Raw genomic sequence first — 48,392 nt, 5'->3', positions numbered from 1 at the left:
CGGCCGTCTGGTGGAAGCGATCTCGTAGCAGCGCATGGCCATACAAGGTGGTGCGCACCACCGAAGCCTCGTGCCCCGCATCGACGCGGTCCGCCGCATCGTACTGCGGCTTGATGCGCAGCAGATACGCACGGCCTGCCGCCACGCTTCCCAGTGCCGCATCCCTTACGGCCATATCGTCAGGATGCTGTTCGAGCCATCTCACCGCGAACGTGCTCAGCGCATAGGCGCCCACGTCGGACTGCGTTGCCCGCATCGCCGCGATGTAGCAGGCACGTGCGCCCTCGCCGCCTTGCGCACTGGCATCGGGCAACTCGCCACACTGGCGGGCGCGCGACATGTCCGCCGCCAAGGGTCCCTGCAAGTTGTCAAAGGCCGCAAGATCCTCGGCCTTCGCCGCAGTCCGATAGGCGGCGGTGTCCTGCCAGAAGGCCGCACCGACGGCCACTGCCATCAGGCCCGCGCCAGCCAGCCATTTTTTCGTCGACGATATTTTCATGGATCGTTCTCTCATCATTGGGGCAACGGCGAACGTTGCCAGTTATGTCATCGCAACTGGGGCGACGGCGCGAAAAGCGCAGAGCGCGTGCGGAATCCCTTCGATCCAACTTCGGCTCCATCGGCATCTCATCTCCCTAGCTGCCCGGTGTCCGGGGCGTCAGGTTTGTCGTGCTCACTTGATCTTGTTGAGCACGGTGACCGAGCGCTCGGCCAGACGCTTGAAGAAGGCCTCCTTGTCCGCACCCAGCAGGCCAGCGTCGTAACTCTTGCGCACGTCGTCAAGCCACGCCGCCAACGACACTTCCGAGCACGAGTCCAAGAACTCCCGGCCATGCCCCATGCAGCGGTTCTTGGCTTGCAGCGCCAGAGTCACGGCCATGTTCTCCGCCGCCAAGGCCACGGCTACGGTGTGCGCAGCCGGATCGGGCTGGGTGGGCGTTTTCGGCGGTAAAGACGTTGCAGCGGGCGCGGCGTGCGCCGCGAGCGAGACGGACAACCCGCAGGCGAACATGCATGCGGCCATGCGCGCCTTGTTTGCCGCGCGGGGAAAGTGGTAGGTCATGTGTTTCACTGCTTGAAGGTGATCGACAGGTCGATGTTGACGGCGCGCGCAGGCGCAGTCGTGTAGTTGCCTCGCCGCGCCATGCCATGCTACGGCCCCGGCTTTACCCCGTGGTGCAGCTCACCCAGCCCGAGCACCTCCGCACGGAACACCGCCTGTTGCTCGGGGGAGAACCGGCTGCCCGCCTGCGCGGCCACCGCCGCACTGACCTTATCCTCCCAGCAGGTGCGCACGGTGCCGCAGGCCTCGGACAGCTGCTGAGCCACCGTTCCCGACGTGAATTCGCGCAGCGACAGGCCGTCGCCGCGCGGCGTCATGGCAGCCTGCGCGTTGTCGCGCTGGCCGGCCTTGTACAGCTGCATGCATGCGGCGGCGATGGCGCCGGAGATCATGCCGAGGATCGCGATATCGCGGATCCGGCTGGTCAGTTCGGGTGACATGGTCATTGCGTTCGTTGATGGCTGAAAATGCGAGGCATCGCTGTGCGGGCTCGCGCTCTACTGGTCGGACCCGCTGTCGGCCACGGTCAGCGACCAGCCGGCCGGCAGGGCGAGCTGCGCCATGTAGTGCATATTGGCCTCGACCAGTCCGGCCGCCGCCATCAGGTCCGCTGGCACCGCCAAGGTGGGAAGGCCCGGCCGCGCGGCAGTGGTGGCGAGGCTGATGCGCCCCGCATCCAGATGGGCGCGCAGCGACTCGGCGGGAATCTGCTCGCCGGCCCGGTTCTGGATGGCGCCATAGATCGAAAAGAGCAGCCATTGCGCATACATCCGGTCGGCCTGACCGTAGCCGTTGTCCTCGACAATGACTTTGCGGTCGAAGTCGATCGTGGTGCTTCCGTACACGGGTTCGGCCAGCGGCGCGTCCAGCTTGGACAGGCAATGCCCCCACTGCTCCGAGGCCAGTGCGAAGTCGAGCACGTGATCCGGATCGGGCGTCTCGTCACCGTAGAGCCCGAAACGCAGGTCCCAGATCAGCTGCCCACAGCCCTTGACGGACGCGTAGTACGCGGTGCGTCCCTGCGCGGTCACGGTGAGATTGATGTCGTCTTCGGAAGCAGCCATGTTGTCAGATAAAAATGGATAACTCGTAACGGGCGGATTTTCCGGGGGGCATCGCGTGGTCAGGACGATCCCACGATCGCCAACGCAATCAGGCGAAGGATGCGGCAAGGCGCACGCACAGCATCACCCCCAAAGCGGCCACCACGAACGCCGCTATCCCGTCCAACCGGCTCCAGCCTTGCGTGCGGCGGGCGAGCCGCGCTTTCGCAATCGGGGTCAGCCAGTAGGCGGCGAGCAGCACCAGCACAACGCCCACCGCGCCCCACAGCGCGCGCGCGCCGCCGGCCACAGGGGTCGTAAGGACAAGCAGCACGCCCAGCATCGGCACGCACAGCGTGTAGCAGCCAAGACGGAAGCTGTTGAAGCGGTTTGGGTTCATAGGTCAATTTTGTTGGGGGTGGCCGGGCGGGGCCTGCCCCGGCCCTACCGGTTGTACAGGCCCGAGGCCCCGTAGACGAGCGCCACCAGTGCCACGGCGCCCACGGCCCACAGCGGCTGGCGCCGGCGTACCGCCCACAGCACGCCACCGCCCAGCAGGACCGCGAGCGCCGCATAGAGCCAGAATCCGAAGTAGCCGGCCACGAGGTGGCTGGTCCCCTGCGCGGCCGGATCCGACGGCGACGCGGGCTGCGCCGCAGCGGCAGCGCCGCTCAGGAGGATCATCGTCAGGGCGAGCGCCAAGCGGCGCAGCAGCGTTGTCATGTTCGATTCCTTGTGTTGTCAGGTTGCACGTGCTGGACGTGCCGGGCGGCGGCTCAGCTGTTCCCCGCCTAGCGCCGCTCGGGCGCCGACACGACCGTCTCCCCGTTCGGGCGGAGCAAGAGCGTCGACGCCCCCTCGCGACGCACCGTCCAGACCTCCAGCCGGTCCGCGCCCACGCGCACCTTGGTCCGCGTCGTCTCTGGCGCGATCACGATGCAACCGAAGCCCACGCGCGGTCGCGCACCGCCCACGTACCACAGCTGCGTTCCGGGGCGCTCCGACTCAAGCGGGCAGGCATCCAGCCCCATCACCGGCGTGGGTTCGCCATCGATCAGCACGCGTTGGCCCGGAGGCACCACGGCCGTGACCGGGCCCATGCGCCCGGCGACGTCCATCACCGCCGCACCCAGCGCGTCGAGTATCCCTGCATGGGCGCCGGTGCTGCCCAGCGCGCTCAATAGCAGCCCCACCCTTCCCAGCCGTGCCAGCTTGCCGCCCATGAGCCGTATCGTTCGTTGCATCATCTGCTCTCAATATTCAAGTGTGGGTCCCGCGCGGCGTCGCGGTTGGAGGCCCAGATGACGCTGTGCGCCGCATCCGGATCCACCGAGGCCGGCGGCTGCGGGAAGGGCGCGAGCTGTCGCGCCAACGCCTCGCGCCACAGGCACAGATTCAGGACCAGCATGGCAGCGCAGGCCACCCCGAGAACCAAGCCGGTGAGCCCGAGCCAGTATGGCCCGACGGTTCCGGGGGTGGCACTCATCATGCACGCCGCCAGCCCGCCGGCGTTGATGGCGGCCAAGTTGCGATGTCGTCGGGCACTCATTGCGATGTCTCTACGGTTGGACGTCCTTGCGCGCGCAAGACCTCGGCCAGACGCATGCCCGCCACGTGGCTGACGCACTCGTGCCAGCCGCAGAGGTTCAGGCACATCATCGCCGCGCTGCCGGCGCCAATAAAACCGAAGAAGAGGCTACACAGCGGGTTGACCTCACCGGCCAGTGCACCGGCCAGCGCGGCGGCGGCCCCGGTAAAGCAGACCAGCACCCCGGCTGCATACACGGCGGCCGCGTGCTTGCGGCGCCGCAACAGGGTCAGCGCTCTTTCTGGATTGTCCTGCAAGAAGACGGTTGCCATGCTTCGTTCCAAAGGGGTCTCCGTGGGATATCCGTGCGAATCAAGGCTGGGCAGCCGGCACGGTACGTACGGCCCGAATCGGCGCATGGTTCAACATGAATACGCCGCGCGCGTTCGCCTCGATCGTGGCGCTTCGCTGCGCGTCGAGCGCCGCCGAGACATCCGCTGCAGCGTCCGATGCGGCGGCGGCCTTGCGCAGGCTGCTCAGGCTGCGGCAATCGAGCCAGTGCACGCGCCACGCGTTGGATGCCTTTGCAGCCTTCCCCGCTTTTTCCGCGCTGACGCGCTCCAGCTCGAAGCGGCAGCGGAATTCGTCCTTCACCTCGGTGGCCACCTTGGCCACCTCACCCCGGTCGCTGGTCGCTTCCACGTACTCGGTCGGCCCGAGCAGGTGGACCTGCTTGGTGTGGAACATCCCACCCGCATAGCGGATCGCCGCCTGCGCGGCGGCGTCCGGCTTCGGTGCCGCCTCGCCAGCGGGCGCCGCCGCAGCAGCCCCCGCCAGCAGGGTCATCGTCAGGGCCAGCGCCATCGGGCGCAGCAACTTCGTCATACTGGATTCCTCGTGTCGGAAAATTGTGGACTCTGTACCTTGCCATGGGGCGCAACCGGCACCCCCAGCTCTTCGCGCAGCTTGGCGACCTCGGCGGCCGGGTTGTCGGCCAGCGCCACGCGCTGCACCAGCGCCTCCATGCCACCGGCCTCGCCCAGCTTCCCAGCCCGGGCCACGTCGTCGATCAGGGCGCCTGCCGGATAGCGGTTCCGGTACCGCGCCTCGGCTGCGCGGCGTCGGCGGTGCTCGGTGAGCGCGAGAATCACCACGGCGACCAGTACGATCACCCCATAGCCCATCCATCGGTCCATGTCGTCTCCCCTTGTCGTCAGCCTGCGCTGCGACCACCGGCGACGGCGCGTCGCGGCGCCGGCCGCCTGCCCGGGGCTCGACCCTTGGTATCGGCCGCCGGCTGGCTTTCTTGACCACCCTCCCCCGTCTCGGGGGTGTCCCGGACAGTCGTGCCATCGGTGTCAGGCGCGTTGCCCATGTAGGGCTGCAGGGCCTGCGCAATCCCTTGCGCGCCCAGCCCCACGTATTCCAGAAATTCATCGAGCGGCAGCGCATTAAGCCAGTCGCCAAACTCGTCTTCGCTCATGGCCCAGAAACGGGCCCCGATATCCGGGAAGCGCGCCAGCAGGCGCGCCAGCGCTTCGGGGTTCCGAGCGGGCGCGGGTGTGGCCGCACGCTGGGCCGTGCGGCGAGGCCGGAAACCCACGAACGGCCGCGTGGGCGCGGCGGGACGCGGCGGCATGAAGCTCGGTAGGACCATGATTGAGTGCGAGGCGCGATGCGCCGGCGGGTAGTAAGGATGGTGTCATCCTAAAGCACTCATTGAGTGCTGTCAACAAGCGGCGAGTTTTTATGCTCGGCAGACGATCCGCAATTCATTCATCCATCATCCGGCAGGCAGGAGGAACGGCCCGGGATACCCGGGCCGTGGCCAGTGATGTCACCTCACCCCGGCGCGCGCGGGACCCTGACTATGTCCGCTCAATCCCCACCTGATAAGAGGCGACGACGATGTACGGGCGGCACGCCACAAGGCGCGCGACGTCTGCGACCAGTGCACGCTCGCGGTCGCCCATGGCGGCCTGCGGATGCAGCCAGTCCCGCCATGCGCCGGCCTTCAGCCAGCCCAGCCCCACCGGGCGGCCGGGCTGAGCCTGCCCTTCGGTCCAGCTGTGTCCGTCCTGCAGCTCGACCGCATCCAGCTTCAGGTTGCGCTGGGTGCCGGCCGGTACGAACACCCGGCCGGGGCGCTCGTCATAAAGGGCGTTCGGGGCACCCACGCCGAACGCGTTCGGCAGGATTTCGCCATGCCACACGAAGTGCAGAATGGCGCCGCACTGGGCCGGAGTACCCGCATCGGTGCCTGTGCGGGCTTGGCTGTCGAGCCAGCCCGTGACACCGGCGCCGGCCCAGCCGGCGGCCGTCCCTTGGAAGGTGCGGCTGCGCAGGATGGCCAGCGCGGCGGCCGGCGACGTGATGTGGAAAAACCGCAGCGGCGCGACAAGCGGCGTGCCGGTGGCCTTGGCGGGGTAGCTGGGAAATGCGTCTGTCTTCATGGCAGTCCTTGAAACGTCGGCCGCGTCCGGACCAATGGGTCCCGATGCGCGGCGTCAACGTGCAGGGTCTAGCGAGGCAGGGTTATATCGGCGGGCGTTTTCGGGGGGTTTTTGGCCTCACCCCAACTTCAGTGGGGGTGAGGCCAGCCGCCCATGCCGTCAGCCCGGTGACAGGCTGCCGCAGTCCGCTACGCGCGCCGCCGCTACACGGTCGGCCGGCGGCGGCGCATCGAGGCCCCGTCCGACTGCGACCACCCACGGCTCGTGCGCCTCGTACAGCCGTGCATGGATTTGGGCGTCGAGCCGGTCGGCCTCCGGACGCAGGTGCGCCCACCGCTTGGCCTCTTCGTCGAGGTCCCACACGGTCTCTGTCACGTGTAGCCCCTCAGCAGCAAAAGTCCGGGCATGATCCCAGAAGTCGTTGGCCGCATGCACGACCCGCACAGGGGTGAGCGGCCGTCCGTAGTCCCGGGCCAGATGCCATAGCATGGCCGTGGCATAGCCGCAGCGCCGGTGCTCCTCGGCCACCCGGATGTCCGAGATGTAGACCCGGTCGCCCAGTGGCGACAAGGCGAACTTGACCCCGCCGACCACCTCCCCAGCGCCATTGGTGTACAGCACATCTCCCGTCGGACTGGGCGACGTCGGTGACCGCAGGTGGTTGAGCGCCACCTTGGCCACAAGCTCCGGCAGGCGGCCGAGCCGCCCCGCCAGCGCGCTGGTGCGGGCCGTCGCCTCGGGCACAAGCGGCGCGGCAGGGGCCACCGGCGACGCGGAACGCCCGTCGCCCACCGCGTAGCGCAGCATATGTTCCTGTTCGAAGGTCACGCCTAGCTGCACAGGAAGCGTTTCGGAGGCCGCCAGCTTGGCCCACCACACGGCCGCTTCACGAACTACCCTTACCGGCATCACGACAGAGCAACCGGAATACTCCAGTGCCCGTCGCACCAGCTCGGTCCCGATACCCTGCCCCCGCTGGGCCTCGTCGTGCACGATGACATCGTTGACGAAACAGACGTTCAGCGCCTTGTGCGAGGAGGCGGAGGCGACGCAGGTCCCGATCACTCGACCGTCGCGCGACGCGAACACGCGGAACTGGCTACTGCTCGCCTCGACCGTGTATGCGACCGGTACCGGGTTACGGGAACCCCCGGCGGCGGCCGGCACGGGCGGGCGCCAGCGCCACGGCAGGAAACTCTTGAGGGACAGCGGATTTTTTGGTGGAAAGGACATCAATGGACTCCTCAGAACCGGCGCATCCACCCCGGCCCACATGGGCCGGCAGCAGCGCCGTTCATGGGCGTATACGTAAATTCGTGACCCATGACGGCAATGAGGCGTTACGCCCGCGTACCGGCCTGTCGCATCAGCCCGGAGAAAACTCGAATTCGCCCGCGTCGGCCAGTTCGGGGGCGACCCACACCACGGCGCCACGGAACGTCGGCAGTTGCTCTTCGATCGGCAGCACCGGCAGGCCCGCCGCCGGCGCGTTGGCCGCCGTGAAGCGGATCTGTGCCGGGACCATGACCAGCCGGCCGGCTGCCTTCAGCTCGCCCCAAGCTTGCGGGCTGACCTTGACGCCGGTCGGCTTGCCCGACTTGGCGCGCTCGTCATAGGCCGCGTCCATGGCAATGAGAATCGGATGCATCGTAGGAGTACTCCTGAAAACAAAGACCACCTCGTAACGGCGGGCCTTTCCGGGAATCATCAGTTCAGGCAAGCAGCCCCGCACGTGTGCTGCCGCGTCACGGCGCGATCAGCAGCGCCACGCCCTGCAGCCCGGCGGGATGCCTTTACGCGCCACCGGCGCCGGCCGCGTCGGTGGCCGGCACCTGCACTGTCTGCCGGGTATAGAACTGCTGCAGCTCGGCCAGCAGCGGCGCAAGGTCCCGTCCCTCGGCGGCGTGCGCCGCGATCTGGCGCAGGAGCCGCAGCTCCTCGGCCGAGGCCAGCGCCGCGCCCTCGCCCTGCAGGGCACCCGCAAGCACCCGGGCGGCCGAGGCCTGCAGGCCACCGACCGCGCCACTCATCTTGCTTTCGATCGCGCGCGACATGGCGGCGCCCAGAAAGCTCGTGTCGCGTGCCAGCTTCTCGCTGATTTCCTCGTACACGCCCGAGGCAAAACGGCGCCCCACGCCCTCCACCATCTGGCCGGCAAGCGCCGTGGCGCCCTGCGCAATCTCTGGCGCGCCCAGCAGCGCCGCGTATGCGATCTGTTCAATCATGAAGTCTCTTGTCCTTGCGTTCAACGCGGGGCGTGTACTGCAGCTGCAGCCCAGTCAGCGCCAAGCCGACATCGGCGAGCACGTCCGGCACCGCCCCATCACTCAGCAGGTAGACACCGAGGCCCACGGCCCCGCATCTCATTCGTCCCGTGCCGCCACCCATCGAGACGGATCCGTCAACTCACAAATGGCCGCGTCCGACAGCGGACCTGCGATCAACGTCGCCCACTTGCTGCAGGACACGATCCACTGCTCGCCCCGAAACCGGATTTCTGCCGCCTTGGGCCCGAACGTCTCGGGATCCTGCTCGGCAAGCATCTCCAGACGCGCCGCCGGCTCCCGCCACGCTTCCCGGGTGGAACGTTTGTCGATGATGAACATCTGAATGTAGGCCCGCAGCGCGAGGAGCGCACCGGCCTCGCGATGCCCGCCGACGGCGTAGGTGCGCACACGCCCGGCGAAACGCTCGGTGACGACATCGCGTTCCAGATCGTCGTCCTTGAGCTCGAATCCGGGGCACGGCGACACCAAAGCCGCGATGTCCTGCCGGTGATCCAGTGGCAGGGACAGGTACCACTCCAGCAAGGCTTCGGTGGGCGAATGGTTGACGGGTGCGTGATCCATTGTGGTCAGTCTCTTTCAGCTGATGGCGTCGATGGGCGCAACAGTATGCCCGATCAGGCACGTGACGCACTGCGGGCAGAGGGTCAGCGCGTGAGTGAACCCCGCTTCATAGGCGAGGACTTCCGCCGCCGGGTCATACGGGCGGGCCGGCGCGCACAGCGGCGCGTCATAGTCCCCGAGAAAGCCCCCGTCCACCGCCTGTGCGATGTGCACGACACCGCCCGCGCGCTGCAGGCGCCGGCCATCCGAGTGGTTCTCCAGCGGATCCAGAAACGCCGTGCGTGTGGCGAGTCCATACGCACCCATCGGCTGGTCCGCGTCGAAGTACCATCCGCCGCTCAAGCCGAAACGCACCACTTCCACGTGCCGATCCGACGACGGCCCCACCCGCAGCGCATCGATCCCTTCTGCACGGTAGGTGTCGTGCGCTTGGGCCACCGACCCGAACAGCCGGCGATAGCTGACGCCCGTCGTGTCGCAATGCACGAAGTAATGCCGCGTGCCGTCCGCATATTCCACACATCCGATGCTGCGCGCCATCCTTCCCTCCTATGCGTGGTGCAGCCGGCGCAGGCCCGTCTCACCGTTGTCAAGCAAGGCCTCGCCCAATGCCTGCACCGCGTGCGCGCCAAGATGCGCCGCCGTGGCTGCGATGCCCAGCAGATGGCAGGCAGCTTCCCGGGACTGGCGCTGCGCTGCGGCCGGCTCCATGCCGAGGGCATGCGGGTCGCGCACCACATGAAAACCAACCTTTTCCAGAGAGCGAATCGCCGCAGCCAAGTCGCGCGCCCTGCGCTCGTGCTCGGCATCCAGTCTCACGGCACCCGTCTCATTGGGTACCAGACGCTCCGGTGGCACCCGCTCGGACGTCGCCGCCACCCACCATGCGTCGCCCTCGCGCTCCAGATAGAGCCCGTGCGGCACACCGCTCGCGGCGGTGAACATCACGGCATGGGCGTAGCCCACACTGTCCTGCCGCGCAAGCGGCGTCGCGGCGCCGGCACCGGGATAGTGGGCGGCCAGATACGCGCCCACGGCAGCCTCCGGGGTCGCGCTCACCTGCCGGCTGGCCTGCGGGGAATAGAAGACATCCTGTGCGTGTGTGTACATCGTCGCGCTACTCCGTAGCCCGGCCAATACGGGCATAGTCGCGGGCATAGTCGCGGGCATCTTCACGTTCGCCCGGCTTCAGCACATTGGCCGGGAAATGCTCGCGCAAGCCAATGGCGACGAGACCGACCCCGGCCTGCGCCTGTACCAGCATGTCGAGCCGGTCCGCGCGGACCTGTTTCATGAACAGGTCAATGTCGAGGAAGGACGCATTGGGGCGCGCTCCCTCCGCCGTGACAATCACGCCGGCGCGCATCGCGGCAAGGGCGAGCGCCCACGACGCGTAGCCGGCCCGCTGGGCGAAGGCGTCGCACGGATGCACGAGGTCAGCGCCCGGGCCTGTCAACGCTTCCGGCGGTGGCGGCGGTGCGAGTGGTGGCATTGGGCTGGCCTTGGCCGACAGGCAGCCCAGCATGGCCGTATCCTCTGGCGCATTCCAATGGATCGTGGTGCTTGTCATCATGTGTCTGAATAGCGGATGGTCGGGCTGCGTTACTTGCGCAGGGCGTTGCTGACCAAGCGGATACCTCCCCGGATGAGGCGAAACGTCAGCCCGATCAGTACCACGGGGAGTGCCAGAACGCCCAGCGGCTTGAGCAGCCGGCGCTGTTGCTTCTGCCGCTCCAGCCGCGCGATCTCTTCGGTGGCGCGCAGCAGGCGCTGTTTTTCATCCTGTGTGAAATTGCTCATCGGTCACCCGTTCAAGAAATTCTCGTTACCTCAGCACAAGGCCGATTCAGGCTTCTCGTGCAGCAGCTTCAGGGGATCATCCGGCCACGAGAAATCGTCCTCGAAGCCCAGACGCCGGTAGGCGTCGTGATCGTAGCCGGCCCGGATCATCTCGCCGCACCGGCGGCACTTGGCCCGGTGCAGCGCTTTCGTGATCGTGAAGTGCCGGCACGTCAGCTGCACCAGCCGACCCTGCCTGAGCATCGCTTCCGGCTTCATGCCGGCTTTCCACGGCATGGTCGCGGTCTGGTCCGCCGATACATCCTCGAACGGGTCCGGCTCGTTCGACAGCAGGTCGGCCAGCGTCTGGTTGACCACCGGTGCCGCGTTGCTCGCTTGACGCGTTTTGGCCGCTCGGGGCATTGCTGTGCTCCTACTCGGTTCCATGGATCCGCGCAAACGCGGCAGCCGGGTCGGCGGCCGCCAGATCGGCCAGTTCGGGCGCCAACGCGTGCAGGGCGTTCCACGCCTGCGCGATCGCCTTGCGGCTCTCCCGGAAGTACTGGATCGACACCAGCTCCGCGAGCGCCGCCTGTAGCCGCGCATCGGTCAGCGCCGGCACCTGCGCGCGCGGCACATATTCCACCCCATCGATGACGACACTGGGCATCGGGATCTCTCTGTTGTCGGGACTACCGGAAACTATTGCGGCGCCTTGGCCACGCTGAGTGACACCCGGAAAGGCCCTTTCGCGCAGGCGACCTCGGCCGCGTCGACCGCCGCCTGCACCCGCTTGACGTCCCCGTAGGGTGTCACCACCGTCCCGTTGACGACGACCTGCACGACGATGTCGCGCCGGCCCGGCAGGGCATTGGCCACGAAGCTCTTGCAGTCCAGCTCGCTGGCGACCTCCCCACTGATGCGCAGCGCGTCATCTTGCGCGGCGTATGTGGCCTTCTCCACGGTGGCTCCGGCCGGCTGCGCCCGGATGCATTGCGCGCCCTCGACGAGTTGGCACGACGCATAGTCTTGGCCGTCCTGCGCGAGCTTGCCGCCCGCGTTCGTGCAGCCCGATATCACGATTGCCGTCATGAGCAGCGCGGCCACGGAAGACATTTTCATTCTCGATCCTTGTATCTGGGAGTGTCAGGTGGAGGGTCAGGTCGATGCAGCCTTGGCGCGCTGGGGCCGACCTTTTGGTCCGCAGCGCTCGACCTGCACGGGCACGGTATTCCCTTCGGGCGCGGCAGGCGCCTCATAGGAAAGGCGCCCACCCTCAACCTGCAGCACGACCTCGAACCTCGGTTCGCTCTGAATGGTCTGCACCTCCGTCGTTTCGGTGCACTGGTCGGCCACGCAGACCGTATGCAGGCTCGGCATCTGGATCGTCTGCTGCAGGTCCCTCACTTCCACCACGGTGGCCTTGACCGCCTGCCATTGGCAACGGCCGTCGGCATGCGCCGCTGCCATGCCGGTACCGGCAAGGACGGCGAGGCCGCCGATGACAAGCTGCTTGAATGTCCTCATGTTCGCGTTTTCCGTTCACTTCTCGGGATGATGCGGGAGATGGCGCGCGAGGTGCGCGCCATGGGGCCAGTATAAACACTCATTGAGTGCTGCGCAACAGGCGCCGTGCTGTTGGCAATGAGCTTGCGTGTACGGGGCGGGCTATTGTTGTGCCGGGCCCGGTTGCGCAGGTTCCCGCAGGCATCCGCGCAGGTTCACGCACAGGCTTATGGCACCGACAAGGATCATCAACGCGGCCGTCATCGCCATGGCCGGGCTGGCCATCACCGCTGACCCGGTCGCGCCCCGCACGGCGCCCCACAGCTCGACGCCTGCAGCGGCGCACACGCCCCCGGTGCTTGCCCGCGTGAGGCAGGCGTTGACGCTGTCTGAACGCAGCCACGCGACCCAGCCCTGCGTGTCCAAGCCGACCACCCGCTCGGCGGCACGCTGGGCCAGCAGGCCAAAGAAGAGGCTCCCGGCGATCGCGCTGAGCGTGGGATGACGCAGCACCTCCACCGTCATCAGGAGGCTTGCGCCCGCGCAACTCAGCATCGCGATCTTGTTCACAAGGCGTGTCATCAGGCTCTCCACAACGCCGGCTTGGCGGCGCCCAGCACGGTGACGATCAGCACGACGTGCCGGGCCAGACGGACTTCACCGAGGTCCTTGATGGGTTCCACCCACATGGTTGCTTTCCTTTGGGTTGTGGTGTCGTGTCGATCGGTAACGGTCGGAATCGGTTGGATACCCGCGCTTTCAGCGCTCCAGCTTGTGGACCATGAGGAGGATCACTTCCTTGGCGTCCAAGTCACGCTTGAGCTTGTCAACCGTGTCGCGCAGCCCCGCCTCGGACTGCGCGAACCCGCGCGTGCCGCACACGGTCACGCTCGTGTATTTCGGGCCGGAACCCCTGACCGGTTGAAACAGGAGCGACACCCAGATCTTGTCGGCCGCGCACGGCAGTACCGCTTTGGCGGACTGGGCGGACTGGGCGGACTGGACCGTCTGCGCCGACTCGGCCGACACGGCCGACTCTGCCGCGTGGACCGATCCGGCCGCCCCCGCGCCCGAGGCGATCAGGGCCATTGCCAGCCTCCACAGCATTCTTTTCATGACGTTTCCTGTTGGGTGTCTCGTAACGCCCGACCTTTCCGGTGCCGGCGCACGGCCTTCATTGTTATCGTGCGACGGGCGCGCTCGGGTTGGCGGCGGGCACCTTGGCCGCCGCGCCATCCAGCAGGACGGCCAGCGTCCCGGCCGGCTGCGCGCCCAAGGGCGTGGCGGCGAGCGGGAGTACCCACCCGTTGCCCGGGCCATGCACGCGGCCCTCGCCATCCACCCAGCCCCCCCACGGCCCGAGCACCATCGCCGCATGCGGCGCGTCCGCCACGGGCAAGGCGCGATCGCTGACCAGCAGCATGGGCGCGGCCATCCCCATCGGCGGCAGCTCACGCAGCGCCACCAGCGTGAAGCGCGCGCCGGTGCGGGCGCCGCGATAGTCCGGACTCGCGACGGCCACACCCGCCGTGCGCGCATCGGCATAGTCACAGACCAGCGCGTGCGCGGCCGGCATCGTCCACGCGGGCATCCTGCAGGGCTCGTGCCGGGCCTCGGCCGGCGCAAGGCCCAGCGTAATCAAGAGGGTCGTCAGAATGGCTATCATGGGTGATTTTTCCGGTCTGCCGTCGCTTTCTGGAGTGGGTCATCGCCCGACGCCAGCGAGCGGAGAATGCGGGATTCACCGCAATGGGTGATGCCAGACAGCTGCACCGGCTCGGGATGCACGGCGCGGTTCGCCCACTGCCGCAGGCCATCCAGATCCGCCTGCGTCACCAGTGCGGCCTCGCGCCCCTTGAGAAACAGCGAGATGCCAGTGCCCGCTTGCGCGGCGTGCAGGAAGATCGGACGCAGGCGCGCGAGTACGCGCGTCCGGGCGAGCCGCCGGCGATCTGTGGCCGCGTGCCGGCGATGCCTGTGGGTGCGAAGGTTCATGGGTAACTCGTGCTTGCCATGGGTACGGTCGCCTTACTTCAGCGCCCGGCAGTTGTCGGTCGACGCCACCAGTTCGCGCGCCTGCGCAATGGTCGTCACCACCACCATCTTGCTGCCATCGCAGACGACCGGCGCCGCGAACTCGCCAATCGGGGTCTTGGCATTCTCGGCGACCATCCCCGCCGACACTTCCTTCATGGCCCCATAGACCGCGTCCACCCAGCTGTCGTAGGGGTGCGCGGCCTCTCGTGCCGGTGCATCGACCGGCAGCCGCCACTGCAGCGTGTAGCCCGCCTGCGCGGCCATCGCCACCGTCTGCGCCTGCAGGGACTGGCCCGCCACCAGCGCCACCTGCGCCGCACTGGCGCTTGCCGCCGCACCCGAGGCAATCAGTGCCACGGCCATCATCATCTTGCGCGTCATCGTCATCGTGAGTCCTGTTGCGTTGTCTTGAGCTGCCTCGCGGCCGAGCCTCTGGATCCCGGCACCGCGCGCTTGTTCCGGTTCGCCCGCCGCTTACAGCGGGCCGGCCCCGTTGCCCTCCGGATGACCGCCGCGCAGCAGCGCGCGGCGCAGCGCCTCGGGCATCCCCGGCTGGCCGGCGCCCAGCGGGCGGCGTACCTGACCGACCGGTGCGGCCAGCGGCTGGCGCAGCGCGCGGGTGATCGTTTCCATTTGCCCGGCGGTGTAGCCGAGCGTCTTGCGTGGTGTCATCATCTTCTCCAATGGTGTCCGGTTGCCGGCCGGATACAGAACAAAGAGCACAGCGGCTCGCGCCTGATCTCGCATGGGCGCTAGTCCATGTCCTGATAGGACCGGCCAGACGGCAACCAGCGCGCCGTGCGTCGCCATGCCCCGTGCTCGTAGACAAAGCGCGCAACAGGACTGCGCGTCTCGTGCGGCACCGTATCCGGCTTGCCAAGGGCAAGCAGTCGTTGGCGCTCCGCCTCCGCCGCCGGGCGACGATCCGGGCGGCTGAGCTCCAGCACCGCCGTGGCGACGTGGCGCCCGTCGGGGCTGGCTTCGATCTCGGGATCGTAGGCCGCCGGCGCCCAGCCTTGCGCGACGTACGCCTGCACGTCGGCCGCCATGGCGGCCAGAAGCGGCTTGAGCTCGACTTGCAGACGCTCCTCGATGTGGGCTGCCAGTTTCATCGGCGCGACTCCGTTGGGTGATCGTGGCCAGCGGCCACACTGCCCGGGGCGGCCTCGGTTACCCGGAGATACTGGGCCAGCCCCGCCAGCGCGATGGTAATCCCACCGGCACACTGCGCGAGCGCCCACCACTTGTACGTGCCACTGCCCACGATGAGGCCAAGCAAGAAGATGTGGGCGACGAGGACGTTCATATAGAGGGTCCAGTGAAAGCGGGACATCGTCAGCGAAATCACTGGCCGCCCTCCTGCTTCATGGCCGGTTGGTGGAGCGGGTCCGCGCCGATGAACACGGCTTCCGGTGCATCCGGCCATTCGCGGCGAATCGCGTCAAAATCCCCATGATTCCAGCATTCGAGGAAGACAATCCCGGTTTCATCGAGTTGCAGCGCGTACTGGATGGCCGCCGTGGCGGCGCAGCGATGCGTGGTCATGCGTTCTCCTGTGGGTTGCCCGGCTGGCTGCAGACGGCCGCGATACAGTCACTGATCGAGATCAGGTCCATCGGCTCGTAGCCGAAGCTGGCGAGCTTGCTGACCGCCTGCTCGCGGGCGAGATCCATCACGCGGGCCTCATCGTCATCTTCGGCCCCGGCACCGTCTGCATGGCAGAGCACGGCCAACCCGTAGAGGCGTGCCGCCTTGGCGGCGAGTCGTTTGGACAGGGCCATCTCAGTTGCCTTGGGGCCGTGCCATCCGGCTGAATTTGTCAGCCAACGCCGCCATCTGCTTGCGGGTCTTCGCGGCCATGTGCACCGCATAACCAAGGCACATTGCGGCATGCGCGGCGCCCACCGCCAGCCCCGTCAGCATCAGCTGCAGCGACTGCGGCATCCCGACGCGCACCACCATATGATGCGTCCCGACCCAGACGCCAACGGCAACCGCCACCAGCAGGAAAACATACGCCTCCTTGAGCACCCACGACGCATTGGCGTAGGACGCCTCGCGCTGGATCGACACCGATGTCACGCTCTCGATGACGTATTCTTTCGGGTCCTCGATACCAAATCGCTGTGTCTGCTTCGCTTCCATCCTCTTCACCTTTCGATAGCTCACCGACCGCCTGCCCTACGCCGGGAACAACCCGCACGCGATGCCACACGCACAGGCCTGCGCGCAGCGGCGAGGCCGAAAACCAGCCAGAACCAACCCAACCCACCCGGCGCCATGCGCCGAATCGACCCCACAGGGGCAAAATCGGCACCCGTCACGGGGAAATTGGCTCCTAATCTTGTCGTATCGACCGCTAGGCCGGATTCTGGACCCCGATCATGGGGCATTGACAGGTCCCAAATAAGGCTTTTCGGGAAACCGAGCCGTCCTTAAGAACCAACCCCAAACCAACCCAACCCACACCGGCCGGACACGGCCGGGACGCAAAGCGTCATCGAAACCCCGCAGGGAGAATAGGCACCGCTTCACAGGCAGGCACTGCCCTACTGGCACCTCATGCAGCCAGCAAGGTCTCACAGTCAGGACTGGGCACCAACACCGCCTCACCCGTGTTTCCGAAGCGCACCACCCCGTCACCCATCAGGTACGCAGCACCGGAGATCCCATCACCCCGGCAGGCATAGGCCACGGTACAACCCAGCACCGCAGCGATTTCCTTGGCTTTCGCTTGGTCATCCCACGTCAGGGGAATCTGATGGCCGTGAAACGGCGAGCTCGCGCACAGGAACAGGGTCTTGCCATCCTTGCCGACGCGGTACAGGGCGTAGCCGTGCTGGCCGTAGGGAGCCCACTCCGGACAGTACACGGTCCCGTACTGCTGTTGCAGTCGCTCGCGGAAGCGCTCCGGGCCATGTGCCAGCGCGGCCCCGGCGGCCACCCGGCTCAGGGATTGATAGGCATCGGTCTCGCCGGCGTTGGGGGTATCGAGCGCACCGGCTTCGCGCAGCAGGCGCATCCGGGCTTTCATACGTTGCGACATCTTTTGCTTCCTCAATGAGTGCTTAAACAGAAGCCTAAAACACTCGTTGAGTGCTGTCAACATATACCGACGTAGACCCCGTTCAAGGCAGATCCAGCCTCATGGGCCACGACACAGGTAAACGGCGGAAACCCGCGCAAATGAAGGGCACCAAAGAAAAAGCGCCGCGAAAATCTCGCGGCGCCCTGTATTTGGCGGAACCCCTGACAGCGGGCCTGCCCGGTCACACATCCTCGTGCTTGAGGACGTAGCAGATGAACAGCGCCACCACCGTTGGCATTGTGCGGAATTCCTTCGACTCGTCGTCGGGAATCAGCCAGTTGTCGAGCGTGCGTTTGGACAGCCCGAAGCGATCGGCGAACTGCTGCCGGGTTGGCAGGTTCAGCCGTTCCATCGCGTAGCGGATCAGTTCTCGCTGCGGCAGCTTGGAAGGGTCCTTGACTTTCTTGGCCACGGATCGTCTCTTGCGTATGGGCGTCGATGTACGAGGCAGCCGCTTGCTGACCGCCTCCGGGAATGCTATTCACCCCCGAAATGAGGGCACTCGCTGAGTATTCTATACCAAGCGCGGCGCGCCGAGTCGGTGGTGGGAATCCAACACAATCGACATAGGGGCCGCCTGCTTACAAGACTCTCCGTACGGCCTCCCTCAGTGACGCTCGATTAACGTCCACGTACACACCAACATGGTCGATATCTACATGGCCCAATAGCGCTTGCACGAGCTCTATGTCTTTCCCGGACTGGACTAGCTGCGTTGCGAAACTTCTTCGACCTGAATGGCTGGTAAAACCCTCCATCCCTAGCTTGCGATACAGGGAGCTAATGTAGGCCTGCAGGCCGTCCGCTGCAAAGTAATCCACACTCCTTCCCGACACCAGTATGCGACGCTTCCTGATAAGTCGGTACCCCTTACCAGAGTCGGCTACGATCAACGGTGCCGCCGGATTGAGCCCAAAATATTGCTGGGCCACTCCTGTTTGACGGGCGAACTTGCACAGTGTCTCCACGTACCGCTGCAGCGCTATCCGTGTTTGAGGATGCGTGAGATATATGTTTCGACTCCTGCCACCTTTCGTCGTCCCGGTTCGCAATGGGACCTCTCTGCGGAGTTCGCCAATCCGCGTCATAACGTCGGAAATTCTTAGTCTCGCGATCTCCGTAATTCGCATTCCACATGTGAGCCCCAGCAGCAGCACAACAGTATCCCGCTCGGGGAACCGGCTGACGGCATTGATTCCCTGTAACAGTGTTGGAAGCGACTCGATCAGCATAGTCCGCGCACGTTTGGTTCCCATACAATCCCCGTGTCAACTAAACACACGACGCGATGAACTCGATTGAAGACTACTTGTCTGGCACTGAATCAGCGATGCGGGCATTGTTCCTAGGCATCGCCTCTTACACGGACATGATTGGACACATCCCAGTCTTTACCGCTTGGGGCGACACCAGTTTCAATAGCGCCGCGTTCAAGCAATGGCAGATCGAGCACGCCGACGAAATCGCGGCCTCCCATGTACGGCAACGCCAATACGTCGCGAGCACCTTTGCGATGGCCCAGTTGTGCGGCGCCGTTCTTGCTATCGCAGAGAAAGCCATTGAGCTCTACTCAAACAACACCAGCATCCAAGAGCCCACAAAGCGCTGGCTCCCCAGCAAGGCTGGTGCTGCCGCACGGTACTGCGTCGGCCGCGAGATCCGTGGTGTGCCGATCGGTCTGGTGGTCTACGCAGGCCGCAATCAGCATGCCCACTTCGAAGAACCGCCCAAGCCCATTGGGCGGGCAGTCTTCCAACGCCTTGCGCATCCGGATGGACTCTACGATCCGTCATTCGATGTCGAGAACGAACGCCTCAACAGCTACGCCCACAACATCACCGGACTCCTGCAGTGGCGCAACTACGACGACTATTTTGCCGACATGCAGCAGTTGCAGCTGAGTAAGCGCCTTGGCGACGACGCAGCGCCGTCCTCGTCAGAAAATTCCCCATCCGCCTGATACGGTCTGTGCGGCGCCGCACATGGGTACTGGGACGCACGCCCACGCAACAGGGGCACCCCCACAGAAGAGGGGCCTCGTTCCGGGCGCAGCCACAGTGTGAGAGCATGCCGGCGACCTCCCCCGTCCAGCCCCGGGGCGCTTGAGGCAGTCGAACAAGAGCCGGGATGCGGTGGACCCCGCAATGTTGTGCCCATCCGAAGCCTGCCATGCGCCGATCCCTTGCCATCCTCACGCTGTCTGCCGGCCTGCTCACCGCAACACCACCCGCGCTCGCCTTGCCCGGCCTGCCCGGCGTGCCCAGCGTCGGTGACCTGTTCTACCCCGGCGAGTCGATCAACAGCAACATCGATCATCTCGAAGCGGCCTTGCGACGGCTGATCGAGCAATTCGGCAACACGGTGGACGCGCAAACGCTCAAGATGATGCAGCGCCTGCTGGCCACCATCCAGTCCGCGCGCTTCACCTACAGCGACGTCCTCAACGAAACCTTCGACAAGATTAGTACCGAGCGGGCGGCCGTGTTCTTCAATGTCCAGAGCCAGATGATCGAGGTGCAGAAGTCGCTCCACGGTGTGGCCAACACGGTGGTAGAGGCCGAGCAGCGGGCCAGCAACTCCCTGCTCGATGCCACCCGCGCGAAACGCACCCCACTGCTGCTCGATTTCGGTCCGCCCCAGTATTTGCCCGACAGCGCCTCGCCGCTGCGGATCAACGTGAACGGCCAGCACCTCGGTCACCCCGACAACCGCCTGATCGTCGGCGAGAACGAGTACGCTCCCGCCGAAGCGGAATCCAACAGTGCCAGCTTTCTCATCGACCGTGCGCTGCTCAAGCCCGATGCCACGGGCTTCGTGCGCGTCGGGTTTCGGGCGCAGCCCACCGACAGCTCGCTCTGGAACTGGCTGCCATTTCGCAAGCCGCCGGCACCGATCCAGTTCAGGCTGCTGATCCGTCCGCTCGGCGCGAGCGTGGGCGCTTATGTCGTGGAGACCGAACTCCCCTCGTCCAAGGATCCGTACGAGATTACCGATCTCGTGCAGGACAAGGAATGGGCCGTCAATCCGAGGAATTCTGTGGTCTGCATCAAGCCACCCGACGGCACGCGGTTTGATCCGGCCTTCATCAGTTTCAACGAGCCGCCGGTGAATTCGATCTTCACACCAGCACACAAGACGATGACGCTCGGCGGCGGAGGTGGCGGTGGGGGTGGAATCGGCGGATTTTTAGGGGGCGGATTTGTCACGCAGGAAATCGAGTTCCCCGCCAGAACGGATGCCGGGCCCAATCCCTATGCTGAGTTCACCCTCAAGACGCCCGAGCAGATCTGCATGCGCGCGCTCTCACCCGTCACCGCGCCGCGTCAGCATACGCTGCATACCAGTCTGAAGGTCCGTCTGCGGTATCTGAAGCTAACGCCCGATCGCTACGCATCCAATGGCACGATCCCGTGGGGCCGCGACACCGATGTCGGGCTGCCGCTCGGCTATCGGGGGTTCAAGCTCACGGTGGATTTCGCCAACGGCGAGCGCCGGGTGTTCAACGGCCCCACCACCTTCGGCCCGCTCGAAGTCCAATTCGACCCGACTTCGCGCACACTCGTCATGCGCCCGCAGTACTGAACCGCAGCACCGAGACGTTGAGGAGACAGGCATGGCCGGACCCTACATCAGAAAACGCGTCGGACGCGACTGGACGTGGTTCGAGGACTACGTGTACCTGATGGCCACCTACCGCGTGGTGACCTCGCCCGGGCGCCGGGTGCAGGTTGGCATGGGGATCTTCTCGGGCGGCACGCCGCTCGGGGAAAAGAAGTCGATCAAGGAGCGCGGCGAATTCACCGTGATTGGCGCGGGCGCGATCCACATCCGCATTGATGACGACGGCGGGGAGTGCGAGGTGGCGATCACGCAGGACAGCAACGTGCTGCTGCCGCTGCTGCCGTAGCGCGGCACACGGGGCCGGCCGGCCCGCCGAAGGCGCCAGCAATAGACTGCCGTGCGCCAGCACCGGAAAGATCGGCCGTTACGAGGCGGCTACCAGTCGATCCGTCTGGACAGATCGATGGCGTGGTCACTCAGGGACGCGGCCAGCCCATCCAAGTTGTCGTCCTTGAGCCGATCCTGCTGGTACAGGACGGCGAAGGTCTGCCCCTTGAACGCCGCGTACAGCGCGGGGTCATCGGTCACCACCACGGTCCGCAAGGCAAAATCACCCTGCGGCGAGTCCGACCGCAGGCGGGCCGCGCGCTCCTGCGCCACCGCATGCTGGAGCAGCGCGACGTGCTCAGCCACCTCGCCCAAGGGACACCCGCTGGGATAGACGTTGCCCAGCAGCGTCACCGTGCGATCGCGCCAGCGAACCTCGAAGGCTTCCGCCGGCGCCTCCAGCGCCCTGTGACCGAAGAACTCCTCGCTGTCCATCGCGATCAGCTGCAGTTGGGCCCAGACGCGCGCGCGCACTGAAAACGAGAAATCGCAGACGTGCACCTTCGTTGCCTGTGCGCGCGACTTGCTACCCCCTTCCACACGCGTGGGAAGGGCCACGCCGAGGCACGGCGTCGACACCGGCGGACGGTTATCTGCCACCGCGAACTGGACACCCGGCACCTGCTGCCAGATAGCGCGCTCCTCCGGCGACATCTCCGGCACGTCGTCCACGATCTCCTTGACGACTGCCTTGATCTGTCGACGGTGCGAGCGGATCGTGGCATTGAGGGCTTGAGTCTCATCGATGGCCGCCCAGCGTTGGCGCGGGAAGTCCCGCTGCAATGCGAACAGCATGCGTTCATGCGCGGGATCGCTCAGCCGTTTGCTGATCGGCGTCGGCCGAGGCGCAGCGATGGCGGTTGGGCTCACTGGACGCTCCTCCGGCCACCTATGTGGCCGTGCCTTCTCATGCTAGGCGATCTGCCGGTGGGCGATGGACCGTATTTGTAAACTTGACCTTTACAGCACTTCGCGTATCATTTTCCGCAAGGCTGCCCGAGCCCGCCGTGCACCCGCCTCGTGCGGATGGCTAACAAGGGCCTGCATTCCCCTCCTTCCACACGTGCTGACTCCTGTCGCGGCCGTGGCAATGTGCACCCCACTGACCGCGCGACACGGACCTCACAGCATGTCTTCCGCGCTTTCCGACTTCCATTCCGTTGCCTTCTGGCACCGCCTCGCGCTTCGCCTCGCGCCGCTAGTGGGCGATATCGAGACCAAGCTGGGGGATGACTGGATGGCCCAGTTCGAGTCCTGCTTCTCCATCGCCGACTTCGCGGCGTTCGATTTCGCCCGCGCGCAGCAACCGCCCGCCTCCTACGTGCTCACCTTGCTGGAGGCGGGCGATCCCCTCACCGAAACCATTGACGCGCTGCAGGCGGCGCACACCGAGGCCGCCGCCGTGGCGCTGCTGCTTGACGTCTGCAAGGGCGCAGCGCTGTGGCCCACACGCGTCGCCGAGGATCGCCATGGGGATATCGCATTTTGGCTGGAGGGGGTGCCGTTCGCCACGGTGCGCCGGCTGCCTCCCTCGCCCGCGCTCCCCCCGTCCGTGCGACAGCGGGCGCAGAGCCTGCTCGGCGGCTTGCGCAAGCACGGCGATGTCAACGGCGAGTTCCACCGGCGCATGGCACGCTGGCCCGGCTTGGCGAATCTGCTGCCCACGGACACCCAGCGTAGGCGACAGGTGGACACACACTGGCCCTGCCCTGCCGAATGGCTGATCGGCGCGCGACGGCTCTGGCAACGGCTCGGCGTGCCGAACGCGGATACCGCAAGGACGCAGGCGCTGGCCGCTGCCGTCTTCGGCGTCGGGAACTGGCACCAGCTCTGCGCGGCGATGCCGAAGGGCTCGGCCGACGCCGACTGGTGGGCGAACTTCGGCCCATATCTGGTCGCCGGCGATGACAGCGCCGATGACACCCCTGCGGTCCATGCGGATCCGCTCGCGGCGTTTGTGGACCTTGCCCGACGGGTCCAGCGGGCTTGTGCCGGCCCGGATCGATTCACCTGCAGCATATCGGACGGCTTGGTCCTGCATATGCCCTATCTGACGGTACGGACGGCACGTCGCACAGGGGAGTCCGAGGAGGCGTTTTTTGAACGCGAGTACATGTCGCCCCGATTCTCGCTCGGCCCCATGATGCGCGAGCAGCCTTCCGATGCAAGCGTGGCGCAAGTGCTGGCGCCGCTGGAGAGGCGTGACTGGACCGCGCTGCTGGCGTGCTTCCGGCTGCAGCCCGAGGATGATGTATGGCCCAACCGGATTTTCCACACGGTGCAGTTCGACGGGATCGAATGCCATGGCGTGGTCACGCGCAGCGGTCCTTATGTCATGGTGGGTGACTATGGCGCACCGGTGGGCGTCTGCGCACTGCGCAAGTTCCGCGCCGGTGACGTCGACTCTCGGGGCGAGATCCCGGCAGGCTGGTGGCTTACGAAGTACGAACACCAGCGCAAGGGCGATCTCACGTCGCTCTCGGATCAGGACGCGCGCCGCCTTGCCAGTGCGTTCGGCCTGCCGATGCTGGCGGAGCCTACCGCAGCCCTACCGGACGCCCAGATTGCCTTTACCCAGACGGGTGCAAGCCGGACGTTTTACAACTCATCGGCGTGGGTGTCCTTGCGGCAATGGTGCCGCGCCCATCCCGGCATCGCCACCATGTCGAAAGAGACCTCGGACTATCTCCCGGGTTGGTATCGCAACGCCATGCTGGAGTGAGCGTACCGCACTCATCTCGCGGACGTTTCCCCCGGGTTGACAGCAGCGTGGCGGTCAGTCGGCGTCGTCGATGATGTCCGACAGCGACTTGGCACCACGCGGCTTCCAGCCATGCCCGCACCTGTCGCACTCACACGAAATGCCAAGGATGCGACCAGCTTCATGGTCGTCGGCTTGCTTCGGGAAGATTCCGTCCTTCACGCTGCAGGTCACGATCTCCTCGTAGACCTCCATCGTGCGGAACGTGGTGGAGCGGCATTTGGGGCAGCGGGTCGTGACCCGCTTGCCTGCATAGATGCTCATGGTGTTCGCTCGGTTCGTTGTTCCGGTGATGTGGCGGGCTCGCCGGTGCCGTGCTTGGCCAGCTTCGCGCGCCGCTGGTCGATCGCCGGCGGGGTACGCCCGAGCAGTCTGGCCACCTCGGCCGCCGGCAGATGCGCCAGCGTCAGCAGCCGGGCCTCTTCCTGCGGCGACCATGGGCGCGTCGGAGCACGGTCCCGGATCTCCACGGGCAACCCCAGCGCTTGCGCGCGACGCAACAGCGTGGCCATCGAACAACCCAGCTCCTTGGCGAGCTCCGCGCGGCTCGTGTAGGCATAGCGTTGCCGCAGCCGCACATCGAAGTCTTCGCCGTAACGGGCCTGATCCAACACGCCAAGCGATCGGCGTTTCTCCCGGACCCCGCCGATGGGGCGGCCCAAGCGCGCCGCGATCGTTGCGGCGTCGAGACTGCGGTCAGCCGCCAAGGCGAGCTCCCAGTCTTTCCAGATGCGGGGGTTGTTGGCGAGCTGCGCGGCGAGCTGCGCGGCCTTTTCCTCGCCGGTCCGTTCGCGCTCTCGATCGCCCACGGGCAGACGCAGCACGCGTCGGTAGTTCAGGACCGTGTTACGCGCCATGCCCCACCATTGCGCTATGGCGCTCGCCGGCTCCTGTTGCAAGGCCAACACCAGATCGCCGTACAACGCCAGCTGGGCTCCAAGGTTGCGGTTCCCGATGACGGGCCATGGAATGGGTGCCTGCGTCATGTGCAGCACCTGCATGCGCCCCTTGTGCAAGCACTCGACCCAGTCGCCCGCCTGCACCTCGGGCGACCGATACGGGCCGTGCAACAGCGCAATACTCCCTTCGTTCATGCGTGCACCTCGGAGGCGACCCAGTAGCCGTACACGCACCGCCCGGTGTCGCGCTGGGGATTGTGGGTGTCGTGAATCACGCCATCAACTACGGCCGTGTAGTGCTTGGTGACTTGCACCACAAGGCGCCCAGACGGCAACTCGCCGGCGGCCAGATGGACGCGGCAACCCTGCCCGATGGCCATGGTCGGGACCCACACGAAGCCCAGTTCGGCCATGTAGTCCTTGAACCATTTGCGGGAGGTGTCGACGCCGTTGCGCGCGGAGCGCACCGCCTTTTCGCCCTTGGCTACGCGCTGGCTGCCCATGCCGGCCGCGAGCCGGTCATAGATCTCGCGATAGGGCCGGCCGCTGGCGATGGCAAGCGAGCGTGCCACGCAATCCCCGGCCTTGCCCTTGAATCCGGCGGCGATGCGCCCGCCGTCATTCTCCACCCAGCCCATGGCTTCCATGGTCGGCCTTACTTAGTGGGGACCGACCAGCTTAGCCTTGCGGTCGGCGCCACATCCCTCGATCTGCACCGGCACCGTCTTGCCCTTTGGCGCGACCGCTGTCTCAACGGTGTACTGCTGCCCCTCCACTTCCAGTACGAGCTCGAACTTCGGCGCGGACTTGTAGGTTTCGGCTCCGACCACCTTGCAATCCCCCTTGGTCTGGCATCCCGCCTGTACGACCGGCAGCTGAATCGTCTGTTGGCGGTCAATCACCTGCAGGACAGTGGCCGTGGTCTGCGTGGTCGGGCACTGCTCTGCCGCGTGCGCGGTCGTCATCAGCACGCACATTGCGGCCAGCATCTGCATCGGAACTTTCATGTTTTTCATGTTTTCGGTCGTTAGTGTTGGTATGACAGTTGAAAAATATGGGGCCAGCTGCGGATTGGCCGTGAACAGGTACATCGGCTCCGCCATCGCCTGTGCGACGAGCAGCCGGTCGAACGGATCGCGGTGATGGTCCGGCAGCAAGTGGACCTGCGCCGCATGCGCGGCGCTCACGGGCAGCTCGCGGATCCCGATCTGTTGCATTTCGGCGAGCAGCTGCGGCACGTCCACGTCGAGCTTGCCCAATCGTGCCTTGATCGCGATCTCCCAAACGCTTGCGGCGCTCACATAGAGCTCGTCGGCGTTCAGGAACAGTTCCTGTCCGGCGGGGGTCAGCCGGTCGTCCCCGGTCAAGGCCCAGAGCAAGACTTGGGTATCGAGCAGCAATCGCATCTACCGCCCCTCGAAGCCAGCGAGGACGTCGTCCGGCAGCGGCGCATCGAAATCGTCCGCAATCCGGATCTGGCCCTTGAGCGTGCCGAGGCGCCGCACGGGCTTGTCCGCCTCGTACGGCACGAGCCGTACCAGCGGCTTGCCAGCCTTGGCAATCACGACGTCTTCGCCCACCAGTACGTCCTCGACGAGTCGGGAGAGGTGGGTCTTAGCCTCGTGAATGTTGATGGTCGGCATCTTGCCATCCGGTTGCTATAATAGACTTAGTCTAGTCTAGTTTATCTGTAGGTGCAAGTTCTGGCACACAACTGCGCAAGGGCTGCCGACCGCCGGTGGTGCAAACGCATGAAATTTCCGGCTGTCCACCACTCGCACGGGTGGTTTTTGCGGATTCGCGGGAAGCTGGTAGCCTATGGCGCATCGCCTTTCGGACCGCCATCATGCCGACCTCCTTTGATGTCAACGTACGCCTGACCAATCCCTCGATCGACCCAGAGGTGGCGAACTTCGCCGGCGTCTATCGCGTGGAGTTTCAGGCTGACTTCACCGAGACCAGCGACGCGGAGGCGGCGGCCATGGCGCTTGCCACCATGTGGTCTGCGGTGCAAAACGAAGTCCCGCTCGCCCTGCGCGGCGCCTTCGACATGGAAGCCTTTAACGACGCCGGCCAGATCGTCCTGCCCGACCCCGCGCTCAATCCGCCCGAGGTGCCCTACTACGGCCTGTACGACAAGCTGTCGCACACCCCGCGCAGCGACCTGCAACCGGCACCCGTGCCGGTCCCTGCTGCGCCGCCGGCCAAGCCCCGTCGCGATGGCGCATACGATTACTACACGGTCGAAGAGAAGAAAGGTCCCGGACTGCCCTTCGTCGTGTATGGCTGGGGCACGTGGCCGCGCTCCAGCGTGCTGGCGGGCCAGCCCAAGAAGCAGTTCCTCGACAGCTACGAGACGCGCGAGGAGGCCTTGGCCATCTATCCGGAGGCCAAGCCCGGCAGCAAGTGGACCAATCCGCAGAACACGTTCAATCACCTGCCCGACGAAAACACACCGGAGCCGGGTGGCATGTATCCGGACGACTGGCGCTGACCGGCGCGGCATCACTCACCGCAAAGGGGCCCGCGTGGCCCCTTTTTCCATGGGCGCACGGCCGCCCGCCGGGTAGACCCGATCGCGCCTCGAACAGCGGACCCGGACGCTTGATCGCTGGTGGTGCATCCCGGCGCAAACACCGGGAAACGGCATCCCGACCGGGTGTTTTTGGTGATTTCCCAAGGCCACTGCTAGGCTCGCGGCATCCCTTTCCTCCTCTCGGTTCCGCACCCATGCCCAGCTACCTCGATATCAATGTCCGCCAGACCGTCACCGAACTTCGCCACGACATGGACGACGGCATGGCCGGTGTGTACCGCGTCGAATTCACCGAAGACGGCCTGCAGCTGTCGCTGCCCAAGCGCGCCGCGCTCGCACTGGACGTGTTCCACACGAACTGGGGCATCGCCGCGCTCGACGAATTCGACATCGCCGTGATCGACGAGGACGGCACGCGCATCGCGCCCTACCCCGACTACAAGGACGACACCGGCATGCAGCTCGCGGCCGCCATGAAGCTGAGCGATACCCCGCGCGTGCTGCCGGTCCCTGCGGCGGCGTCCACGCAGGCGCACCCGCTGGCAACCGCGACGCCGGCGGCGGCGCGTGTCACCCGCGACGGTGATTTCGCGCTGTAAGCCCGTCGGATCCCGCGAATCGCCTCGCGCTCCGGCTTTCGATGTAGACACGACTGGCAGGCGCGGCGCACGCGGCCAGCCGTGCTAAGCTGCGTCGTGAGTGGTCCTTCTCAGGGGTTCGCTCAACCGCAGGACGACGCCCGGGGGTTGCAGCCCACCGGGCGTTTTCTATTGGGGCGGCGGTCCCACGGACGCCCGTGCGTGATCGCCGTGCGCCAGCGGGTGCCCGACGCCAGTCGCGGAAAGTTCGCCCGTTCCGAGCTTGCGCCCTTGCGCACGCCCCTCGGCCACCCGCCACGTGGCGCTCTTCGCCTTGTCCCGCTTTGCCCCCGCCGCGTTCCGCTTTGCGCCAGTCTTGTCCCGCTTTGCGCCCTCGCTGTCCCGCTTTCGCCACGCTTTGTCCCGTCTGGGCCGGCATGTGTCGCGCTGTTACAAAAAAAGTCGCCGGCCGCGCCAAGTCCCCATGGGGAGTCCATTTCTGCCGTTTTCGGATCGGATCCCCGCTTTCGCATTTCCCCGGGAACGCCGTTTCTGGCCGGCTGATGCCAATCGCGCAAAAAACCTCATTCTTGCGAACTGAAGCACTCTTTGAGGGTATCGTTTTGATACTTGCGAAAGGATCAGCTGCTGGCTACGATGTCCTCCATACCCCAACCGCACCGGCCCCGCCGGACATACGAAAGGAAGCGCATCATGAATGACAAGCGACGCAAGCAACTGGCCCAACTGTGGAAGGATGTGGAGGCCATGCGTGCCACGGTCGAGAAGCTGAAGGCCGACGCCGAGCAGGCCCGCGAGACCCTGCAGGAGATCCGCGACAGCGAAGACGAAGCCTTCAACAACCTGTCCGAATCGCTGCAGGGCGGCGAGCGCGGCCAGAACATGCAGGCGGCCGTCAGCAACATGGATACGGCGCTGGGCTGGCTCGAAGGCCTCGTGAATCTGGAGGACGCCACCGAGGCGCTGGAAGCGCTGGACAACGCCGAGCACGGTTGAGCTCCAGTAAGGTCCCCGGCCTGAGGCCGATGCTCCGGGCCGCTGCACACCCCGGTGCCGTGGCCGTGCCACGTGCGCGGCCCTGTTGCAAAAAAAGCGGTCGTGCTGGATTGCGCTGACAACGGCTGAACGCGCCGGACCGTAAGGCCGACGTCAGGGAGCCGGGCCGTCGTCCCGCGCAGCGGCGGCGCCGGCCGCGTTGACCCGGGCGATACGGTCGAGGAAGTCATGGGTGCGCGCCCGCTGGAGCGCGGTGATCTCGCCCTGCGCAAACAGGCGATCGTTGATCTGCCGTAGTGCGTCGACCGGCTGGCTCTCGGCGAGCACCACCAGATCGAACAGCGTCGGCGCACGCATCACCACTACGACGGCCGACGCCGTACCGCGTCGGGCCGGGTTGGACCAGAGGTGCATGCCGGCATGCAGGGTGACGCCATGCCACGTGTGCGATCGTCTCATGCTGCTTCCCCCACAGCGGATACCCGCGCAGTTTAGCCGGCGTCTGCGCTGTCGGCGTTGGCTTTGTCCGCATCCGGTGCCCCGGGCGCCACAGTGTGCGCCATCACGGCCGGTCCCCGGCCGGGCCCCGGCGCCGCGTTGACCTGCGCCAAGGGAATCGCCCGCACCAGCCACGACTGGCGCATCTCGCGCATCATGAAGGTGTCGCGCTCATAGCCGGTCAGGCACATCGCCTCCCCGTCGATCCAGAGCACCTCGGCGTCGTACAGCACGCCCAATGCCTTCGGGTCCTGATGTGGACTGCTCTGCATCCAAGCCTGCATCGAGTACCGGTGCGTGTGGTGATCCGGCCGCTGGCCCAGCACCAACTGGCCCCGGAAGAGCGTCTGCGCGCCCCACCAGCCCCGGTGCAGCACGCGCCCCTCCAGCCGCAGTTTCATGACCTCCGCCCACATCCCCGCTCTCCACAGAATACTGTATGTTTATACAGTATAAGCGAGCGACGGCGGTTACTCGAAGAGCGTCCCGGCCTGCGGGGCGTCCGGCGGCGTGACCTTGGGCGACCGGGCCTGCCGGGGTGCCGGCGCGGTCTCCATCTGCCCGGCCGGGTAAAGCCTGAAGAAGCTGCGCGCCTCTTCCTCGTTGCGGCAGCGCAGCCAGTCCTGCCACTGGTCCCCGGGCAGCATCACCACCGAGCGTTTTTCCTTGCCCGGCGCGTGCATGCGCCGCATGAGCGAATGCTGGTCCCCATTCACGGTAATCATGGTCATCGAGACAAAGCCATCCGGCCACTCGCGCCAGAGTCCTGCAATGCCAAACACAGGCTGGTCCTGCAGCCAGATCCGGTACCGCACGGACCGCTTGCCCTCCAGCCCGTTGGTCGGCTCGTAATTGGGTTCGAAGACGGCGACGGCGGGAATGACGCACAGTTGCAGCGCTTTCCACGGCCCCGAGAACGTGCGCCGCTCGCCCAGCGTCTCGCTGCGCGCGTTGGTGGTGTCAAACGGCTTGATCGTCTTGGGCATCCGCGCCTTCGGCACCAGCCCGAAGTTGGCCACCGTGGCGGCCGGCCGCCCGTCGCCGTCGAGCCGCACGATCGGCGCCATGTAGTCGGGCCACGTTTCGGCCGGATAGGCCTGTGGCGGCGGCTCGACGCCATAGACGTCACGCAGGAGCTGCGCCTGCACTGGCAGGTAGTTGTTGCACATCGGTCAAGCCTCCCGAAGTGGATCCTGAGGGACACCAGTATGCCCCACGACCTGCGGTAAGCTTCGCGGACGACGATGGCAGGGGCTGCCAGCCGCGCGCCGGCGCGGTAAGCTGGTGGTATCACGCGGGGCATGCCCCGGCAATGCGCCGGGGGGGCTTGCTAACACTCAATGAGTGTTATACGATGCTTCGCAACGGGAACGCTTTCGCCGCATTGGCAAGGCCAGATCTCCAACACCATTCACCCTGTCACCCATTTCCGCCGGAGCACTGGAACCATGCAAGTCACGCACGTCAGATCCCTGTCCGTCCATGAGGGCACCCACGGCTACGAGATCAGCACTGACAACGGCAAGACATACTACGATGCGGTATCCCCCGAAGGCGAACACATCGTGCAGAACAAAGCTTTCGAAGTCATCTCGGCCGCCCACCTGCGCAAGATGGTGATCGACGCAGTCAACACGCACCGCGCTGCCGAACCGGCACCAGCCGGCCGTGCGCCCGCGACCAGCCCGAGCCTCGACCTCTGAGCCCCCCCCGACCCGACGCTCCCCAAACGATCGAGACCGCAGCCATGACCCCCCAGACCATTCAGCCCGGCGATACCGTCCGTCTCAAAGCCAGCCTGCGCAGTTCGACCCTGCGCATCGAGGGCCGCGATAACCATCGTACCGCTGTCGTGCAAAGCCGCCTCTCCGACATCGAAGGTGGGCTCTTTCTGCAGCGCGACCTGCATTGCTGCCGCTACTGGAACGAAGCCGACGTCGAGAAGGTCGACGCCTGATCCCTATCCCAACACATTCTCTGAGACCCAACATGGCTGAAGTCCTCCGCCCCGACCTCTCGCGAGAGACCCTGACCCTTCCCGACGACGAGCAGGCAGCCTTCGATCTCGTCAGACAACACGTCAACGGCTTCGTCACGCGCTTCCGGCTCGCTGACGGCCGCTCCATCGCCGTCGACGAGGACGGCGGACCGCGCCAGCTGCCGCTCAACACACTGGCCACCGCGCTGATGGGCGGCGAGCCCGTCGTCGGTCCAGCCGTCGTGCTCTCGCCCGAAGAGAGTCAGCGGATCTTCGGCTGAATTACTCCCCTTTCCACTTCAAGCCCATCATGACCTTTGACGAACTGACACAAGCGCTGCAGGCGGCGGGCCTCACGCCCGAGGACTACAGCGGTCGCAACATGTATGGCCGCTCCTGCGTGGCCGTGATCGTGTCGAACCTGCCCGAGGCCGTGGCCAAGGTCATGGCCGCTAACGTGCCGATGCACGCCGAGCTGGTGCCGCTCATGGCCGCCGCCAAGCTCGACAATCTCGGCACTGACACGGTCCTGTACTGGCCCCGGATCGAGTGGGTCGGCGAGCGCCCCAGCGAGCGTGACGACAGCGAAGACGCAGCCTGATTTCGCACTGCGCCCACATCGCACCCTCCACAATCCAGCACGCAAGGAAGCTACCATGAGCACCAAGAGCATCGCCGACACGGGACTGAACGACCTGAGCACCCGCGACATGGCCGCCCGCCGTCTGGTGTATTACGTGGAAGACGCGTTGCGGCGCGCCAACCAGACGGAACGGGCCCTGCGCAAGGCCATCGAACTGTGCTTGGACGAGTACCGCATCACCGACGAAGACGCCGACGACGCCGGAGCGACCAACCCGAGTGCCCGCGAGATGGCCGCCGGCCGTCTGGTCTCCTACCTGCAGGACGCCTTGCACACCGAGCAGCCGGAAAAGGCGCTGCGCGCGGCCATCGGCCAGTGCTTGGAGGAGTACCGCGTGAGCTGCGAGAACGCCGACGACCTGCACGCCAAGAACGTGACCGCGACCGAAGCCAAGAAAAAATCGGCCGACACCTCGCCCAGCCCCTGATCGAATCCGCCCCCGCGTTTCGCAGCCACACGAAGCCCCGCACTCTGCGGGGCTTTTTCATTGGTCCCGCCCGCGACAATCCCCTCGCCTGAAAATATTTCTTGCATAACACTCATTGAGTGGTTTAAAGTCCGTTCCATGGCAACACTCATTGAGTGCTGCGACGATGAAAACAACGCTGAAAGCCGAAGGACGGATGACGATGGACCTGAAGAACGTGAGCCCCGAAAAAGCCCAGATGGTGCAGGAGGCCATCGCCGCCGGCTACACCGCCGAGCACAGCGAGTTCCACGTCGACCTGATCCGCTACAGCCAGCACGCAAAGCCGCGCCGGTTGGTTGCGCTGCGCCTGTGGCAGACCGGTACCGCGTTTGATGCGCTGATGGACCTGTCGGCCGCCAAGGCCATGCGCAACGTGAACGAGATGCGTCAGTTTCTCGGCCTCGCGCTGCACGCAACGCCGCTCGAAACGCTCCTGCGCGCAGTCGAGCTGGCCTTCAAGGCGGGGCAAGCGTTCTCGTCGGTGGAGACCGGCCGCTACAAGCCCTACGGCACCAGCACGGTCCGCGCGCTGGCCGCCCGGGGCTATCGCACCGAGCGCCAAGGCGGCGGCCTGTATCACGTCTACCCGAAGGCCGCCACGCCGGCCACGATGGCTCACGCCTGAATCTTTCCCCCGAGGACGCCCACCATGAAAATCAAATGCCTGCCGGAAGCCCTGCGCTTCGTAGCCCAGCACTGCAAGACCCAAGAAAGCGACCCGGCCGATGCGGCCGCCTTCCTGCAGACCAAGCTGCGCGAGGAGTGGGGCTGGAATATCGACTTCTCGCTCGCCCGCGACTTCATCGACGCCGTCTGACCCCTCATTGCCTGCGCCCACGACCATGAATGCCCAGACCCTCCTCGAAAAGATCCAGACCGGCCGCTACCGCATCGTGCAGGCCGTCGGTGGCCGCCGCTTCAAGCTGGAGCGTCTGCACAAGGAGCAGTGGCTCATCGGCGTGGCGCTCAACACCAACGCCGCCAAGGCCGCCTGTGCGCGGCTCACGGCCACGCAACGCGTGCATCTCACGATCTGGCAGGCCCCCGGGGCGCCCGCCTGAACCCCCCCGGAACCCCTGCCCCCCCCTGACCGCTCTCCACGGACCGCCACGACCATGAAACCCCAGCTCAACGACCTGCCGTACGTCGTCATCAACGCGAACACGCGCAACCCGATTGCCGCCTGCTTCCTGCCCGGCGACGCGGTGACCTTCCTCGCGGCGCTCCTCAACAAGAATCACGGTGGCAACACCTACGACATCATCGGTGACGACGGCTTTCCGCTCAGCAACGCCATGCAGGCCAGCGTGGCCGCCCTGCATGCGCAGGCACGCGACCCGCAGCACGCCCCGGCGCCGACCGTGGGGATCTACACGTTTTTCACGGCGCAGGCCGTGGGCGAGGGCGACGCGGTGAAGTTCGAAACGATCTACGTGGCCGCCGGCAGCCCCGAAGAGGCGATCGCCATCCAGCGCCGCCGCACGGGCGCCGACCGCATGTGGCTGTCGAACATCGACCCGCAGGAGCTCATCACGTGCCGCGCCGGCAACGCGGTGCAGGCGATGACGTTCGACGCGCTGGACGCGTGGATTGCCCACGCCACCACCCCGCAACAGGCCGATGGCAAGACGCTGCCGCCGGCGGCCATCGAGATCCCGGTGCGCGCCGAGTTCGGCAAGCGCACCCCTATCCCTGCATAACGACCGACCCCGGAACTTCCCATGAAAAGCGAATTGTTCATCAACCTGCTCACACCCCGTCAGCTCGAAGCGATCACACGGGCCGATGCCATCCTCGCCCACGTGCAGCTACCGAGCTTCGCCACCCTGTACGCGCTGTTGGCCGAGGCACGCAGCCATGTGGCCGGGCCCACCGCCCCGGACGAGGACCCGGGCGACGCGATCGAGCTGCTGGACCACATCGATTTCGTGATGGCCGCCGTGCCGGTGCCCGGCGCCCACGCCGACGCGCCGCCCGCGTTGCACTGACCGATGATTTCACCCCGCCGTTGCTGCACAATGGCGGGGTTCTCCGTATCCCTGTTTCGCCCCTGTCGAGCCCTGTCATGACCTACCCGTTTCCCGCCCCCGTGGCCACGCCGCAGGACGCTGCCCCAACGCCTGACGCCGCCACAAGCGCTGCGCTGCCCCCGGCGACTGCACCGGCTGCAACGGCTGCTCCGGCTGCTCCGGCAACCGCCACGCCACGGATGGCCCCGCAGGCCCGCTACGACTGGATCGTCAGCTACCTGCGGACCCATCAGCGTGGCACCACGCCCATTTCCGTCGACGTGCTGGACCGCGACTTCGTGGATGACTACATCGAGGCCACCGGCGCCAGCTACGTGCCCATGCCGTACGGCGCGCACAAGTGCGATCAGCTCGGGCGGGATCTGAGCCTGATGGCCAAGCGCTTTCGCCTCGCGCGCGCCCGCGTCGGCATCGACGGCGGTCGCGGCGAGGGCTTTCCAGCGTGGGTCTACGTCTACTCCCTGCGCTGACCCTTTCCCCGGCCCCCCCGACTCCGCCCTGACGCCCCGGACCCGCCCATGAAGATCGAAGAGAAGTTCCACGCCCGCAAGACCACCACGACCACGTTGATCGACGTGGCCCTGCCCACCATCCACAACGGCTCGCCCTATCCGCTCGGGGTGGAAGTGACGTTCCACGAGTCGGGCGACTTTGCCATCGCGCGCCAGTTACGCCTGCACATGACCCCGGGCGAGGCGCTGCAACACGCTGAGGACCTGATTCGCGCGGCACGGTCGGCGATGCAGAGCGAGCAGCTGGCGCTCGCGCACGCGCTGGAGCGTGCGCGGCGGGAGCTCGCCGAGCGACAAGACCGCACGGCCCCCGCCTCGTAACGGGCGTGCTTTCCGGTGCTGGCGCACGGCAATCTTTAGGAACGTGCCCTGCCGGATCCCGGGCGCCCGCCACCTTTGCGATAATGGCGCCCAAGCGCCCCTCACCTGCATCCACCATGGCCCGCTTCCAGCCGCTGCGTATCCTCTCTGTCGTTCTGCTCGTCGCCATCACCGGCACCGGCATGGTGCTGCTGCTCAGCGCGCCCGAACAAGGCGGGTCCGTGCTCGACGTGGCCCAGCGCGAGGCGCGCTGCATGCACGCCCACACGCCAGAGGCCGCCTTCGGCCTCGCCCGCGCCCTGTGCCGCGCCGAGGTGCCCGGTTTCACGGCCCAGCCATAACGGCCCAGCGATCACGGCCCCGCACACCCACGCCAGCGGCCTGACACCCCTGACACGCCTGACACGCCTGACACGATGACCCGCTCCCCCTTCCTGCGCCGCAGTCTCGGCATCGTGCTGATCGCCCTCGTCGTGCTGGCGATCGACCTCACACTGGCCGCGCACAGCCGCCGCGAATCGGTCGCAGACCTGCTCGCGCGCGAAGCGCACTGTGTGATCGCCTTCACGCCCGATGCACTCGGCGGCAAGGGACGTGATCTGTGCCGCGCCGGGTTCCCGGTCGAGCCCGGCACCCCCCTCACCGGCTCCAACCCCGCCACCACCGCCACCACCGCCACCACCGCCGCCAGCGCGCCGGCTGCCGCCCGGTAGGCACGGGGCAGGCATCGCCCGCCAACGCTGGCAGGCTCCGCGCACGCCACTCGGGCCGCCACGGATCACCGCTTCCCCCCGCCCGCCGGCGGTGCGGCGATAATGCATGGAGGGGGTCGGCCGGAAACGCTTGCGAGTATCGTTTTGATACTTTACACTGCAGCTCATGCAGGCCACACAGCGGCCCCGCCCCACTACGGAACGCCTTATGCCCACCATCGAGAAAGCCGGTACCCAACTGCTGAACGACCTGATTGCCGCCGCCAAGGCCGCGCCGGGCGCGTGGCAGAGCACGACCATCTACGACCGCGAGATCCGCTGCCGCAGCTCGATGCTGGGCCAGCAGTTCAAGATGGGGGCCCAGACCGTGCATGTGAGCGTCCTGCGGGACTGGATTGCCGAGTATCCCGAAGCCGATCATCCCGAGGCCGACGCGCCTGAGGCGAGCACGACGGCCCCCGCACTGACTGCGCCCGTCGCCCCCCTCGCAGCGGACGCGGCCGAGCCCGCTGCGCCGGCCGGCGAGCCGGGTCCGCAGCAGCAACTGGACGCCCTGATCGCGACCGCCAAGGCCACGCCCAGCGTCTGGCACGAGGCCTCGATCTGCGGGCGCACCATCGCCGCCCGCACGTCGATGATGATTTCCCGGCCGCAGTTCAAGATGGACGGCATGACCATGCACATCGAACTGCTGCGCAAGGCACTCGTCAGCATCGACGCCGCGCAGCAGCGCCAGAAGGCCCGCGATGCCGGCCCAGACTTCGACATGTGAGCCCGCCATGACGCCAGACTCGACCGCCTGAGCAGGCCCACACGCCATGACCGATACCGCCAAGAAGCTCACGCTCGCTGCCATCAACGCGGCCATCAAGGCGCGGGGCGTCGATGCCATCCTCTACCAAGGCGAGGGCTACTATTACTTTTCCGGGACAGCGGTCCAGTGGGCCTTCAGCGACGCCGTCCCGACGTTCCGTCTGAACCATCTGAGCTTGGACCAGTGGATGGAGTGGCTGGACAGGATCATTGCCGACAGCAACGAACGCCGGCCCTTCGGTGAGCCCGAAGTGGTGCCGCTGCCCGCGCCTACGCCGTGGCTGGATCGCGTCGTGACGCTGCGCCCGACCACCGGCATGGATCCGACACCGCGCACGGCACGCGTGGTAGCGGAGACGGAAAAGCGCGTGCAGGTGGAACTGGAGGATTCGGGCCAGATCCTGACGTTTGCCAAGGCCGACGGCTTGCCTGTGACCAAGCAGGATCGCGAAGCGTTTCCTCGCTATGTGATGACGCTGCCGGACGCCGACCCAGCTGCGACGGCTGCGCCCGCTGCCGCTGCATCCGCGCGGCTCGCCGCACGCACCTCCGGTCCCGACTTCGACTTGTGACGTCCCCCAGCCACTCCGACGAGACGCCCACTCGATCATGACAGAGAGCCACCCCAAACGCCTCACGCTCAAGGCCGTCAATCAGGCCATCCGGGCCCGTGGCATCGATGCCACGCTGGAGCAGGACAAGGAATCCCTGTACTTCTGGGGCTCGTCGGTGGAATGGGCTTATTCGTCGGCCGTCAGCGTCTATCGTCTGAACCACCTGACCATGGCGCAATGGATGTCCGAGCTGGACCGGATCGTGGCAGACAGCAACGAGCGCCGGCCGGAGGGCTACGTGCCGCCGGAAACGGCTGCGTCGTCGCCCTCCGACACCAAGGACCCGACCGAGCCATGGTGACGACGCCGACCGGCAGCGCCAGCAGCCCCGATCGCAGCGCCGGGGCGCAGCGTGCCGAGACCCTGCAGTGGGTGAATAGCCTCGACGCCGCCGCGCGCGAGACACTGGTTGCCCGCGTGAAGGAGGTGCAGGGCTGGGTCGACGGCTACGCCGAGGCGCTGGGCAAGCGCCGTGCGCCCACTGTACGGCTCTCGCTGGACGTCCTCTACTACGCCCCGATCCGCAACCGGATCGTCGTGCCAGTCCGCACGATCCTGCACGCGCCTGAGCGGCTGCTGCGCATTGCCGTGGCGCACGAGTGCGGCCACTTCCAGCGCCGCTGGGTGTCGCTCCTCGCGCGCTCCGAGCTCGCCCGCCTGCACGAGGAAGTCCTCGCCGACCGCGTGGCGATCCGGCTCACGGGCGCGACACCGGACGAGTTCGATACCGCCGTGCGCGAGATTGCCAAGTTCGAGCATGACTGGGATGAGGCCTCGATCGAAGCGTATCTGTCTCTGCGGCGCGCGCTGCTGCACCGCGCCGCCCCCGACTGACCCTACCGAAAGGACACTGTTATGGATTTTGATCGCTGGCTGGCCAAGGTCGAGCGCGAACTCACGCGACTGGGCGTCGACGCTCTGGAGGCCCGGGCGGAGGTGGACGACAACCGGGACTGGTTCGAGGCGCAGTTTGACAGTGGCGCCTATCCCGAGATCACGGGCTTTGAGTGGTACACCCACCATCGTTGAAGGCGTGAGCGTCGCGGCGTGGCCACGCCGCCGGTAAGAACTTAATTATCACGCATGCGATCACGCATGCGAATTAAGTCCTTACCAGCAAATAAAGCTCTTACCAGATGGCCCCTAAGCCCTTGATTCTTCGTGCTGTCGCGCCGAAGCGACAAATAAAGTTCTTACGCACGCCCTCCGCCGCGCTAATTAAGTTCTTACCAGACAGAGGCTTGCGCCACTTTGCGACATCCGGCGCCAGAGTTGCCAACCCAACTCGCGCTGGCAATTGCTGGATTTCGTACTACGGTGAGAACTCAGACGCGAAGCAATCACCACCGGGAGGGCGAAGATGGGAGAGGCAAAACGGCGTAGGGACGCGGGCGAAAGCCGGCCGGATTACGACACGCAGATCGCACTGGCCGCTGAGGCGAAGCACTACTGCTTCATCCTTGATCGTTCGGAATCGGGACGTCGCGCGCTGGCGCAGCTCAAGCGCGGGCCTGAAGAGCTGCAGGCGCGCGTCGCCAGCAGCGCGTTCCAGACATGGGAGGCGATGCCACACTTCCAGTTCGTGGTGGTGTGGGGCACATGGGGCCTCACCGGTGGGCTTACCATACCCGCCATCGATCTCCCGACCGTCCTGTCAGCGGGGCTGCCCAAGGCCATCGAACGCACGCTGGAGAAAGGCGGGCTCTGCACGGTGCTGCCCATGGTAGACCCCTCGCATGTCGAGGCCATCGTCGCGCGCACTGGCGAGTTGCAGCCGACCTTGGGCGCCGCCAACTGACCCCGAGACGCCAACGGCCGGCAACGCTGCACAACCCTCGGCCGCCGATGCCCGGGCGCTATACTTGCGCACCCAACGCCTGCCCGACTTCGTGCAGGTCTTCCGAGACCCGTCCGTGCCCTTGCCCGTGCCCGCCCATCCCACCGCTGACTCCACCACCAATACGCTGCCGGGCACGGCGCGCGCACGTCATTGGTCGCCCGAGGACGACGCCCGGATCCGTACCGACTATGGCCGGAAGCTCGCCAAGGACCTCGCCGCCGAACTGGGGTGCAGTACTGCCACGCTCAGATCCCGCGCGGTAGCGCTCGGCCTCGTTGTTCCAAGCCGTCCTCGCTCGCCACGCGACCGGCGCGAGCGTGACTACCTGCAGCAGGTTGTCGCCCCACTGCTGGCCTGCTGGCCGCTGTCACTCGATCTGATTGCGCGCACGATTGGCACGGGCGAACAGGAACTCTCGGCCTCCCTTGCACAAGGCAAAGCCCTGCCACCTCCCGCGCAACGCAAGTTGCTCACCCTGCTGGGCGTGAACCAGCGTCTGGGTGACGATGGGCCGCTCCCGGGTCCCCGGTGCAGCTACGCGCTTGTGGCCAACGACCATCCCGCGACCGTCGCCTTGGTCTACCGCTGGCTCACAGAAGACGCGCCCCCCGGCTTCGCCCGCGAAGTGGTTCCATTGGACCCGCGCGAGGCGTCCGACGACTGGCGGCTGCTGCTGCTCAGTGCACAGACCGCCTTTCGCCCGCAACTGATAGTTTTCCCGCGCGCCGATCCCAGCGCCGGCCTGCTCGACGGCACGACGCTGCCCGGTTTCAGCGGCATGCTCATCGTGGACACCGCCACCTATCGGCTGCTGCTGCGCACGTGGGAAGAAGTCATGCGCACGCCGCGCCTCGTGAACCAAGTGTTCCCGCAGCCGGTGGCGCGAGGACTGCACGCCAAGCTGCTCGCGCTGCCCGACCCGCGCATGCGGGACGTCCTCAACGATCTGGTCCGCATCGGCTGGTAGCCGTCAAAACGGCCGAGTGTTGCGACGTGAGCGTGTCCGAGTTCAACACGTCACTGGAGGCGCGCGCCTTGCCAAGCCAAGGCGCGGCTTAGGTTACGGGTGCGGGGTCCTCTGGCAAAACGTCTGTACGGATTGCATGGCGACGCACCCGGAAGCCATCCCCCACCCATGCCACCGACAGCACGACATGGTTGGGTGCATCGACCAGACAGGCCTGCGCCACCGCCGCGAACTTCGGGTGTGCAAAGGCGCCGGTCGGCAGGTCCATGTCCGCCACCGTACCGGCCATGTAATCCGCCATGCGGATCAGCGGGTCCAGATAGTTGTCCCCCGAGACGGACGGCGTCACGTGCACGAGCTTCGGATCATCGATCGCGTTGGCCCCCGGTGCGGCGCGGTTCGACTTCATCAGGTAAAAGAGCAGCGATGCGATATCCCACACGATGCCGTCATGGTGGGCGATGATGGCGTCCCGGTCCGACGTCCAGCCAACCGCTTTCGGGTCTACGACCTGATCCAGATAGTCGAGGAGCACGGCGGCGAACGCGGCCAGAATAAAAACTTTGCGCGCGAGCTTCTGGTTGCCCTTCTGGCGCAGATCCCGGGCAAACGCGGCGAGGCGTTTTCGGACGGCCGCGAAGTACTCCCGTTGTGGCTCACCTGACAGCGCGCCCATGTTCTCGGCGATCTGCCCGAACTCTTCGAGCTGGGCCACCTTGTCCTGCGGACGCGCGAAGGGTTGCATGAAGCGTGAATCATCATCGAGCACGAAGCTCACCGTGAAGACCACCGGCGAGTTCAGGTAGTTCAGCATGCCCTCGGCGGGGGTACGCGTCTCCTTGATGTCCTTGGGCGCGATGTGCTGGATGTAGTCGAGGATCGTATCGAGCTTGTCGTGGTGCAGGAGAAAGACGAAGGCCGCCGTGTCGTTCTTCTTCGGATCCTCGAACACATAGTCGGAGATCACATGCCAGAACCCGCCCTTAGGCAGCGGCCCCAACCAGCGTTGCAGGTCGGTCAGCGCACTCTTTGCAAAGACGGTCTGGACCGCTTGGACGAGGTCGATCATGGCATTGCCTGTCTTACCTGCCCACCACAGGCGCTGCGCAGTCCTCGGTCACGGGCCGCACGACAGCTGCCACCGCGCCCTGCGCGAAGCGGCACGTCTGCAGCGGCGACACCTCGGGATACTCGGTCGCCAGCATGCCGTTGAGGCGTTCGATCGCCGCCTCGGGCTGCGTAGCACGTTCGAGGTGCAGGCGCGCGGAAAGCGCCTGCGGCCGGATCACCGGCACATCGTAGGGTGCGCCCCAGACGATCTGACGGCCGTCCTCGGCGGTCCAGCGACCCACCATCTTGGCAAGGCTCGTATCGGCGGAGGTGGCCACATAGCGCCCGCCGGCGCCGTGCGCAGGCGTGTCCCCCGTACCCGCGTGGGCCGCTGGGGCATACGCAGCAGCGGCGGCCAGCAGGGTCAGGAACAGGGCATAGCGCGTCATGATGGCAATCCTTCGAGGCAGACTCGGCGGCGCGCGCCGCCGGTGTGGAGTCAATGGAACAAGAGTATCACAATGATACTTTAACGAGAAGGCCCAGCCTCGTCATGGGCGAGCTTTCCGGGCGCTGGCAATCTGGTGCTCGACGTCAGACGCTCACACGCCGGCGCGCTGCGCCCGTGGGCCGTCGACGGGCGCATAGCCCCGCTCGCACCCCACATACCCCCGCAGGTGCGGCGGGCGCTGCGACTGCAGCGGCGCCATCACCAAGTCCTTGAGCCGCCCCGCCTCGTCAAACGGGTCCTCCGCCGCGTCCATCGCGGCCAGCCCCGCCATGACCTCGGCACGAAGCCGCCGCGCGCGCGCACGGGCGATGGCGCCCGTCGCCCACCACGCCACGGCCACCGCTGCCGTGACGCCAGTAAGGGTCCACCCCTGCATCGCAGTGAATTCCATCTGGCAACTCCAATACGTCGAAATGCGTTCGAATAAGAGAGGATCGGCCGCCCTCAGGCGCCCCGCCGGCGACTGCGCTTCGCGGCGCTCACATGGGCCGCATAGGCATCGAAGGCCGGCTTGAGTTTTTCGACGACGACGCGGGCGCGCACCGCGAGCTGCTGTCGCGCGTAGCCATAGCGCTCGGCGGCCGCCTGCTGCGTATCGCCCAGTATCAGATAGTCGTGCAGTGCCTGCTGCATGGCAGGGCTCTCGATGCGCGTCACGCGCAGCATCGCCGCCAAGGTCTCGGCGGTCAGCGGATAGTCCGGCGCATCCGGGGTGTCGGCAGGGGTCATAGGTGTAAGGATTTGAGGCAGCGGCGCATCGACGGTCGCGACCGTCGTCACCGCCCAACATCCTACCTTGTAGGGACGCTTGTGTGGCCCTTTTGCGGCCTCAGGACGTGGCTTGCCGGTCCGCCGCGTCACGGCAGTGCGGGCACACCGCGTGAGCCACGCCAGCGCGCACCGCCGTGTGCAGATACCGGTTCTGGCACGTCGGGCAGGTACCCAGTGCGTCGCACCCGCTCCGGGTGGTCTGGATCGTGAAGCCATCGGCCACGAGCGCGCGCACGAACGGCGTGATGACGGGATCGGTCACCGGCGGGCGGCCGCCTGCCCGCTTGATGGTCTGGATCTGCTCGGCGAGCGTGGTGCGCGCAACGCGCAGGCTCGCGGCCGTGGGGATCAGCGGGCTCGCGCTCAATGGTGTCGTGTTCATGGTGGTCCTCGGGTCGTCGTCAATCAGTCAAAGCAATCGTCAGGCTTCCAGACGCTTGGCAAGCGTGTGCAGCTCAGGGGTAAGCGACACGTTGGCCAGCCGCAGCAGGCGGATGACCGTGCCCTTGATGCCGTCGCTGGTCTTCTGCATCTTGCCGAGCACCACGCAACGGCCGTCCCACATCCGGGACTCCTTGCGCGGGTCAATCTTGGTCAGCGCCTCCATGCGCTCCCACACCGCGAGCTCGGGACGGATGACACCCGTCTCGGTCTCGCCGTGATTCATCACGTAGCCCGTGAAGAGCGCGCGGCGGGCGAAGACCCCCAGCGCCTCCAGCCACACGGTGTGGCCGATCACCATGCCCTCGCGCACCTCGTAGGCGCTGATCGCGCCGGCCATCATGGCCTGCCAGTGCGGGATGTGCGTGCCGCACGCCTCGAAGAACGCCAGCACGAACGCGTCGATCTCTTGCAGCTTCGCGGCGTCGATGGTGGTCACGTTGGCCTCGGTGACGCCGGTCAGGATCGACAGGAATTTCTTGAAGGCGATCAGGCTCCACAGCTTCACCGACTTGGCCGGTACCGTGGTGTTCTCCACGTCGATGCGCGAGCGCAGGCCCGGCACCACGTCGATCACCGACAGCACCCACGCATTGAACGGGTTGCGGCGGTCGTACAGCGCGTTGATCGCGGACGACGGTTTCACCTGCCGGCCGTTGATGTCGGCAAACATCTGCTGCGAGCGTTCCAGCCCTTCGTCGAAATAGATGGTGACCGTCACGGTCTCGTCGGCGAGTTCAGGGCGGCGCGCAATCGCCTGCTCGATGCCGCGCCGACGATGCTGGCCGTCGTTAATCAGCAGCGTGGCATCCATCGGGATATACAGCACGCCAATGCGGCCGCCCGCACCCGGCACCGGGGTCGACTCGAACGACATCTGCGCCGACACGCTGGCCGTGATCGCGGGCAGCACATAACCCGTCGGGTTGTCGACCATGTACTCGCCGATCGCCTCGGCGCGCCGCTCGTTGAGCACGCGCTGCGCCCGCAGGTGCGCCGGTACCGCCTCCTCCTCGTCAAAGCGGAAGAGCTTGACCAGCGCGTGATACGGCACCTGTGCCGCGTAGTAGGCGCGCCCGGCCTGCATGCCGGCCACCGCCGGAAACGAATACGAAAACTGGCTGCGCTCGGCGCTCAGGGCCTCGCCCACCGCACGCACCCGCGCCGTCTTTTCTGCGAGCTCGATGCGGTTCACATGCATCGCATCGAGCTCCGCCTGCGCGCGCTCCTCATAGCGGATGCGCAGCACGTCCAGCGGCGTGCCCAGATGCTCGACCATCCAGCCGATCTCTTCGTCGGTCACTGGCCGGCCGCCGCGCCAACCGGGATTCAACACGCACTTGATGCAATGGACCGCATCTGCGTCGAACTTGTCCACATGGAACTGGTCGGCGAGCTCCGGATACGCCTCGCCCTTGGTAAGGCTTGTGTGGCTTTGCACCACGCCATACAGCGGCTTCAGGTGCGACGCGTGGTTGTAGCGGTTGTGTTTCTCGACGCTTGCGCGTGCCGGATCCATCTCGGCATGCGCGGAGACCACGGTGCCTTTTGCCACACCGCCGAGGTTGGGTGCAAAGGTGTTGTCCAGCGCGATCACGTAATGTTTGTTGGCCATGATGAGGATTCCCCTGAAGCTGCCCGCCTGACCCTTGGTCCGGCGCGACGGCGCGTTGATGTCATGGCTCGCATCGTAGGAGGCTAAAAACTTTTGCGCAATCTTTTTCGATTGCATTGAAAGAATATTTTTAGACCCCTTGCCAAACACTCATTGAGTGCTATACAGTTCGTTCAAACGCTGCACCGGCGAGCAGCAAGATTGCCGGATGAATGCAACGCAATACCCAAGGGGAAGCAACATGGAACGCGCATTTCGTATCGACAAGAGCGACATCACGAACAGCAATCAAGCCCGCCACGCGGCAGAGATGGTGTGGGGCCTGATCCGTGACGGCTTCAGCGGCAGCGTCACACGGTTTCTGTTCGCGATGCTCGGCCCGCTGGGAACGATGCGCCCGGCGAAGATCGACGGCCGCACCAAGATCGGCAAGGCATATCTGGAAGCCGAGGAAGAACTGTACAAGGCAGCCGAGCGCTACGACGCGGCCCTGCGTGGCTACAAGCAATTCTCCTGAGCCGATTCCCCGGACAAGACAAGGACAGATTCCGATGCCAACCGTCTTCGCGTGGTACGCCATTCACAAGGACACCAAGCACATCGTTGCCGGCTTTAACGACTATCATGACGCGGACACGTTCTGCACGGCCTTTGCCCACAACCAGTACGTGGTGCGTGATCGCGCGACAGTGGAAGCGATCCACGACCCGATCCGCTGATTGCACGGAGCGCGGACATGACCCACCCCGTCCAAATGCAAGCCAGCCTGAGCAGTTGGCTTGGCGACACGCCGATGTACACGGTCTACTCGGCGACCCAGCGCCTTCAGTAGGGGCTTGCAGGTATCGTTATGATACTTTACGATAACTCCATCAGGGCGCATACTGCCCGTCTCGCCAAAGGAGCATCGACCATGGGAATCCAGCCGTTTGACGCCGGCCAGCGTGCGCTGGCCAAGGAAGTGATCGACACGGTCGGCCAGCTGCTGGCAGCGCCACGACACGAGCGGAGCTGTTCGCTGGAACTGCACCAGCGCCACATGCAGCAGGTGTTCGGCAATGGTCCACGTGCCGGCCGGGGCGGGCGCATCTCGCCCGAGACCCGCGAGGCCTTCAACCGGGATTTCGAAGCCATGCAGGCCAAGTCCCCTGCCTGCAACTGCAGTGCGCAGCAGGCCACTGCGCTGCTGGCCAAGCTCACAGCGTTGGCGGCCTGATCCGGCGGTCCGCCGGCTTGCACATGTCCTCCACCATCCTCCGCGATCCCATGTCCGACAACCAGTCCTCCGATGCCGGCGCTGCACCCGTCACAATGATCGTGCAGACCTACTACATCTCGCTCGGCCGCAAGGGCGCGTTCTACACGCTGCGCTGCCGCCGGGACATGGTGCCGGAGCGCATCGCGCGATCGCCCTACGCCCCCGACCCGGATTACTATCTGTGCACGCTGGCGGCCGACGCCGAGCGCGCCGTCCAGAAGGCCGCCGAGTTTGTCGAGGGAATGCGCGAGCGCATCCGCGAGTCGGAGCACTTCAAGATCGTGTTCGACGCGGATCCCCAACACACGGCATTCAAGCGTCGGGGTCGGCTGTCGGTCAAGGACACGCTGGCCGTCGAGCGGATCGAGGACGGTTATTTCCCGTTCGGCAAGCACGCCAACACCGCGATTGCCGACGCCCCCGACTCTTACCTGCTCTTCTGGGCCGACAAGACCCGCGAGGAAGCGCCCGACTATGTGACGGACGTGCTGGCCGCTGCCTGCATGGGCGTGGCACTGGACAAGGGGCTGATCGCCAAGCGCGATGCCGCCCGCGCCGAGCGCGCCGCGCTCGATACGCAGTCCAATTTCATCGGCACCGTGGGCGAGCGTCGCGACTTCACCGGCGAAGTCGTGACGGCCTACCAGAAGGACGAGTGGAGCCCGTGGATCACCAAGGTGCGTTGCGGCACAGATCTCGTGACCTACATCGGCAGCAAGGCCCTCGGCGAACGGGGCACCGTCATCACCTTCCGCGCGACGATCAAGAAGCACGACGAGTACAAGGGCGTGCGCTCCACGCAGGTGAGCCGCCCGGCCTGAGCCGCGCTCACCGGCGGAGTCAGGCGTCAGCCCTGCCGGTCTGGGCCGACGTGGCCCCCTTCCGGGCCCGCAGCAGCCGATAGATCGTGTCCCGGCTGCAGCCCCCTTCCTGCGCAGCGTCGTCGACATTCAACCGGCCCGCCTCCACCGCCTGCGCGAGCGCCTGCAGCTGGGCAGTGCGCGCCTGCCTCGCTTGAGACGCCGCCCGGCGTGCGGTGCTGACCGCCCCTGTGTTGACCGAGAGATCCAGCCCAGTGAGTGCCTTGCTCACCGTGTTGAAATGTACCCCCAGCTGCGCAGCCAGATCCTTGGCCAGCAGCGTGCGATCGCGCAGCCGGGCCACGACGTCGGGATGATCGAGCAGGTATTGGCGGGTGCTGTCGGCGCGGGTACGCATGGCGATTTGGGAGGGGGCGCGGCAGCGCCACAAGCCGCTATCGTACAATGCCGCCGCCCCTCTTCTCTCATGCCGCCGCCATGCATCCGGAACGCTTCGAGTTCTACCACACCCGCGATCGCCTTCCCCACTGGCCCTGCACGCAGGGCGGCTGCACGGGCACGCTGCAGCTCGTCCCCGACAGCCTGCGAACGGCAATGGATGCTGAGACCAAGGCACTGTGGAATCGGCCGGACTACAGCTTCACCCAAGCCGATGACAGCGGCCGGTACAGCATGATGCTCAAGTGCCGGCGCTGCGGCGACGGCGTCATGGGCGTGGGCCGGTACCATCCGGAGCAGCCGTGGGAGATCGAGGGGGACGAGTTCATCACCGAGGCGTTCTACCCCGAGTACTTCGTGCCGCCGATCCCGCTGATCGCCATCCCGCCAGCGTGTCCGCCCCCGGTGCGCGCACCGCTGGAGCAGGCCTTCGCGGCGTACTGGGCCCTGCCGGGGCTCGCGGCCAACGCGGTGCGCGTCGCGCTGGAGCGGCTGATGGATGCGCTGCAGATTGCGCCGGCCGGCTCGCTGGACGCCCGCCTGAAGGATTTCGCCAAACAACGGCCCGGGCCGCATGCCGACTTCCTGATGGCCGCCAAGTGGGTCGGCAATGTGGGCAGCCATGACGGTGTCGCCACGCACAGCCAGATCCAAGACGTTCTCGAAATGGTCGAGGCAACGCTGCACGACCTGTATCCCCCCGACCTCGCGGCCATGGTCGCCAAGGCCAACCAGTACATCCAGCACAAGGGCCGCCCCACCTGATCGGATCCTCACGCCCCGTCTCGTAACGGCGGGGCTTTCCGGGGGACGGCAGAGTGCCCCGGCACCGCGCGCGCTACGGCCGGCAAAGCTCCCGGTTGCAGTACTGGATCAAGGCCTGCTGCACATACCCGCAGCCATTGCCCAGCCCCGGGAAATTGCAGCCCGCGAAATCCTGAATCGCCGTGAGATTGTAAAGACCGTTGACCGCCACGGTGGCGCGATCAATGCGGGCCTGCAGC

General features: G+C 66.2%; 88 protein-coding genes and 1 pseudogene (2 of these 89 only partly in view). 33 read left to right on the top strand and 56 right to left on the bottom strand.

The annotated features are described in order from the left end of the window. The 39 genes from ACOABP_RS32415 to ACOABP_RS32225 form a co-directional block, all read right to left on the bottom strand. Positions 1 to 499, bottom strand: the 5' portion of a protein-coding gene (locus tag ACOABP_RS32415; protein WP_474231587.1) for a hypothetical protein. Its footprint begins 107 nt before the window's first position; 499 of the gene's 606 nt are visible here — the first part of the coding sequence; the start codon lies at positions 497 to 499; its stop codon lies off the left edge, out of view. A gap of 174 nt (positions 500 to 673) precedes the next feature. Beyond that, on the bottom strand, positions 674 to 1,063 hold the full coding sequence (locus ACOABP_RS32410; RefSeq protein WP_474231585.1) for a hypothetical protein: 390 nt from the start codon (positions 1,061 to 1,063) through the stop codon (positions 674 to 676). 89 nt (positions 1,064 to 1,152) lie between these two features. After that, the gene (locus ACOABP_RS32405; protein WP_474231584.1) at positions 1,153 to 1,503 is read right to left on the bottom strand and encodes a hypothetical protein; all 351 of its coding nucleotides are present in this window, start codon (positions 1,501 to 1,503) and stop codon (positions 1,153 to 1,155) included. 57 nt (positions 1,504 to 1,560) lie between these two features. Continuing rightward, positions 1,561 to 2,127, bottom strand: coding sequence for a hypothetical protein (locus ACOABP_RS32400; protein WP_474231583.1), 567 nt, complete (start codon positions 2,125 to 2,127; stop codon positions 1,561 to 1,563). A gap of 88 nt (positions 2,128 to 2,215) precedes the next feature. Continuing rightward, the gene (locus ACOABP_RS32395; RefSeq protein WP_474231582.1) at positions 2,216 to 2,506 is read right to left on the bottom strand and encodes a hypothetical protein; all 291 of its coding nucleotides are present in this window, start codon (positions 2,504 to 2,506) and stop codon (positions 2,216 to 2,218) included. 44 nt (positions 2,507 to 2,550) lie between these two features. Continuing rightward, positions 2,551 to 2,829 (bottom strand): hypothetical protein, encoded by a 279-nt coding sequence (locus tag ACOABP_RS32390; protein WP_474231580.1) that lies wholly within the window; start codon positions 2,827 to 2,829, stop codon positions 2,551 to 2,553. A gap of 68 nt (positions 2,830 to 2,897) precedes the next feature. Continuing rightward, on the bottom strand, positions 2,898 to 3,353 hold the full coding sequence (locus ACOABP_RS32385; protein WP_474231578.1) for a hypothetical protein: 456 nt from the start codon (positions 3,351 to 3,353) through the stop codon (positions 2,898 to 2,900). Then, positions 3,350 to 3,631, bottom strand: coding sequence for a hypothetical protein (locus ACOABP_RS32380; protein ID WP_474231576.1), 282 nt, complete (start codon positions 3,629 to 3,631; stop codon positions 3,350 to 3,352). Before ACOABP_RS32380 ends, ACOABP_RS32385 begins: the two co-directional genes overlap by 4 nt. A gap of 20 nt (positions 3,632 to 3,651) precedes the next feature. Further along, positions 3,652 to 3,966, bottom strand: coding sequence for a hypothetical protein (locus ACOABP_RS32375; protein WP_474231574.1), 315 nt, complete (start codon positions 3,964 to 3,966; stop codon positions 3,652 to 3,654). A 40-nt stretch (positions 3,967 to 4,006) separates the two neighbouring features. Beyond that, positions 4,007 to 4,519, bottom strand: coding sequence for a hypothetical protein (locus ACOABP_RS32370; RefSeq protein ID WP_474231573.1), 513 nt, complete (start codon positions 4,517 to 4,519; stop codon positions 4,007 to 4,009). Then, a complete protein-coding gene (locus tag ACOABP_RS32365) occupies positions 4,516 to 4,830 on the bottom strand; it encodes a hypothetical protein (RefSeq protein ID WP_474231572.1) in 315 nt (104 codons plus the stop codon). The genes ACOABP_RS32370 and ACOABP_RS32365 overlap by 4 nt, the downstream gene beginning before the upstream one ends. Positions 4,831 to 4,847: 17 nt before the next feature. After that, a complete protein-coding gene (locus ACOABP_RS32360; protein ID WP_474231571.1) occupies positions 4,848 to 5,291 on the bottom strand; it encodes a hypothetical protein in 444 nt (147 codons plus the stop codon). 211 nt (positions 5,292 to 5,502) lie between these two features. After that, on the bottom strand, positions 5,503 to 6,087 hold the full coding sequence (locus ACOABP_RS32355) for a hypothetical protein (protein ID WP_474231570.1): 585 nt from the start codon (positions 6,085 to 6,087) through the stop codon (positions 5,503 to 5,505). Positions 6,088 to 6,246: 159 nt separating this feature from the next. Continuing rightward, positions 6,247 to 7,320 (bottom strand): GNAT family N-acetyltransferase, encoded by a 1,074-nt coding sequence (locus ACOABP_RS32350; protein WP_474231568.1) that lies wholly within the window; start codon positions 7,318 to 7,320, stop codon positions 6,247 to 6,249. A gap of 133 nt (positions 7,321 to 7,453) precedes the next feature. Continuing rightward, on the bottom strand, positions 7,454 to 7,735 hold the full coding sequence (locus ACOABP_RS32345; RefSeq protein WP_474231567.1) for a hypothetical protein: 282 nt from the start codon (positions 7,733 to 7,735) through the stop codon (positions 7,454 to 7,456). Positions 7,736 to 7,880: 145 nt separating this feature from the next. After that, complete coding sequence (locus ACOABP_RS32340) at positions 7,881 to 8,312, bottom strand: hypothetical protein (protein ID WP_474231565.1); 432 nt, start codon at positions 8,310 to 8,312, stop codon at positions 7,881 to 7,883. Between the two features lie 138 nt (positions 8,313 to 8,450). Continuing rightward, positions 8,451 to 8,936 (bottom strand): hypothetical protein, encoded by a 486-nt coding sequence (locus tag ACOABP_RS32335; RefSeq protein ID WP_474231564.1) that lies wholly within the window; start codon positions 8,934 to 8,936, stop codon positions 8,451 to 8,453. A gap of 15 nt (positions 8,937 to 8,951) precedes the next feature. Further along, positions 8,952 to 9,476: a hypothetical protein gene (locus tag ACOABP_RS32330; protein WP_474231562.1), complete on the bottom strand. Its 525-nt coding sequence runs from the start codon at positions 9,474 to 9,476 to the stop codon at positions 8,952 to 8,954. A gap of 9 nt (positions 9,477 to 9,485) precedes the next feature. Further along, positions 9,486 to 10,046, bottom strand: coding sequence for a hypothetical protein (locus ACOABP_RS32325; protein WP_474231560.1), 561 nt, complete (start codon positions 10,044 to 10,046; stop codon positions 9,486 to 9,488). A gap of 7 nt (positions 10,047 to 10,053) precedes the next feature. Beyond that, entirely contained in the window at positions 10,054 to 10,461 is a 408-nt protein-coding gene (locus ACOABP_RS32320) for a hypothetical protein (protein WP_474231559.1), read from the bottom strand. Between the two features lie 77 nt (positions 10,462 to 10,538). Then, a complete protein-coding gene (locus tag ACOABP_RS32315; RefSeq protein ID WP_474231558.1) occupies positions 10,539 to 10,736 on the bottom strand; it encodes a hypothetical protein in 198 nt (65 codons plus the stop codon). A 30-nt stretch (positions 10,737 to 10,766) separates the two neighbouring features. Further along, a complete protein-coding gene (locus ACOABP_RS32310) occupies positions 10,767 to 11,138 on the bottom strand; it encodes a hypothetical protein (protein WP_474231557.1) in 372 nt (123 codons plus the stop codon). A 10-nt stretch (positions 11,139 to 11,148) separates the two neighbouring features. Then, the gene (locus tag ACOABP_RS32305; protein WP_474231556.1) at positions 11,149 to 11,385 is read right to left on the bottom strand and encodes a hypothetical protein; all 237 of its coding nucleotides are present in this window, start codon (positions 11,383 to 11,385) and stop codon (positions 11,149 to 11,151) included. 32 nt (positions 11,386 to 11,417) lie between these two features. Beyond that, positions 11,418 to 11,837: a hypothetical protein gene (locus ACOABP_RS32300; protein ID WP_474231555.1), complete on the bottom strand. Its 420-nt coding sequence runs from the start codon at positions 11,835 to 11,837 to the stop codon at positions 11,418 to 11,420. A gap of 36 nt (positions 11,838 to 11,873) precedes the next feature. Then, positions 11,874 to 12,242 carry a hypothetical protein gene (locus ACOABP_RS32295; RefSeq protein WP_474231554.1) on the bottom strand — a complete coding sequence of 123 codons (369 nt, stop codon included), beginning with the start codon at positions 12,240 to 12,242 and terminating at the stop codon, positions 11,874 to 11,876. A gap of 141 nt (positions 12,243 to 12,383) precedes the next feature. After that, entirely contained in the window at positions 12,384 to 12,803 is a 420-nt protein-coding gene (locus tag ACOABP_RS32290) for a hypothetical protein (protein ID WP_474231553.1), read from the bottom strand. Positions 12,804 to 12,980: 177 nt separating this feature from the next. Continuing rightward, positions 12,981 to 13,337, bottom strand: coding sequence for a hypothetical protein (locus tag ACOABP_RS32285; protein WP_474231552.1), 357 nt, complete (start codon positions 13,335 to 13,337; stop codon positions 12,981 to 12,983). A gap of 64 nt (positions 13,338 to 13,401) precedes the next feature. Next, positions 13,402 to 13,887 (bottom strand): hypothetical protein, encoded by a 486-nt coding sequence (locus ACOABP_RS32280; protein ID WP_474231551.1) that lies wholly within the window; start codon positions 13,885 to 13,887, stop codon positions 13,402 to 13,404. Further along, positions 13,884 to 14,216: a hypothetical protein gene (locus tag ACOABP_RS32275; protein ID WP_474231550.1), complete on the bottom strand. Its 333-nt coding sequence runs from the start codon at positions 14,214 to 14,216 to the stop codon at positions 13,884 to 13,886. The genes ACOABP_RS32280 and ACOABP_RS32275 overlap by 4 nt, the downstream gene beginning before the upstream one ends. 33 nt (positions 14,217 to 14,249) lie before the next feature. Continuing rightward, positions 14,250 to 14,645 (bottom strand): hypothetical protein, encoded by a 396-nt coding sequence (locus ACOABP_RS32270; protein WP_474231549.1) that lies wholly within the window; start codon positions 14,643 to 14,645, stop codon positions 14,250 to 14,252. A gap of 87 nt (positions 14,646 to 14,732) precedes the next feature. Further along, on the bottom strand, positions 14,733 to 14,930 hold the full coding sequence (locus tag ACOABP_RS32265) for a hypothetical protein (RefSeq protein ID WP_474231547.1): 198 nt from the start codon (positions 14,928 to 14,930) through the stop codon (positions 14,733 to 14,735). A gap of 80 nt (positions 14,931 to 15,010) precedes the next feature. Then, the gene (locus ACOABP_RS32260) at positions 15,011 to 15,370 is read right to left on the bottom strand and encodes a hypothetical protein (protein WP_474231545.1); all 360 of its coding nucleotides are present in this window, start codon (positions 15,368 to 15,370) and stop codon (positions 15,011 to 15,013) included. Continuing rightward, complete coding sequence (locus tag ACOABP_RS32255; protein ID WP_474231544.1) at positions 15,367 to 15,606, bottom strand: hypothetical protein; 240 nt, start codon at positions 15,604 to 15,606, stop codon at positions 15,367 to 15,369. Before ACOABP_RS32255 ends, ACOABP_RS32260 begins: the two co-directional genes overlap by 4 nt. Next, positions 15,603 to 15,803, bottom strand: a complete 201-nt coding sequence (locus ACOABP_RS32250) for a hypothetical protein (protein ID WP_474231542.1) — start codon at positions 15,801 to 15,803, stop codon at positions 15,603 to 15,605. The genes ACOABP_RS32255 and ACOABP_RS32250 overlap by 4 nt, the downstream gene beginning before the upstream one ends. After that, a complete protein-coding gene (locus tag ACOABP_RS32245; protein ID WP_474231541.1) occupies positions 15,800 to 16,039 on the bottom strand; it encodes a hypothetical protein in 240 nt (79 codons plus the stop codon). The genes ACOABP_RS32250 and ACOABP_RS32245 overlap by 4 nt, the downstream gene beginning before the upstream one ends. A gap of 1 nt (position 16,040) precedes the next feature. Next, positions 16,041 to 16,403 carry a hypothetical protein gene (locus ACOABP_RS32240; RefSeq protein WP_474231539.1) on the bottom strand — a complete coding sequence of 121 codons (363 nt, stop codon included), beginning with the start codon at positions 16,401 to 16,403 and terminating at the stop codon, positions 16,041 to 16,043. Between the two features lie 415 nt (positions 16,404 to 16,818). Next, entirely contained in the window at positions 16,819 to 17,304 is a 486-nt protein-coding gene (locus ACOABP_RS32235) for a hypothetical protein (RefSeq protein WP_474231537.1), read from the bottom strand. Between the two features lie 223 nt (positions 17,305 to 17,527). Further along, positions 17,528 to 17,758, bottom strand: a complete 231-nt coding sequence (locus ACOABP_RS32230) for a transcriptional regulator (protein WP_474231535.1) — start codon at positions 17,756 to 17,758, stop codon at positions 17,528 to 17,530. A gap of 169 nt (positions 17,759 to 17,927) precedes the next feature. Further along, positions 17,928 to 18,578: a tyrosine-type recombinase/integrase gene (locus ACOABP_RS32225; RefSeq protein WP_474231534.1), complete on the bottom strand. Its 651-nt coding sequence runs from the start codon at positions 18,576 to 18,578 to the stop codon at positions 17,928 to 17,930. 56 nt (positions 18,579 to 18,634) lie between these two features. Here ACOABP_RS32225 and ACOABP_RS32220 point away from each other — a divergent pair, with 56 nt between their 5' ends. The 3 genes from ACOABP_RS32220 (at position 18,635) to ACOABP_RS32210 (ending at position 21,253) form a co-directional block, all read left to right on the top strand. After that, positions 18,635 to 19,306 carry a hypothetical protein gene (locus ACOABP_RS32220; protein ID WP_474231532.1) on the top strand — a complete coding sequence of 224 codons (672 nt, stop codon included), beginning with the start codon at positions 18,635 to 18,637 and terminating at the stop codon, positions 19,304 to 19,306. Between the two features lie 209 nt (positions 19,307 to 19,515). Beyond that, the gene (locus ACOABP_RS32215) at positions 19,516 to 20,928 is read left to right on the top strand and encodes a hypothetical protein (RefSeq protein WP_474231531.1); all 1,413 of its coding nucleotides are present in this window, start codon (positions 19,516 to 19,518) and stop codon (positions 20,926 to 20,928) included. Positions 20,929 to 20,959: 31 nt separating this feature from the next. Further along, on the top strand, positions 20,960 to 21,253 hold the full coding sequence (locus tag ACOABP_RS32210; protein WP_474231529.1) for a hypothetical protein: 294 nt from the start codon (positions 20,960 to 20,962) through the stop codon (positions 21,251 to 21,253). 89 nt (positions 21,254 to 21,342) lie between these two features. On the opposite strand, the gene ACOABP_RS32205 is transcribed toward ACOABP_RS32210, so the two are convergent. After that, positions 21,343 to 22,164, bottom strand: coding sequence for a hypothetical protein (locus tag ACOABP_RS32205; protein WP_474231527.1), 822 nt, complete (start codon positions 22,162 to 22,164; stop codon positions 21,343 to 21,345). Between the two features lie 259 nt (positions 22,165 to 22,423). Here ACOABP_RS32205 and ACOABP_RS32200 point away from each other — a divergent pair, with 259 nt between their 5' ends. After that, complete coding sequence (locus ACOABP_RS32200) at positions 22,424 to 24,016, top strand: hypothetical protein (RefSeq protein WP_474231526.1); 1,593 nt, start codon at positions 22,424 to 22,426, stop codon at positions 24,014 to 24,016. Between the two features lie 54 nt (positions 24,017 to 24,070). Here the strand turns inward: ACOABP_RS32200 and ACOABP_RS32195 are convergent, their stop codons facing one another. From ACOABP_RS32195 to ACOABP_RS32175, 5 genes and pseudogenes are all read right to left on the bottom strand, one after another. Further along, a complete protein-coding gene (locus ACOABP_RS32195; protein ID WP_474231524.1) occupies positions 24,071 to 24,319 on the bottom strand; it encodes a hypothetical protein in 249 nt (82 codons plus the stop codon). Beyond that, positions 24,316 to 25,149: a hypothetical protein gene (locus tag ACOABP_RS32190; RefSeq protein ID WP_474231523.1), complete on the bottom strand. Its 834-nt coding sequence runs from the start codon at positions 25,147 to 25,149 to the stop codon at positions 24,316 to 24,318. Before ACOABP_RS32190 ends, ACOABP_RS32195 begins: the two co-directional genes overlap by 4 nt. After that, entirely contained in the window at positions 25,146 to 25,601 is a 456-nt protein-coding gene (locus ACOABP_RS32185; protein WP_474231522.1) for a hypothetical protein, read from the bottom strand. Before ACOABP_RS32185 ends, ACOABP_RS32190 begins: the two co-directional genes overlap by 4 nt. A gap of 390 nt (positions 25,602 to 25,991) precedes the next feature. Next, positions 25,992 to 26,360, bottom strand: a pseudogene (locus ACOABP_RS32180) (type II toxin-antitoxin system VapC family toxin); the annotation flags it as partial. Beyond that, complete coding sequence (locus tag ACOABP_RS32175; protein WP_474231521.1) at positions 26,361 to 26,597, bottom strand: type II toxin-antitoxin system Phd/YefM family antitoxin; 237 nt, start codon at positions 26,595 to 26,597, stop codon at positions 26,361 to 26,363. 203 nt (positions 26,598 to 26,800) lie between these two features. Between ACOABP_RS32175 and ACOABP_RS32170 the strand changes: the two genes are divergently transcribed. The 3 genes from ACOABP_RS32170 (at position 26,801) to ACOABP_RS32160 (ending at position 29,085) form a co-directional block, all read left to right on the top strand. Beyond that, the gene (locus ACOABP_RS32170; protein ID WP_474231519.1) at positions 26,801 to 27,448 is read left to right on the top strand and encodes a hypothetical protein; all 648 of its coding nucleotides are present in this window, start codon (positions 26,801 to 26,803) and stop codon (positions 27,446 to 27,448) included. Between the two features lie 236 nt (positions 27,449 to 27,684). Beyond that, entirely contained in the window at positions 27,685 to 28,089 is a 405-nt protein-coding gene (locus ACOABP_RS32165) for a hypothetical protein (RefSeq protein WP_474231517.1), read from the top strand. Between the two features lie 693 nt (positions 28,090 to 28,782). Beyond that, positions 28,783 to 29,085 (top strand): hypothetical protein, encoded by a 303-nt coding sequence (locus tag ACOABP_RS32160; protein WP_474231516.1) that lies wholly within the window; start codon positions 28,783 to 28,785, stop codon positions 29,083 to 29,085. A 153-nt stretch (positions 29,086 to 29,238) separates the two neighbouring features. Here ACOABP_RS32160 and ACOABP_RS32155 read toward each other — a convergent pair whose 3' ends face one another. The 3 genes from ACOABP_RS32155 to ACOABP_RS32145 form a co-directional block, all read right to left on the bottom strand. Continuing rightward, positions 29,239 to 29,544 carry a hypothetical protein gene (locus ACOABP_RS32155; protein WP_474231514.1) on the bottom strand — a complete coding sequence of 102 codons (306 nt, stop codon included), beginning with the start codon at positions 29,542 to 29,544 and terminating at the stop codon, positions 29,239 to 29,241. A gap of 32 nt (positions 29,545 to 29,576) precedes the next feature. Beyond that, positions 29,577 to 29,984 (bottom strand): hypothetical protein, encoded by a 408-nt coding sequence (locus ACOABP_RS32150; protein WP_474231513.1) that lies wholly within the window; start codon positions 29,982 to 29,984, stop codon positions 29,577 to 29,579. Between the two features lie 69 nt (positions 29,985 to 30,053). Continuing rightward, complete coding sequence (locus tag ACOABP_RS32145; RefSeq protein WP_474231511.1) at positions 30,054 to 30,752, bottom strand: SOS response-associated peptidase; 699 nt, start codon at positions 30,750 to 30,752, stop codon at positions 30,054 to 30,056. 279 nt (positions 30,753 to 31,031) lie between these two features. Here ACOABP_RS32145 and ACOABP_RS32140 point away from each other — a divergent pair, with 279 nt between their 5' ends. The 21 genes from ACOABP_RS32140 to ACOABP_RS32040 all read left to right on the top strand — a co-directional run bounded on the left by ACOABP_RS32140 (position 31,032) and on the right by ACOABP_RS32040 (position 40,483). Continuing rightward, the gene (locus ACOABP_RS32140) at positions 31,032 to 31,286 is read left to right on the top strand and encodes a hypothetical protein (RefSeq protein ID WP_474231510.1); all 255 of its coding nucleotides are present in this window, start codon (positions 31,032 to 31,034) and stop codon (positions 31,284 to 31,286) included. Positions 31,287 to 31,330: 44 nt separating this feature from the next. After that, positions 31,331 to 31,540 carry a hypothetical protein gene (locus ACOABP_RS32135; protein ID WP_474231508.1) on the top strand — a complete coding sequence of 70 codons (210 nt, stop codon included), beginning with the start codon at positions 31,331 to 31,333 and terminating at the stop codon, positions 31,538 to 31,540. A 32-nt stretch (positions 31,541 to 31,572) separates the two neighbouring features. Further along, positions 31,573 to 31,842, top strand: a complete 270-nt coding sequence (locus tag ACOABP_RS32130) for a DUF3846 domain-containing protein (RefSeq protein ID WP_474231506.1) — start codon at positions 31,573 to 31,575, stop codon at positions 31,840 to 31,842. Positions 31,843 to 31,871: 29 nt separating this feature from the next. Continuing rightward, a complete protein-coding gene (locus tag ACOABP_RS32125; protein WP_474231505.1) occupies positions 31,872 to 32,162 on the top strand; it encodes a hypothetical protein in 291 nt (96 codons plus the stop codon). 55 nt (positions 32,163 to 32,217) lie between these two features. Continuing rightward, positions 32,218 to 32,631 carry a hypothetical protein gene (locus ACOABP_RS32120; RefSeq protein WP_474231504.1) on the top strand — a complete coding sequence of 138 codons (414 nt, stop codon included), beginning with the start codon at positions 32,218 to 32,220 and terminating at the stop codon, positions 32,629 to 32,631. Positions 32,632 to 32,797: 166 nt separating this feature from the next. Then, positions 32,798 to 33,298 carry a hypothetical protein gene (locus tag ACOABP_RS32115; protein WP_474231502.1) on the top strand — a complete coding sequence of 167 codons (501 nt, stop codon included), beginning with the start codon at positions 32,798 to 32,800 and terminating at the stop codon, positions 33,296 to 33,298. A 24-nt stretch (positions 33,299 to 33,322) separates the two neighbouring features. Further along, positions 33,323 to 33,490: a hypothetical protein gene (locus ACOABP_RS32110; protein WP_474231500.1), complete on the top strand. Its 168-nt coding sequence runs from the start codon at positions 33,323 to 33,325 to the stop codon at positions 33,488 to 33,490. Positions 33,491 to 33,515: 25 nt separating this feature from the next. Continuing rightward, positions 33,516 to 33,734 carry a hypothetical protein gene (locus ACOABP_RS32105; RefSeq protein WP_474231499.1) on the top strand — a complete coding sequence of 73 codons (219 nt, stop codon included), beginning with the start codon at positions 33,516 to 33,518 and terminating at the stop codon, positions 33,732 to 33,734. Positions 33,735 to 33,788: 54 nt separating this feature from the next. Further along, entirely contained in the window at positions 33,789 to 34,373 is a 585-nt protein-coding gene (locus ACOABP_RS32100) for a hypothetical protein (protein ID WP_474231498.1), read from the top strand. 21 nt (positions 34,374 to 34,394) lie between these two features. Further along, the gene (locus ACOABP_RS32095) at positions 34,395 to 34,661 is read left to right on the top strand and encodes a hypothetical protein (protein ID WP_474231496.1); all 267 of its coding nucleotides are present in this window, start codon (positions 34,395 to 34,397) and stop codon (positions 34,659 to 34,661) included. A gap of 77 nt (positions 34,662 to 34,738) precedes the next feature. Next, positions 34,739 to 35,173: a hypothetical protein gene (locus tag ACOABP_RS32090; RefSeq protein WP_474231494.1), complete on the top strand. Its 435-nt coding sequence runs from the start codon at positions 34,739 to 34,741 to the stop codon at positions 35,171 to 35,173. A gap of 48 nt (positions 35,174 to 35,221) precedes the next feature. Beyond that, positions 35,222 to 35,536: a hypothetical protein gene (locus tag ACOABP_RS32085; protein ID WP_474231492.1), complete on the top strand. Its 315-nt coding sequence runs from the start codon at positions 35,222 to 35,224 to the stop codon at positions 35,534 to 35,536. Between the two features lie 116 nt (positions 35,537 to 35,652). Continuing rightward, positions 35,653 to 35,877, top strand: a complete 225-nt coding sequence (locus ACOABP_RS32080) for a hypothetical protein (protein ID WP_474231490.1) — start codon at positions 35,653 to 35,655, stop codon at positions 35,875 to 35,877. Between the two features lie 75 nt (positions 35,878 to 35,952). Continuing rightward, positions 35,953 to 36,249 (top strand): hypothetical protein, encoded by a 297-nt coding sequence (locus ACOABP_RS32075; RefSeq protein WP_474231489.1) that lies wholly within the window; start codon positions 35,953 to 35,955, stop codon positions 36,247 to 36,249. A 208-nt stretch (positions 36,250 to 36,457) separates the two neighbouring features. Continuing rightward, positions 36,458 to 37,021, top strand: coding sequence for a hypothetical protein (locus ACOABP_RS32070; protein ID WP_474231487.1), 564 nt, complete (start codon positions 36,458 to 36,460; stop codon positions 37,019 to 37,021). A gap of 46 nt (positions 37,022 to 37,067) precedes the next feature. After that, the gene (locus ACOABP_RS32065) at positions 37,068 to 37,634 is read left to right on the top strand and encodes a hypothetical protein (protein WP_474231486.1); all 567 of its coding nucleotides are present in this window, start codon (positions 37,068 to 37,070) and stop codon (positions 37,632 to 37,634) included. A 37-nt stretch (positions 37,635 to 37,671) separates the two neighbouring features. Next, a complete protein-coding gene (locus ACOABP_RS32060; RefSeq protein WP_474231485.1) occupies positions 37,672 to 37,977 on the top strand; it encodes a hypothetical protein in 306 nt (101 codons plus the stop codon). 71 nt (positions 37,978 to 38,048) lie between these two features. Beyond that, on the top strand, positions 38,049 to 38,510 hold the full coding sequence (locus tag ACOABP_RS32055; RefSeq protein WP_474231484.1) for a hypothetical protein: 462 nt from the start codon (positions 38,049 to 38,051) through the stop codon (positions 38,508 to 38,510). Between the two features lie 21 nt (positions 38,511 to 38,531). Then, positions 38,532 to 38,705: a hypothetical protein gene (locus ACOABP_RS32050; protein WP_474231482.1), complete on the top strand. Its 174-nt coding sequence runs from the start codon at positions 38,532 to 38,534 to the stop codon at positions 38,703 to 38,705. Between the two features lie 331 nt (positions 38,706 to 39,036). Further along, complete coding sequence (locus tag ACOABP_RS32045; protein WP_474231481.1) at positions 39,037 to 39,474, top strand: hypothetical protein; 438 nt, start codon at positions 39,037 to 39,039, stop codon at positions 39,472 to 39,474. A 64-nt stretch (positions 39,475 to 39,538) separates the two neighbouring features. Continuing rightward, complete coding sequence (locus ACOABP_RS32040) at positions 39,539 to 40,483, top strand: hypothetical protein (RefSeq protein ID WP_474231479.1); 945 nt, start codon at positions 39,539 to 39,541, stop codon at positions 40,481 to 40,483. 88 nt (positions 40,484 to 40,571) lie between these two features. On the opposite strand, the gene ACOABP_RS32035 is transcribed toward ACOABP_RS32040, so the two are convergent. The 6 genes from ACOABP_RS32035 to ACOABP_RS32010 all read right to left on the bottom strand — a co-directional run bounded on the left by ACOABP_RS32035 (position 40,572) and on the right by ACOABP_RS32010 (position 45,021). Beyond that, the gene (locus ACOABP_RS32035; protein WP_474231477.1) at positions 40,572 to 41,552 is read right to left on the bottom strand and encodes a hypothetical protein; all 981 of its coding nucleotides are present in this window, start codon (positions 41,550 to 41,552) and stop codon (positions 40,572 to 40,574) included. A 13-nt stretch (positions 41,553 to 41,565) separates the two neighbouring features. After that, the gene (locus ACOABP_RS32030; RefSeq protein ID WP_474231475.1) at positions 41,566 to 41,982 is read right to left on the bottom strand and encodes a hypothetical protein; all 417 of its coding nucleotides are present in this window, start codon (positions 41,980 to 41,982) and stop codon (positions 41,566 to 41,568) included. 153 nt (positions 41,983 to 42,135) lie between these two features. Then, complete coding sequence (locus ACOABP_RS32025; RefSeq protein ID WP_474231474.1) at positions 42,136 to 42,435, bottom strand: hypothetical protein; 300 nt, start codon at positions 42,433 to 42,435, stop codon at positions 42,136 to 42,138. Positions 42,436 to 42,488: 53 nt separating this feature from the next. Further along, entirely contained in the window at positions 42,489 to 42,824 is a 336-nt protein-coding gene (locus ACOABP_RS32020) for a hypothetical protein (protein WP_474231473.1), read from the bottom strand. Between the two features lie 49 nt (positions 42,825 to 42,873). Continuing rightward, positions 42,874 to 43,197: a hypothetical protein gene (locus tag ACOABP_RS32015; RefSeq protein WP_474231472.1), complete on the bottom strand. Its 324-nt coding sequence runs from the start codon at positions 43,195 to 43,197 to the stop codon at positions 42,874 to 42,876. 39 nt (positions 43,198 to 43,236) lie between these two features. Next, complete coding sequence (locus tag ACOABP_RS32010) at positions 43,237 to 45,021, bottom strand: DNA sulfur modification protein DndB (protein ID WP_474231470.1); 1,785 nt, start codon at positions 45,019 to 45,021, stop codon at positions 43,237 to 43,239. 91 nt (positions 45,022 to 45,112) lie between these two features. Here ACOABP_RS32010 and ACOABP_RS32005 point away from each other — a divergent pair, with 91 nt between their 5' ends. From ACOABP_RS32005 to ACOABP_RS31990, 4 genes are all read left to right on the top strand, one after another. Further along, positions 45,113 to 45,388, top strand: coding sequence for a hypothetical protein (locus ACOABP_RS32005; RefSeq protein ID WP_474231468.1), 276 nt, complete (start codon positions 45,113 to 45,115; stop codon positions 45,386 to 45,388). 34 nt (positions 45,389 to 45,422) lie between these two features. Then, complete coding sequence (locus ACOABP_RS32000) at positions 45,423 to 45,590, top strand: hypothetical protein (RefSeq protein WP_474231467.1); 168 nt, start codon at positions 45,423 to 45,425, stop codon at positions 45,588 to 45,590. A 194-nt stretch (positions 45,591 to 45,784) separates the two neighbouring features. Next, positions 45,785 to 46,087 (top strand): hypothetical protein, encoded by a 303-nt coding sequence (locus ACOABP_RS31995; RefSeq protein WP_474231465.1) that lies wholly within the window; start codon positions 45,785 to 45,787, stop codon positions 46,085 to 46,087. Positions 46,088 to 46,110: 23 nt separating this feature from the next. Next, the gene (locus ACOABP_RS31990; protein ID WP_474231463.1) at positions 46,111 to 46,950 is read left to right on the top strand and encodes a hypothetical protein; all 840 of its coding nucleotides are present in this window, start codon (positions 46,111 to 46,113) and stop codon (positions 46,948 to 46,950) included. A 19-nt stretch (positions 46,951 to 46,969) separates the two neighbouring features. On the opposite strand, the gene ACOABP_RS31985 is transcribed toward ACOABP_RS31990, so the two are convergent. Further along, positions 46,970 to 47,347 carry a hypothetical protein gene (locus ACOABP_RS31985; RefSeq protein ID WP_474231462.1) on the bottom strand — a complete coding sequence of 126 codons (378 nt, stop codon included), beginning with the start codon at positions 47,345 to 47,347 and terminating at the stop codon, positions 46,970 to 46,972. A gap of 80 nt (positions 47,348 to 47,427) precedes the next feature. Between ACOABP_RS31985 and ACOABP_RS31980 the strand changes: the two genes are divergently transcribed. Then, the gene (locus ACOABP_RS31980) at positions 47,428 to 48,153 is read left to right on the top strand and encodes a DUF4145 domain-containing protein (RefSeq protein WP_474231461.1); all 726 of its coding nucleotides are present in this window, start codon (positions 47,428 to 47,430) and stop codon (positions 48,151 to 48,153) included. Between the two features lie 73 nt (positions 48,154 to 48,226). Here the strand turns inward: ACOABP_RS31980 and ACOABP_RS31975 are convergent, their stop codons facing one another. Then, on the bottom strand, positions 48,227 to 48,392 hold the end of the coding sequence (locus ACOABP_RS31975) for a hypothetical protein (protein WP_474231459.1). Its footprint extends 1,112 nt past the window's final position; the window shows 166 of its 1,278 coding nt (coding positions 1,113-1,278); the start codon falls outside the window, past its right edge; the stop codon is at positions 48,227 to 48,229.

The organism is Cupriavidus sp. HE11 (assembly GCF_056097175.1).
This window is presented reverse-complemented; position numbering and strand designations above follow the sequence as displayed.

Bases quoted from the DNA above. Each gene is read 5' to 3' on its own strand.
- ACOABP_RS32165 (WP_474231517.1), top strand. From the start codon at position 27,685: ATGCCCAGCTACCTCGATATCAATGTCCGCCAGACCGTCACCGAACTT.
- ACOABP_RS32280 (WP_474231551.1), bottom strand. From the start codon at position 13,887: ATGATAGCCATTCTGACGACCCTCTTGATTACGCTGGGCCTTGCGCCG.
- ACOABP_RS32085 (WP_474231492.1), top strand. From the start codon at position 35,222: ATGAAGATCGAAGAGAAGTTCCACGCCCGCAAGACCACCACGACCACG.
- ACOABP_RS32270 (WP_474231549.1), bottom strand. From the start codon at position 14,645: ATGACGATGACGCGCAAGATGATGATGGCCGTGGCACTGATTGCCTCG.
- ACOABP_RS32300 (WP_474231555.1), bottom strand. From the start codon at position 11,837: ATGAAAATGTCTTCCGTGGCCGCGCTGCTCATGACGGCAATCGTGATA.
- ACOABP_RS32350 (WP_474231568.1), bottom strand. From the start codon at position 7,320: ATGTCCTTTCCACCAAAAAATCCGCTGTCCCTCAAGAGTTTCCTGCCG.
- ACOABP_RS32045 (WP_474231481.1), top strand. From the start codon at position 39,037: ATGGGAGAGGCAAAACGGCGTAGGGACGCGGGCGAAAGCCGGCCGGAT.
- ACOABP_RS32155 (WP_474231514.1), bottom strand. From the start codon at position 29,544: ATGAGACGATCGCACACGTGGCATGGCGTCACCCTGCATGCCGGCATG.
- ACOABP_RS32315 (WP_474231558.1), bottom strand. From the start codon at position 10,736: ATGAGCAATTTCACACAGGATGAAAAACAGCGCCTGCTGCGCGCCACC.
- ACOABP_RS32210 (WP_474231529.1), top strand. From the start codon at position 20,960: ATGGCCGGACCCTACATCAGAAAACGCGTCGGACGCGACTGGACGTGG.
- ACOABP_RS32405 (WP_474231584.1), bottom strand. From the start codon at position 1,503: ATGTCACCCGAACTGACCAGCCGGATCCGCGATATCGCGATCCTCGGC.
- ACOABP_RS31995 (WP_474231465.1), top strand. From the start codon at position 45,785: ATGGGAATCCAGCCGTTTGACGCCGGCCAGCGTGCGCTGGCCAAGGAA.
- ACOABP_RS32145 (WP_474231511.1), bottom strand. From the start codon at position 30,752: ATGTGCAACAACTACCTGCCAGTGCAGGCGCAGCTCCTGCGTGACGTC.
- ACOABP_RS32215 (WP_474231531.1), top strand. From the start codon at position 19,516: ATGCGCCGATCCCTTGCCATCCTCACGCTGTCTGCCGGCCTGCTCACC.
- ACOABP_RS32225 (WP_474231534.1), bottom strand. From the start codon at position 18,578: ATGCTGATCGAGTCGCTTCCAACACTGTTACAGGGAATCAATGCCGTC.
- ACOABP_RS31985 (WP_474231462.1), bottom strand. From the start codon at position 47,347: ATGCGTACCCGCGCCGACAGCACCCGCCAATACCTGCTCGATCATCCC.
- ACOABP_RS32335 (WP_474231564.1), bottom strand. From the start codon at position 8,936: ATGGATCACGCACCCGTCAACCATTCGCCCACCGAAGCCTTGCTGGAG.
- ACOABP_RS32310 (WP_474231557.1), bottom strand. From the start codon at position 11,138: ATGCCCCGAGCGGCCAAAACGCGTCAAGCGAGCAACGCGGCACCGGTG.
- ACOABP_RS32320 (WP_474231559.1), bottom strand. From the start codon at position 10,461: ATGCTGGGCTGCCTGTCGGCCAAGGCCAGCCCAATGCCACCACTCGCA.
- ACOABP_RS32050 (WP_474231482.1), top strand. From the start codon at position 38,532: ATGGATTTTGATCGCTGGCTGGCCAAGGTCGAGCGCGAACTCACGCGA.
- ACOABP_RS32125 (WP_474231505.1), top strand. From the start codon at position 31,872: ATGACCTTTGACGAACTGACACAAGCGCTGCAGGCGGCGGGCCTCACG.
- ACOABP_RS31990 (WP_474231463.1), top strand. From the start codon at position 46,111: ATGTCCTCCACCATCCTCCGCGATCCCATGTCCGACAACCAGTCCTCC.
- ACOABP_RS32220 (WP_474231532.1), top strand. From the start codon at position 18,635: ATGAACTCGATTGAAGACTACTTGTCTGGCACTGAATCAGCGATGCGG.
- ACOABP_RS32025 (WP_474231474.1), bottom strand. From the start codon at position 42,435: ATGGAATTCACTGCGATGCAGGGGTGGACCCTTACTGGCGTCACGGCA.
- ACOABP_RS32120 (WP_474231504.1), top strand. From the start codon at position 32,218: ATGAGCACCAAGAGCATCGCCGACACGGGACTGAACGACCTGAGCACC.
- ACOABP_RS32295 (WP_474231554.1), bottom strand. From the start codon at position 12,242: ATGAGGACATTCAAGCAGCTTGTCATCGGCGGCCTCGCCGTCCTTGCC.
- ACOABP_RS32275 (WP_474231550.1), bottom strand. From the start codon at position 14,216: ATGAACCTTCGCACCCACAGGCATCGCCGGCACGCGGCCACAGATCGC.
- ACOABP_RS32305 (WP_474231556.1), bottom strand. From the start codon at position 11,385: ATGCCCAGTGTCGTCATCGATGGGGTGGAATATGTGCCGCGCGCGCAG.
- ACOABP_RS32340 (WP_474231565.1), bottom strand. From the start codon at position 8,312: ATGATTGAACAGATCGCATACGCGGCGCTGCTGGGCGCGCCAGAGATT.
- ACOABP_RS32135 (WP_474231508.1), top strand. From the start codon at position 31,331: ATGACCCCCCAGACCATTCAGCCCGGCGATACCGTCCGTCTCAAAGCC.
- ACOABP_RS32200 (WP_474231526.1), top strand. From the start codon at position 22,424: ATGTCTTCCGCGCTTTCCGACTTCCATTCCGTTGCCTTCTGGCACCGC.
- ACOABP_RS32080 (WP_474231490.1), top strand. From the start codon at position 35,653: ATGGCCCGCTTCCAGCCGCTGCGTATCCTCTCTGTCGTTCTGCTCGTC.
- ACOABP_RS32190 (WP_474231523.1), bottom strand. From the start codon at position 25,149: ATGAACGAAGGGAGTATTGCGCTGTTGCACGGCCCGTATCGGTCGCCC.
- ACOABP_RS32260 (WP_474231545.1), bottom strand. From the start codon at position 15,370: ATGAAACTGGCAGCCCACATCGAGGAGCGTCTGCAAGTCGAGCTCAAG.
- ACOABP_RS32235 (WP_474231537.1), bottom strand. From the start codon at position 17,304: ATGTCGCAACGTATGAAAGCCCGGATGCGCCTGCTGCGCGAAGCCGGT.
- ACOABP_RS32195 (WP_474231524.1), bottom strand. From the start codon at position 24,319: ATGAGCATCTATGCAGGCAAGCGGGTCACGACCCGCTGCCCCAAATGC.
- ACOABP_RS31980 (WP_474231461.1), top strand. From the start codon at position 47,428: ATGCATCCGGAACGCTTCGAGTTCTACCACACCCGCGATCGCCTTCCC.
- ACOABP_RS32170 (WP_474231519.1), top strand. From the start codon at position 26,801: ATGCCGACCTCCTTTGATGTCAACGTACGCCTGACCAATCCCTCGATC.
- ACOABP_RS32015 (WP_474231472.1), bottom strand. From the start codon at position 43,197: ATGAACACGACACCATTGAGCGCGAGCCCGCTGATCCCCACGGCCGCG.
- ACOABP_RS32065 (WP_474231486.1), top strand. From the start codon at position 37,068: ATGACCGATACCGCCAAGAAGCTCACGCTCGCTGCCATCAACGCGGCC.
- ACOABP_RS32395 (WP_474231582.1), bottom strand. From the start codon at position 2,506: ATGAACCCAAACCGCTTCAACAGCTTCCGTCTTGGCTGCTACACGCTG.
- ACOABP_RS32070 (WP_474231487.1), top strand. From the start codon at position 36,458: ATGCCCACCATCGAGAAAGCCGGTACCCAACTGCTGAACGACCTGATT.
- ACOABP_RS32105 (WP_474231499.1), top strand. From the start codon at position 33,516: ATGAATGCCCAGACCCTCCTCGAAAAGATCCAGACCGGCCGCTACCGC.
- ACOABP_RS32400 (WP_474231583.1), bottom strand. From the start codon at position 2,127: ATGGCTGCTTCCGAAGACGACATCAATCTCACCGTGACCGCGCAGGGA.
- ACOABP_RS32035 (WP_474231477.1), bottom strand. From the start codon at position 41,552: ATGATCGACCTCGTCCAAGCGGTCCAGACCGTCTTTGCAAAGAGTGCG.
- ACOABP_RS32365 (WP_474231572.1), bottom strand. From the start codon at position 4,830: ATGGACCGATGGATGGGCTATGGGGTGATCGTACTGGTCGCCGTGGTG.
- ACOABP_RS32110 (WP_474231500.1), top strand. From the start codon at position 33,323: ATGAAAATCAAATGCCTGCCGGAAGCCCTGCGCTTCGTAGCCCAGCAC.
- ACOABP_RS32245 (WP_474231541.1), bottom strand. From the start codon at position 16,039: ATGGCCCTGTCCAAACGACTCGCCGCCAAGGCGGCACGCCTCTACGGG.
- ACOABP_RS32075 (WP_474231489.1), top strand. From the start codon at position 35,953: ATGACCCGCTCCCCCTTCCTGCGCCGCAGTCTCGGCATCGTGCTGATC.
- ACOABP_RS32005 (WP_474231468.1), top strand. From the start codon at position 45,113: ATGGAACGCGCATTTCGTATCGACAAGAGCGACATCACGAACAGCAAT.
- ACOABP_RS32385 (WP_474231578.1), bottom strand. From the start codon at position 3,353: ATGATGCAACGAACGATACGGCTCATGGGCGGCAAGCTGGCACGGCTG.
- ACOABP_RS32130 (WP_474231506.1), top strand. From the start codon at position 31,573: ATGGCTGAAGTCCTCCGCCCCGACCTCTCGCGAGAGACCCTGACCCTT.
- ACOABP_RS32325 (WP_474231560.1), bottom strand. From the start codon at position 10,046: ATGTACACACACGCACAGGATGTCTTCTATTCCCCGCAGGCCAGCCGG.
- ACOABP_RS32355 (WP_474231570.1), bottom strand. From the start codon at position 6,087: ATGAAGACAGACGCATTTCCCAGCTACCCCGCCAAGGCCACCGGCACG.
- ACOABP_RS32175 (WP_474231521.1), bottom strand. From the start codon at position 26,597: ATGCCGACCATCAACATTCACGAGGCTAAGACCCACCTCTCCCGACTC.
- ACOABP_RS32240 (WP_474231539.1), bottom strand. From the start codon at position 16,403: ATGGAAGCGAAGCAGACACAGCGATTTGGTATCGAGGACCCGAAAGAA.
- ACOABP_RS32060 (WP_474231485.1), top strand. From the start codon at position 37,672: ATGACAGAGAGCCACCCCAAACGCCTCACGCTCAAGGCCGTCAATCAG.
- ACOABP_RS32090 (WP_474231494.1), top strand. From the start codon at position 34,739: ATGACCTACCCGTTTCCCGCCCCCGTGGCCACGCCGCAGGACGCTGCC.
- ACOABP_RS32185 (WP_474231522.1), bottom strand. From the start codon at position 25,601: ATGGAAGCCATGGGCTGGGTGGAGAATGACGGCGGGCGCATCGCCGCC.
- ACOABP_RS32140 (WP_474231510.1), top strand. From the start codon at position 31,032: ATGCAAGTCACGCACGTCAGATCCCTGTCCGTCCATGAGGGCACCCAC.
- ACOABP_RS32345 (WP_474231567.1), bottom strand. From the start codon at position 7,735: ATGCATCCGATTCTCATTGCCATGGACGCGGCCTATGACGAGCGCGCC.
- ACOABP_RS32160 (WP_474231516.1), top strand. From the start codon at position 28,783: ATGAATGACAAGCGACGCAAGCAACTGGCCCAACTGTGGAAGGATGTG.
- ACOABP_RS32370 (WP_474231573.1), bottom strand. From the start codon at position 4,519: ATGACGAAGTTGCTGCGCCCGATGGCGCTGGCCCTGACGATGACCCTG.
- ACOABP_RS32330 (WP_474231562.1), bottom strand. From the start codon at position 9,476: ATGGCGCGCAGCATCGGATGTGTGGAATATGCGGACGGCACGCGGCAT.
- ACOABP_RS32250 (WP_474231542.1), bottom strand. From the start codon at position 15,803: ATGACCACGCATCGCTGCGCCGCCACGGCGGCCATCCAGTACGCGCTG.
- ACOABP_RS32390 (WP_474231580.1), bottom strand. From the start codon at position 2,829: ATGACAACGCTGCTGCGCCGCTTGGCGCTCGCCCTGACGATGATCCTC.
- ACOABP_RS32100 (WP_474231498.1), top strand. From the start codon at position 33,789: ATGAAACCCCAGCTCAACGACCTGCCGTACGTCGTCATCAACGCGAAC.
- ACOABP_RS32375 (WP_474231574.1), bottom strand. From the start codon at position 3,966: ATGGCAACCGTCTTCTTGCAGGACAATCCAGAAAGAGCGCTGACCCTG.
- ACOABP_RS32030 (WP_474231475.1), bottom strand. From the start codon at position 41,982: ATGACGCGCTATGCCCTGTTCCTGACCCTGCTGGCCGCCGCTGCTGCG.
- ACOABP_RS32360 (WP_474231571.1), bottom strand. From the start codon at position 5,291: ATGGTCCTACCGAGCTTCATGCCGCCGCGTCCCGCCGCGCCCACGCGG.
- ACOABP_RS32150 (WP_474231513.1), bottom strand. From the start codon at position 29,984: ATGAAACTGCGGCTGGAGGGGCGCGTGCTGCACCGGGGCTGGTGGGGC.
- ACOABP_RS32285 (WP_474231552.1), bottom strand. From the start codon at position 13,337: ATGAAAAGAATGCTGTGGAGGCTGGCAATGGCCCTGATCGCCTCGGGC.
- ACOABP_RS32410 (WP_474231585.1), bottom strand. From the start codon at position 1,063: ATGACCTACCACTTTCCCCGCGCGGCAAACAAGGCGCGCATGGCCGCA.
- ACOABP_RS32095 (WP_474231496.1), top strand. From the start codon at position 34,395: ATGAAAAGCGAATTGTTCATCAACCTGCTCACACCCCGTCAGCTCGAA.
- ACOABP_RS32290 (WP_474231553.1), bottom strand. From the start codon at position 12,803: ATGACACGCCTTGTGAACAAGATCGCGATGCTGAGTTGCGCGGGCGCA.
- ACOABP_RS32115 (WP_474231502.1), top strand. From the start codon at position 32,798: ATGAAAACAACGCTGAAAGCCGAAGGACGGATGACGATGGACCTGAAG.
- ACOABP_RS32000 (WP_474231467.1), top strand. From the start codon at position 45,423: ATGCCAACCGTCTTCGCGTGGTACGCCATTCACAAGGACACCAAGCAC.
- ACOABP_RS32265 (WP_474231547.1), bottom strand. From the start codon at position 14,930: ATGACACCACGCAAGACGCTCGGCTACACCGCCGGGCAAATGGAAACG.